Raw genomic sequence first — 52,972 nt, 5'->3', positions numbered from 1 at the left:
TCCGTCGGGGACGCGCAGGCTGTCCTCCGACAGCTCCGCGCCGAGGCGTCGCTGTACGAGACGCGACGCGGACGCCCCCTGTCGATGGACGCGCTGGCGCGGGTTACGGGCGACACGCTCCGCGGCCGCCCGGTTACACCGGTCCTCGGCGGTGTGGACGACGACGGCGCGCACGTCTACGACCTGGATGGCGGCGGTGGCGTGATGGAAGACGCGTACGCGTCGACCGGGAGCGGGATGCAACTCGCGTACGGCGTATTGGAACGGCAGTACGATCCGGACGCCTCGGTTTCGGAGGCAGTCGCGGTCGCCGCGAACGCCGTCGCCGCCGCCAGCGAGCGCGATACGGCCAGCGGCAACGGCGTCCTCGTCGCTCGCGTCACGGCCGACGGCGTCGCGACTGCGACCTACGACGACCCGGCGGAGGTGGCGTAGATGGACGGACACGAACAGACCGCGTACGACCGCGGCGTGACCGTGTTCTCGCCGGACGGCCGCCTCTACCAGGTCGAGTACGCCCGCGAGGCCGTCACCCGAGGTCAACCCGTCGTCGGCGTCACGCACGGCGACGGTGTCGTCCTCGCCGCGAACGGCACGCGTCGCTCGCCGCTACAGGAACCGGATAGCATCGAAAAACTGCACGCTGTCGACGACCACGTGGGAGTCGCGACTGCCGGTCACGTCGCGGACGCGCGTCGCCTCGTCGATCAGGCTCGCGTTACCGCCCAGCGCGAACGACTGAGATACGGCGAACCGATGGCCGTCGAAGCGCTCGCCAAATCGCTCGCGGACGCCGTCCAGGAGACGACCCAGACCGGCGGCGCGAGACCGTTCGGTGCGGCGCTTCTGGTCGCTGGCGTCGACGAGAACGGCCCGGCGTTGTACGAGGTCGACCCGTCCGGGACCCCGACAGCGTGGCGGGCCACAGCGGTCGGCGGCGACGGCACACTGATCGACCACCTCGAAACGGAGTACGCCGACGAACTCGACGAGAGCGCGGCTGTCGATACGGCGCTCGGGGCGATTCGAGAGAGTACGGAAGCGGATCTGTCGGCGGTCAACCTCGACATCGCGACGGTGACTGCGGACGGGTACGACGCCCTCAGCCGTGACGAACGACGCGACGCCGTCGGCAGCTAATCGGGCCGAGTCGGGAACTCATACTGTCGGCTGTAAGTACGTGAAGACTGCGAGGCAAGTATGGCCGTGTTACTTGCTTACACCCTGTTTGCTGTCGAACCACTGTTCGACGAATTACAGCCGACAGTATCAGGCCGACGCGCTCTCGCTCCCGCCGCTCGCCCCGTCGACGCTTTCGTCTCCCTCCGCCTCCGATTCCGTGACGGTCCGGCGGCGGTGTTCCACGACCGTTCCGTCGCGGGCGACGAACAGCGCGAGTTCCTCGTCCTCTAGCCTGGTAGTGACGCGGACACACCAGGGGTCCTCGGAGACAACGCGCTCGCGCCACTCGTCGCCGACGTTCCAGACCGGGCGGTCGCGCACGTCGTGGCCGTGTTCGTGGTAGAACGACACGACAGCAGGGTGGTCGAGCGTCGCGAGCGTGACCGGACAGCGCAGGCGCGCGCCGCAGGCCACGCACGAGAACGTCACCGTCGCCGGTCCGGGGTCGCCGGCGCGTTCGGCGTCCGCGTCGACGGCACCGCCGCACTCCGGGCAGACTCCCGTCGAGAACCCGGCGATCCGGTGGCGGTGGTGCGCGTCGAACGCCGCCGGGAGGTCCTCGTCGTCGTGGGTGTCGTGCCCGCTCGGCGGGAACGGGAGTTCCAGAACCGGGCCGTTACAGGCCTCGCAGGCGACAGTCGTCACGTTGTCCTCCACGCGGACGACCAGCGCCGCCTCGCCGCAGTGGGGACAGGCGTCGGAAAGCCCGACGGAGTCCCGACTCACACTCTCCGTGTACGTGCCCGCGGCGACGGTGCGGGCGATAGCGGTCCCCGCGTAGGTGAGTTCGTACTCGTCGCCGACGCTGCGGACGTACCGGTCGGTCAACTGCCGGAGGTGGTACGCGAACCCCGCGGACGTGTCTTCGTCGGTGGCCTCGTGCAGTTCAGAGAACGAGCGCCGCGCCGGCCGTCCGTCGTCTACGAGCGCGCGCAGGATGCGCAACCGCGTCTCGCTCCCGAGGACCTGAAAGGCGTCGCTGGGCGGGATGTCGTCGTCCGGGTCGCGGGGTCCGCTCATGTCTGTCTCTGATCGGCCACCGGTAATAAGCGCTGTCGTGGTCTCTGAACCGCGTTCGTTTCGCTCGGTTCCGTTCCAGTCTCCATGGCTGGCTTTTCCCTTCGACCGGCGTCCTCCACGTTCCGTAACTAATTCCGGTTACGAACTGCCCGTCCCCGACAGCGGATTTAAGAACGAGCGGTCACGATGTGGTGGTATGCTCGCGGACGAGTTCGGTCGGGAGGTGTCGGGTGTGCGGGTGTCGTTGACCGACCGGTGTAACTTCGACTGCGTCTACTGCCACAACGAGGGTCTGGGCGATACGCGCGGTCCGATGGATCCGCAAGACGACGAGATGACGGCCGACGAAGTCGTCCGCTTTCTGGAGGTCGCCGCCGAGTTCGACGTCGACTCAGTGAAGTTTACGGGCGGCGAACCGATGCTTCGCCAGGACCTCGAAGAGATCATCCGCCGGACCCCCGACGAGATGGAGGTGTCGATGACGACCAACGGCACCTTCCTCCCCGGCCGAGCGCCGGACCTCGTCGACGCCGGCCTCGAACGCGTCAACGTCTCGCAGGACGCGCTCGACCCCGACGACTTCGCCGAGGTGACCAAAAGCGGCGCGTACGAACAGGTACTTGAAGGCGTCGAGGCGGCCCTCGACGCCGGTCTCGACCCCGTCAAACTCAACATGGTAGTGTTCGAACACACCGCGGGCTACGTGCCCGAGATGGTCGACCACGTCGCCGAGAACGACGGTCTTCAGTTGCAGTTAATCGAGTACATGCCCGAACTCACCGGCCGCCCCGAGTGGAACATCGACATCGAACGCGTCCACGGCTGGCTAGAGGAACAGGCCGACGAGATCGAACGCCGCGAGATGCACGGCAGACGGCGTTACTGGATCGGTGGCGAAGACGGGTCGGACCCCGCCGACACGTCAGAAAACGGCGATCACGCGACCAGAGACGACCCCAACGCGGGACGCGGTATGGTCGAGATCGTCGACCCCGTCGAAAACGCTGACTTCTGCGCGAACTGTCATCGCGTGCGCGTCACGCACGAAGGATATCTCAAGGGGTGTCTCAACCGCAACGACGACCTGCGCTCGATGGGCGAGATGGAAAAACCCGAGATCCGCGAGACATTCCGGGAAACCGTCGACAACCGCGTGCCGTATTACGGCGAGTACATGATCAAAAACGACGACGGCGAGTGGGAGATCAACGAGGAGTACATTGGGGCCTGAGAGGGACTGTCGACATTCAGTAGCTTGCCGACGCGGGGACGGCGAACACCGGTACACAGTTCAAACGATCCCGTCGAAGGTCGCGTTTCGGGGTGCCGAACGAGCACACCCTGTCGCAACTGCGAGCGGAGCTACGCTTCCACACGAGAGACTGTCCGGGTCATTCGAGGGAGTAGCGAGCGTCTGACGGCTCGCTGGACCGTTCGCTGCGCGACCGGAACCGGTTTGTCGCACCGTCACGGTGCCCGATACTTTCGTGACGCTTAAGTACCCGAGAGGGAGTAGAATTGAACGCAATACGATGTAGGGGTATCGGGCCCCGAGTCCGAGAGGGCGGAGATAGAACAGCGAGTCGTGGTAGCCTAGCCTGGCCCAAGGCGCAGGGTTGCTAACTCTGTGGCGTCAAGCCTCCGGGGTTCAAATCCCCGCCACGACGTCGTACTGGAACCGGAACTTCCGGTTCGCGAGGGGTTTCAGCCCCGACGAAATCATCGAAGCGTTTTCGACGCTTCGACCCAGACAACAGATCAGCTATGAGTGCAGAAGAACCACAGGACGAACCCGAAGACGATGAGGATCTTCGCTACTTCGTCCGCATCGGGCAAACGGACCTCGATGGGACGAAGGCCGTAGAGCGATCACTCATCGAGATGAACGGCATCGGGCGACGAACAGCCCGCATCATCGCCGACGAGGCGAACGTAGACCGGAAGGCGACGTTCGGCCGACTCGAAGACGACGAGATCGAACGCGTGACCGACGAGGTCGAGAACTACGCGGACACGGTCCCGGAGTGGCTCACCAACCGCCGCAACGACTTCTTCAGCGGCGAGACCACACACGAGACCGGCAACGACCTCTCGATGACGCGACGGCAGGACATCAACCGCATGAAGATGATCAGTTCCTACCGTGGCGTCCGCCACAACCGCGGCCAGAAGGTCCGCGGCCAGCGCACGAAGTCCACCGGCCGTACCGAGGGGACTATCGGCGTCAACGTCGAGGAGATCCGCGAGGAAGCCGCGGAAGAGGCCGCCGGAGAGGAAGACGAGGACGAGGGGGGGCTCTAACCGATGCCGCTCGGAAGCAAAACGAAGGCTTACGAGACCCCGAACCACCCCTGGCAGGGCGAGCGGATCGCCGGCGAACACGACCTCGTCGGCCGCTACGGCCTGAAAAACAAGGAAGAACTCTGGCGCGCTCAGTCCGAACTGCGCTCGTACCGCCGCGAGGCGCGTGCGCTGCTCGGTCGCGCGCAGGGCGACGCCGAGGCCGCCGCAAAGCGCGGCGACGAGTTCCTCGCCCGCCTGAAGCGGATCGGCGTCCTCGACGAGGAGGACGGTCTCGACGACATCCTGTCGCTCGAGATCAACGACGTTCTCGAACGTCGCCTCCAGACGGTCGCCTACCGTAAGGGACTCGCGAACACGCCGGAGCAGGCCCGGCAGTTCATCGTTCACGGACACGTCGTGGTCGGCGAGAGCCGCGTCACGCGACCGTCGTACAAGGTCGACGTCGACGAAGCGGAGTACATCGACTTCGACGACACGAGCCCGCTCGCGGACGATCTCCACCCCGAACGCGCGGAGGAACAATAACATGAGCGAATCAGAAGACAGCAAGTGGGGCATCGCCCACGTGCACGCATCGTTCAACAACACGATCATCACCGTCACCGACCTCACCGGCGCCGAGACGATAGCCGATTCGTCCGGCGGCGCGGTCGTCAAGCAGAACCGCGACGAGGCGTCGCCGTATGCGGCCATGCAGATGGCCGAAACGGTCGCCGAGGACGTACTGGCGGCCGGCGTCGAGGGCGTCCACGTTCGCGTCCGCGGTCCCGGCGGCAACCTCCAGAAGAGTCCCGGCCCGGGCGCACAGGCGACTATCCGAGCCCTGGCCCGCGCCGGTCTGGAGATCGGTCGGATCGAAGACGTCACGCCGATCCCGCACGACGGGTCGCGCGCTCCCAAAGGGAAGGGCGGATTCTAACCCATGGCAGAAGAGTACGACGTTGAGTTCATCGAACGCGGGGACCGATCCGCCCGGTTCCTCGTCCGCGGCGTGACGCCGGCGTTCGCCAACGGCATCCGCCGGGCGATGATCGCCGACGTGCCCACGCTCTCCGTCGACAGCGTCCGCGTGATCGAGAACTCGTCGGTCATGTTCGACGAGCAGATCGCACACCGTCTCGGGATGGTGCCGTTGACCACTCCCGAAGGCGAGTTCGAGGAGGGTGACGTCGTCACTTTGAGTATCGACGTCAAGGGGCCGAGCACGGCGTACTCCGGCGACCTCGTCAGCGGTGACAGCGTCGTCGAACCGGCTGACGACAACATTCCGATCATCGACCTCAAGGACGACCAGCGTCTCGAACTGGAGGCCGAGGCCGTACTCGACAGTGGCAAGAGCCACGCCAAACATCAGGGCGGCGTCGCGGTCGGTTACCGCCACCTCCAGTACGTCGACGTGGTCGGCGACGCGGCCGAGTTCGAGGAGCAAGAGCCCAACATCCTGCGCGGCGTCATCGAGGAACGCGCCGCGGAGCACGCGGAGGGCAACGCCGTGAACGGCGACCTCGTCCCGACCGAGGAGTTCGACAACGACCTCACGAACCGGTACCCCGGCAAGGAGGTGGAGGTCAACGACGTGTCGAACGCGTTCGTGTTCGACGTCGAAACGGACGGGTCGCTCACGGTCGAGGAACTCGTGTCCCGCGCGGTCGGGTCGCTGGAAGACCGTGCGACGGAACTACGCGAAGCAGTCCAACTATAAGCACAGATGATCCTTCAAACCGGTTCCCTGACGGCCGCCCGCTCCGGCGGGAGCCGCGGGACCCGATACGAATCGGCAACCGAAACTGGTTTGAAGGGCACCGAACAAGGAACCAATGCCTACGAGGGCACGACGTGCAGGGATAGCCAAGTCAGGCCAACGGCGCAGCGTTCAGGGCGCTGTCTCGTAGGAGTCCGCAGGTTCAAATCCTGCTCCCTGCATCACTTCTTCAATGAGGATACGTTATGAGTAAGACAAATCCGAGGCTGAGCAGTCTTGTCGCCGAGCTGAAATCGGTGGCGCGGGATTCTGACGCCAACGTCTGGAAGGACGTGGCGGCCCGCCTCGAGAAACCACGCAGCACGCACGCCGAAGTCAACCTGGGCCGAATCGAACGGTACGCCCGGGAAGACGAGACGGTCATCGTGCCGGGCAAGGTTCTCGGGAGCGGTGCAATACAGAAGAACGTCACCGTCGCCGCCGTCGACTTCTCGTCGACGGCCGAAACGAAGATCGAGAAGGTCGGCGAGACGCTAGATCTGGCACAGGCAATCGAACAGAACCCCGAAGGTAGCAACGTGCGGGTGATCCGATGAGTATCGCAGAGTTCGAAGCGGACGTCGCCGTAGATGCGCGCGACTGCATCCTCGGCCGCGTCGCAAGTCGGGTGGCGGAGAAAGCACTGAACGGTGAGCGCGTGGCCGTGATCAACGCGGAGGACGCGGTCATCACTGGCGACGAGGACGACATCATGAGCAAGTACCGGAAGCGCCGGGAACTCGGCTCTGACAGCGGACCGTACTACCCGAAGCGGCCGGACGAGATCCTCAAGCGATCGATCCGCGGGATGCTCCCCTACAAGAAGAAACGCGGCCGCGAGGCGTTCGAGAACGTCCGCGTCTACGTGGGCAACCCCCACGACCGCGACGGGGAGATCCTCGACGGAACGTCGCTGGATCGCCTGTCGAACATCCGCTTCGTCCATCTGGGCGAGGTCAGCAACGAACTGGGTGCTAACGTCACATGGTAACCAACACGAGCGGCAAGAAAAAGACCGCCATCGCCCGCGCGACCGTTCGCGATGGCGACGGCAAGGTCCGCATCAACTCCCAGCCAGTCGAGCTGGTCGAACCGGAACTCGCGCGCCTGAAGATGCTGGAGCCGTTCCGCATCGCCGGTGAGGAGCGCGAGCAGGTGGACGTCGACATCAGCGTCGAGGGCGGCGGCATCAGCGGGCAGGCGGACGCGGTCCGAACCGCAATCGCCCGCGGCATCGTCCAGCACTTGGGCGACGCCGAACTCCGCGACTCGTTCATGGAGTTCGACCGTTCCCTGCTGGTCAACGACGTCCGGCAGTCCGAACCCAAGAAGTGGGGCGGCCCCGGGGCGCGGGCCCGCTACCAGAAGTCCTACCGCTAACCCATGATGGTACCTGTCCGGTGTTTCACGTGCGGCAACGTCGTGGGTGAACACTGGGAAGAGTTCAAGGCACGCGCACGAGAGGGAGACGAGGACCCCGAAGCGGTCCTCGACGACCTCGGCGTCGAGCGCCACTGCTGTCGGCGGATGATCGTGTCTCACAAGGACCTCGTCGACATCGTCTCCCCCTATCAGTAATGTCGCGATCAGAACGCTTCACCCGATACGAGAAAGCGCGGATCCTGGGCGCGAGAGCGCTGCAGGTGTCGTACGGCGCACCGGTGCTCATCGACACCGACCAGACCGAGCCGATCCTGATCGCCGCGGAGGAGTACGACGCAGGCGTGTTGCCGTTTACAGTCACGAGGGATTCGACGTGACGTTGATAACTACCGTGCGACTGCGTCGCGTGCTCGACTCCAGGGGGAACCCGACCGTCGAGGCGGACGTCCTCACCGAGAGCGGCGGCTTCGGCCGGGCGGCGGCCCCGAGCGGCGCGAGCACGGGCGAGTACGAGGCTATCGAGCTTCCCCCGAACGAGGCGATCGCGAAGGCCCGAGAACTCGCCGTGCCTCGTCTCGAAGGGCAGGTGTACGCGGGCAATCAGCGAGACGTGGACAACGCCTTGCGCGGCGCGGACGGCACCGACGACTTCTCGGAGATCGGTGCGAACAGCGCCGTCGCCATCAGCATGGCTGCGGCGAAAGCCGGTGCCGACGTGATCGGCGCGCCGACGTACCAGCATCTCGGCGGCACGTTCCGCGGAGAGAACTTCCCGACGCCGCTTGGCAACGTCATCGGCGGCGGCGAACACGCTGCGGACGCAACCCACATCCAGGAGTTCCTCGCCGCGCCGGTCGGCGCGCCGAGCGTCTCCGACGCCGTCTTCGCCAACGCTGCCGTCCACCAGGAGGTCGCCGACATCCTCGAAGAGCGCGGCGTCCCCTCGGGCAAAGGCGACGAGGGCGCGTGGGCGCCCTCTATCGACGACGCCGAGGCGTTCGACATCATGGCCGAGGCGGTCGACACCGTCAGCGGCGAGTTCGGCTTCGAGATCGGATTCGGCCTCGACGTGGCCGGTGCCGAACTGTACGACGCTGACGCCGGCGGCTACGTGTACGGCGACCGCGTCCGTGACACGGACGAACAGATCGACTACATCGCCGACCTCGTCTCGGAGTACGACCTCGTCTACGTAGAGGACCCGCTCGACGAGGACGATTACGAGGCGTTCGCCGACCTGACGGACCGGGTCGGCGACCGGACGCTCGTCTGCGGCGACGACCTGTTCGTCACGAACACGGACCGCCTGCAGACGGGCATCGATCAGGGCGCTGGCAACAGCATCCTGATCAAGCCCAACCAGATCGGCACGCTGACCGACGCCTTCGACGCCATCGAACTGGCCGGGGAACACGGCTACGACGCCGTTGTCTCCCACCGCAGTGGCGAGACGGAGGACGCGACCATCGCACACCTCGCCGTCGCGACCGACGCCCCGTTCATCAAGACGGGGACGGTCGGCGGCGAGCGAACCGCCAAACTCAACGAACTCATCCGCATCGCGGACGACGCACTATGACAGAGAACGACGCAGAACAGGAAGGGCTCGACGCGGCCGAAGAAGAGGTCGACCCCGAACCGGCAGAGGGTGCCGGTCCGGCGGCTCAGACCGAGGACGCGGAGCCCGCGGAGGAAGCGACCCCCGAGGACGCCGAAGCGGCGACCGAGGACGAACCACAGCTAGACGAGGACGTCATGTCCGACGAGGAGGCCGACCTCCTCATCCCCGTCGAGGACTACCTCGGCGCGGGGGTCCACATCGGGACCCAGCAGAAGACCAAGGACATGAGCCGGTACATCCACCGAGTCCGTACCGACGGTCTGTACGTGCTGGACGTCTCGAAGACGGACAGTCGGATCCGGACCGCCGCGAACTTCCTGGCGAACTACGACCCGGAGCAGATACTCATCACGTCGTCGCGCCAGTACGGTCGCTTCCCGGCCGAGAAGTTCGCCGACGCGGTGGGCGCTCGCGCCCGCACCGGTCGGTTCATCCCGGGCACACTGACCAACCCCAAGTACGAGGGGTACATCGAGCCGGACGTACTGGTCGTCACCGACCCCATCGGCGACGCCCAGGCCGTCAAGGAGGCTATCACGGTTGGCATCCCGGTCATCGCGATGTGTGACTCCAACAACGGCCTCGGCAACGTCGACCTCGCAGTCCCGACGAACAACAAGGGTCGAAAGGCGCTTTCGGTCGTCTACTGGCTCCTCGCCAACGAGACGCTGGACCGCCGCGGTGCCGAACCCGCCTACTCGCTCGACGACTTCGAGAGCGGGATTTAAACGTCGATTCGAACTGTTTTCGGTATCACGTCCGTTCGCAAGCGGCGGCGCTGTGACGGAGGCGGCCGGTAGCTCGTCTGACGGCGGCCTGTCAGCTACGTTTCGACGTTGTCGTCCTCCGGCGTGCGCGCCTGCCAGTGCAGAGCGCGGCCCGAGACGGCGGCTCCGGCGGCGAACGCGACCGCTGCGAGGTAGAGCGGTCCGAGATGGACCAGGTGGTCGTAGTCGAACGCCGCGCCGAAGTGGACGGGAATCGCCGTCACCAGTGCGACCGTCGCGGTCAGGACCGCAGTCGACCACGCCCATGGGTAGCCCCGCCGGACGCCGTACCACGCGAGGCTGACGACGGCGATACCGGTGGCGATCATGAAGCCGCTGAACGCGACGTGGAGGTGGTCGAGATAGTCGAACAGCGCCGGATCCGGCGCTGTCGATTCGGCGAGCGATTCCACACCGACCTCGTACCGGATGCCGAGAACGGTCCGGAGAAGCGAATATATCCCGTATCCGACGAACAGGGCCCCTCCGACAGTCATCAACTGCGCGCCGAGATGGCGTCCGGTGCTTGTGTCCGCGTCCATCGCTCGCTGTACGACGTCGAGACGGGTATAACGGTGGCCGAGGGGCACGCCCCCAGCTTCAAGCGGTTTCGGTCCCTAGCCTGGACGATGTCCGAAACACCCCCTGGACCGAGCGGGGAACCGTTGTTCGGCGACAGTCGAAGATACTCGCGGAACCCGTTCCGGTTCATCGAGTCGCTGGAGGAGGCTTACGGCGACGTATCGCGGTTCGATATGGGGCCGATGGACACGTACGTGCTCTGTTCGCCGACTGCCATCGAACGCGTGCTGGTCTCGGAAGCCGACCGGTTCCGCAAACCCGACTTCCAGGGAGACGCGCTGGGTGACCTGCTCGGAGACGGTCTGTTGCTTTCCGAGGGTGAGACGTGGGAACGTCAGCGCGACCTGGCTCAGCCGTCGTTCTCGATGGCTCGACTCGCCAGGATGGCAGACCGGATCACCGGCCACGCCGCGGACCGCGTGGGTTCCTGGACCGCCGGCGAGACGATAGATGTCGAAGACGCGATGACGCGCGTGACGCTGGACGTCATTCTCGACCTGATGATGGGCGTCGAGTTGCCCGACAGTCGCGTTCGGACGATACAGGAGCAACTTGAGCCGCTGGGTGCCCGATTCGAACCGGACCCGATCCGGTTCGCAGCGCCCGAGTGGGCACCGATGCCGGGCGACGCGGAGTTCGAGCGGGCCGTCTCCACGCTCGACGACGTGTTAGACGAGATCATCGCTGTACGAGAGGGAACGACGGGCGGCGAGGACGGCCCGTCGGACTTCCTCTCGGTTCTCATGCGCGCCCGAGACGAGGGCGCGCAGTCCCCTGACCAGTTGCGCGACGAGATGATGACGATGCTGCTTGCGGGCCACGACACGACGGCGCTGACGCTGACGTACACCTGGTTCCTGCTGTCGGAGCATCCCGAGGCGGAGCGTCGCGTCCACGAGGAAGTCGACGCCGTGGTTGGCGACGACCGGCCCGGGATGGAACACGTCCACGAGTTCGAGTACGTCGACTGGGTGATACAGGAAGCGATGCGGCTCTACCCGCCCGTGTACACTATCTTCCGCGAACCGACTGACGACGTGACGCTCGCGGGCTACGACGTCGACGCCGGAACGTCTCTGATGCTTCCGCAGTGGGGCGTGCACCGCTCGGAGCGATTCTGGGACGACCCCGAGACGTTCGACCCGGAACGCTGGCGGCCTGAGCGCGCGAATGAGCGTCCGCGGTTTGCGTACTTCCCGTTCGGCGGGGGACCGCGTCACTGCATCGGTAAGCACCTGGCGCTGCTGTAGGCGAAGCTGATAGTGGCGACCGTCGCCGGCGACTACCGTCTCGACTTCGTCGGAGAGACGCCGCTGGAACTGCTCCCGTCGCTGACGGTCCATCCGAAACAGACGATGACGATGCGCGTCGAGGAGCGGTCGTAACCGGAGTGAGAGCGATCGACGGTCCGAAAACTCCTAACCACCTCGGCGCGCAGGGGCCGGTATGGTCACGTCGAGCGCTCCCGGCAAGGTGTATCTGTTCGGGGAGCACGCGGTCGTCTACGGCGAACCGGCGGTCCCGTGCGCCATCGAGCGGCGCGCACGGGTCACCGTCGAGCAGCGGTCCGACAGCAAACTACGGGTCCACGCGGAAGACCTCTCGCTCGACGGGTTCACCGTCGAGTACAGCGGCGACGCCGACGGGCACCCGGACATCGACGTCTCGGAGTCACTGGTCGAGGCGGCGATGGGGTACGTCGACGCCGCCGTCGATCAGGCCCGCGACGCCGTCGCCGAACAGCGCGGTGAGGACGCGCCTGCGGTGGGATTCGACGTTTCGATAGCGAGCGACATACCGCTCGGGGCCGGACTGGGGTCGTCGGCCGCCGTGACGGTAGCGGGTATCGACGCCGCCACGCGTGAACTCGGCGTCGAACTGTCGTCCGAAACGATCGCCGACCGCGCGTTCCGCGCGGAGTACGACGTACAGAAGGGGCAGGCCTCCCGCGCGGACACGTTCTGCTCGGCGACGGGCGGTGCCGTCCGCGTCGAGGGCGACGACTGCCGCGGGATCGGCGCGCCGGATCTCCCGTTCGTCATCGGCTTCGACGGCGGCGCGGGCGACACCGGGAAACTCGTCGCGGGCGTCCGAGAACTCCGCGACGAGTACGGGTTCGCGGCGGATACGGTCGAGGCCATCGGCGACATCGTCCGGCGGGGCGAACAGGTACTCGCGGACGCCGCCGAGGACCCAGAGAGCGACCGGATCGACGAACTCGGCGACCTGATGGACTTCAACCACGGTCTGCTGGAGGCGCTCGGCGTCTCCTCGCGGTCACTGGATTCGATGGTGTGGGCGGCCCGCGACGCCGGCGCTCGCGGCGCGAAACTCACCGGCGCGGGCGGCGGCGGTTGCATCGTCGCGCTGGACGAGACGGACGAGACCGAAACCGCACTCGAGTTCACGCCCGGATGCGAGACGGCGTTCCGCGCGGAACTAGCAACGGACGGAGTCCGGGTGGAGTCGTCGTGACCACCATCGTCAAACTCGGTGGAAGCGTCATCACGGACAAAGAGCGCGACGAGACGCTTGACGGAGGGGCGCTCGACCGCGCGGCCGACCACATCGCCGACGCGTCGACCGACGACCTCGTCGTCGTTCACGGCGGCGGCAGCTTCGGCCACCCTCACGCCGACGAACACGGTGTTTCGACGACCGATGGAACGCAGGACGCGGACGGGGCGCTCGCCATCCACGGCGCGATGACGACGTTGAACCGGTTCGTCGTCGAGCGCCTGCGCGAACGGGACGTTCCCGCGCTCCCCGTTCACCCTCTTTCCGCCGCGGCCCGTGCTGACGCGGCGCGGCTATCGCTCCCGACCGACCAGGTCTCGACGATGCTCGGAGAGGGGTTCGTTCCGGTGCTTCACGGCGACGTGGTCGCCCACGAGGGGAAAGGCGTCACAGTGCTTTCCGGCGACGAGATAGTCACGCACGTCGGAAAAGCGATTGGCGCGGACCGCATCGGCGTCTGTTCGACGGTGCCGGGCGTTCTCGACGCCGACGGCGACGTGATCCCTCGTATTGACGCGTTCGGCGACGTGGCAGACGCTCTCGGGGGAAGTGACGCGACGGACGTCAGCGGCGGCATGGCGGGGAAAGTACGGGAGTTGCTTGCGCTGGACCGCCCGGCCTCGGTGTTCGACCTCGACGGCCTGGACGCGTTCCTCGCCGGCGAGCGGCCGGGGACGACGATCGAGTCGCGGTGAGATAGGGCCGAAAGATCCCCCGAGACCGACTCAGCGTTTGCGTTTCAGTACGTGTCCCACGTCTCCATGTCGTTTTCCTCGTAGAACGTTGTGCGAGCGCATATTGCTCTATCACGAATTCGAAACGACCGTATTCGGGAACGTCAGGTCGTACGATGGTGGAAACGTACATCCATCGCCTAACCCACGCAGTTTTTAAGAGCAGGGTGTGTAGGAACGAGTAACGGAAACCCGCGGGCAAGTGCACGACTGTACAGACCGTCGTGCATAGCGGGTGCGTGGCCGACGTGCTGTAAGACGCCGGGGTCGACGTATCCACACCCCGCGGGGGTTTCAGTGAGCGACATCGCCACCCACCGTGGCTTTCGATGCTCGGATCAAACAATGGAAATCGAAATTGCAACCATCGGCGGTTACGAAGAAGTCGGCCGGCAGATGACGGCCGTTCGCGCGGGTGACGACGTTGTCATCTTCGACATGGGTCTGAACCTCTCGCAGGTTCTCATCCACGACAACGTCGAGACCGAGAAGATGCACAGCCTCGACCTGATCGACATGGGCGCTATCCCCGACGACCGGGTGATGAGCGAACTCGAAGGCGACGTGAAAGCCATCGTGCCGACCCACGGTCACCTCGACCACATCGGTGCGATCAGCAAACTCGCCCACCGCTACAACGCGCCTATCGTCGCGACGCCCTTCACTATCGAACTGGTGAAACAGCAGATAGAGAGCGAGCAGAAGTTCGGCGTCGAGAACAACCTCGTGAAGATGGAAGCGGGCGAGACGATGTCTATCGGTGAGCGGAACGAACTCGAGTTCGTCAACGTCACTCACTCGATCATCGACGCGATCAACCCGGTTCTGCACACGCCCGAGGGCGCTATCGTGTACGGCCTCGACAAGCGGATGGACCACACGCCGGTCATCGGCGACCCCATCGACATGAAGCGGTTCCGAGAGATCGGCCGCGAGGGCGAGGGCGTCCTCTGTTACATCGAGGACTGTACCAACGCCAACAAGAAAGGCCGGACGCCGAGCGAATCCGTCGCGCGGCGTCACCTGAAGGACGCGCTGTACTCGATGGAGGACTACGACGGCGGTATCGTCGCGACGACGTTCTCCAGTCACATCGCGCGCGTCCGCAGTCTCGTCGAGTTCGCCAAGGACATCGGCCGTCAGCCGGTGCTTCTGGGCCGCTCGATGGAGAAGTACTCCGGTACGGCCGAGCGACTCGACTTCGTCGACTTCCCCGAGGACTTGGGGATGTTCGGCCACCGCAAGTCAGTCGACCGCACGTTCAAGCGGATCATGAAGGAGGGCAAGGAGGATTACCTCCCCGTCGTGACGGGACACCAGGGCGAACCCCGCGCGATGCTTACGCGTATGGGCCGCGGCGAGACGCCGTACGAACTGGAAGACGGCGACAAAGTCGTCTTCTCGGCACGGGTCATCCCGGAGCCGACGAACGAGGGCCAGCGCTACCAGTCCGAGCGTCTCCTTCGCATGCAGGGCGCGCGCATCTACGACGACATCCACGTCTCCGGCCACCTGAACCAGGAGGGCCACTACGAGATGCTGGACGCACTTCAGCCCCAGAACGTCATCCCGGCGCACCAGGACATGAGCGGCTACTCGTCGTACGTCAACCTCTGCGAGAGCGAGGGGTACAAGATGGGCCGCGACCTGCACGTCACTCGAAACGGCAATCTGATCCAACTGGTCGAATAAGTAATGACGAGTCCCGAGGCGCGCGAAGAGACGGTGCTGTCGGCGGTCGCCGAGCGGCGCGAAACGGTCAACGAAGCCATCTCGGAATCGCTGCCGATAGCGGAACCGGAACGTCTGTACGAAGCCTCTCGGTATCTCCTCGATGCCGGCGGGAAGCGCCTCCGGCCGACGGTCCTGCTCGCAGTCGCCGAGTCGCTTGCGGAGGAGGCACACCAGACCGCGGATTACCGGTCGTTCCCCGACCTCTCGGGCGAGGAGATAGACATCATGTCCGCCGCGGTCAGCGTGGAAGTGATCCAGTCGTTTACGCTGATCCACGACGACATCATGGACGACGACGACCTGCGCCGCGGCGTCCCCGCAGTTCACCGCGAGTACGACCTCGAAACGGCGATCCTCGCCGGCGACACGCTGTACTCGAAGGCGTTCGAGATCATGCTGGAGACCGGTGCGCCGGCGGAGCGGTCGGTGGAGGCGCTCGACGTGCTGGCGAACACCTGTACGCAGATCTGCGAAGGGCAGTCGCTGGACGTCGAGTTCGAGACTCGGACGGACGTGCTTCCGGAGGAGTATCTCCGGATGGTCGAACAGAAGACGGCCGTGCTGTACGCCGCAAGCGCCGCGCTTCCGGCGATCCTGCTGGGTGCCGACGAGGAAACCGTCGACGCCCTGTACGGCTACGGCTTAGACGTCGGCCGGGCGTTCCAGATCCAGGACGACGTTCTCGACCTGACGGTCCCGAGCGAACAGCTCGGCAAACAGCGCGGGAGCGACCTCGTCGAGAACAAGCAGACACTGATCACCCTGCACGCCCGCAAACAGGGCGTCGACGTCGACTCGTTGGTCGGGACCGACGATGTCGACGCCGTCACCGAAGCGGAGATCGACGAGGCCGTCGAGGCGCTCGAAGCGGCCGGTAGCATCGACTACGCCAAAGAGACGGCACAGGAACTCGTCGAGACGGGGAAGGATCGGTTGGAGGTCCTGCCCGAAAACGACGCCCGGCGGCTGCTGGAGCAGATAGCGGACTACCTCATCGAACGGGGACACTGATAGGGATCAGTGTCACTGTGTACCGATGGTCGCCGACCCCGCGTCGGCGACCTGCCGAACTGCATGACAACAGTCCCTGTGACCGGTCCCTTCTCTCCGAGTTCGCTCTTCGACAGCGGTCAGTCCGTCGACCCGTCGTTCGTCCAGTAGTCGACGGTGTCGTCGGTTTGGTAGTAGCCCTGGAGGCTCCGTTCGCCCCTGCCGCCGGGTGCCGCACCGACGAACACACCGATCTTCCCCGTGTCGGGATACACCGTCACGTCCGGTTCGTCCATCGTCGAGGGCATCAGATATCTGAGCGCTCCATCGGAATCGTTGACGACGCGGTGCGCGCCGCGCTCGTTCCCCGGGAGCGCCACGTAATCGCCCGGTGCCAGCGGCATCGACTCGCCGTCGAGTCTGAGCGTCCCGCGACCGTCGAGGACGAATATCGCCTCTTCGTTTCCGGTGTGATAGTGGTACGGCCAGGACCGTCGCCCGGCGGGTATCTCGTACAGGCTACAGCCGATCCGCTCGCCGCCTGCGGCGTCGCCCAGCTGTTTGCGCTTGAAGAACGTCTCGCCTTCCTCCAGAGTCGTCCACTCCATCTCGTCGGCGTTGACTCTGCCCATGCGCGGGCGACGGTCTCGGTGGACAAAAAACCGGCCACACAGGGCCGTTCGGCCGTCGCGGCGGATGCTGCGTCCATTGGTCAGTCAGTGGGCGACTCGTCCGAACGGGGGTCGTCCGACGACGACTCTTCCGGTTCGTCCGTCGACGCGCCGTCTACCGTTCCCGCCGCCGACTCGTCCGCGCCGGCGGTCGCTCTTTCCTCCGACTCCGGTGGGAGTACGTCGTCGTCAGCGTCGTCCGCGTGGCTTTCAGGCGGGTCGAGTTCCGCCGGGGGCGGAGCGGACGTCGTCGGCGTCAGCGGTTCGCCGCGGACGAGCTCTGGGAGGATGATGCGGACGAACTCGACAACCAGAACGATGATCAGCGGGCCGAGGAAGAGGCCGTACCATCCGAACAGGAGCGGCCCGAAGATGTAGGCGAAGAGGACCAGGCCGACGTGCAGGTCTCGACCGGAGATGTACGGCCGCAGGAGTACCTCGGGAACCGTGTCGACGAACAGGAACACGACGCCGGCAAAGAGCAGACCGAACCACAGCAACGACGGGTCGGTAACGGCGGCGACGACGATGAGATACAGCGCCGCGGGGACCCAGACGATCTTTATCCCGACGACGGGGACGAGGCTCCCGGCCCCGGTGAGCAGGCCCAGTAGCGTCGGTACGGGAACGCCGAGTTCCGGCGGAGCGAACAGGCTGAGTGCGTTGTACACGACGGTTCCGACGACTGCGTTTGCGGCGGCAAAGAGGATGTTTCCGAAGTAGATCGAGTCGAGGTTGCGATCGACGGCGGTGAGATACGCGGCGGTCGCAGACCCCTCTCCGGCAAACTCCGAGCGGAACCACCGGGAGAACCGGCGGTCGTCGCGCAGGAGGTAGAACCCGATGGCGAGGGCGACAAAGAGGTGCAGGAGGGCGTTGACGATGACGCCGAGGTAGGTCGTGACGGCGTTTACAGCATCGCGGATCCCCTCGGCTGACCCGAACTCCTGGAGGAGTTGTGGGTTTTCCGTTAGCAGGCTGAGCCCCTTCCGGGGGTCCTGTATCCACTCGATGTCCATGTACGGGTCGAGCGCGGCGGTGTACGCCGACGCGTTCGGTGCGACCGCGGCGAGTTCCTGTGCGCCGATGACGACGGTGTAGCCGAACAAGAGGAGGACGGGGGCGGATATCGTCAGCAGGGAGACGATGGCGGCGAGGCTCGGCGGGCTGATTCGGTCGCGCATCCGCCGGTGGATACGCCGTGTCGCGTAGTAGACGAACAGCCCGAGGACGAACGTTCCGATGTAGGTGTACACCACCGTCCCCAGGGCGGCGAACAGAACGGCGGCGACCGCCCACCACGCGATCCGGTTTCGGTCCAGACCGCTTCCCGTACTTGCCATTGCCGTATCTTGCCGGTCTGTCCACAAGAAAGCCGCGGGGAATGGCCCGAGAACGGGGGAAAACGGATCCGCGGGGATTTTGTCTCCGGCCCCGGTAGCCCGACGTAATGGATCAGGAACTCCGAGAGAGCATAGAGACGGCCGCCGAGAAACACGCGTTGCTCAACGCAGTGAAACACGAGAGCGACGCCGACGTCGGCGCGATCATGGGGCCGCTGATGGGCGAGAACCCGGAGTTCCGGGAGCACGGCGACGAGGTTCCCGGCGTCGCGGGCGGCGTCATCGCGGAGGTCAACAACCTCTCCCACGAGGAGCGAGTCGAACGCCTGGAGGAACTCGCGCCGGACGAACTGGAGGAGATCCTGGCTGAGGACGAGGGCGACGATCAGGCTCTACCGGACCTGCCGAACGTCGTGGAGCCAAGCTCCACGAGCGCTGACTCGCTGGCTCGTCAGGATGGCGACGAATACGACGAGATCCGGATGCGCGTCGCGCCGAACCCCAACGGCCCGTGGCACATCGGCCACGCGCGGATGCCCGCCGTCATCGGGACGTACAAGGAGATGTACGACGGCTGGTTCTGCGTCCGGTTCGACGACACCGACCCCGAGACGAAGCGGCCCGACCTCGACGCCTACGACCAGATCATCGAGGACATCGAGTATCTCGGCTTCGACCCGGACGCCGTCTACCGCGCCAGCGACCGGATGGAGACCTACTACGACCACGCCCGCGACCTGATCGAGAAAGGCGGCGCGTACACCTGTTCGTGCCCGCAGGGCGATTTCTCCGACATGAAAAACAGCGGCGAGGCGTGCCCCCACCGCGACAAGGACGCCGAGACGACGCTGTCGGAGTTCGAGGCGATGGTCGACGGCGAGTACGACAGCGGCGAGATGGTGCTGCGGGTCCGGACCGACATCGAGCACAAGAACCCGGCGCTCCGTGACTGGGTCGCGTTCCGCATGATCGACACGCCCCATCCGCGTGAGGAGGCGTCCGAGTACCGGTGCTGGCCGATGCTCGACTTCCAGAGCGGCGTCGACGACCACCTCCTCGACGTCACGCACATAATCAGGGGGATCGACCTGCAGGACTCCGCGAAGCGCCAGCGGTTCGTCTACGACTACTTCGGCTGGGAGTACCCCGAGGTGCTCCACTGGGGCCACGTGCAGATCGACGCCTTCGACGTGAAGATGTCCACCTCGACTATCAAACGGCTCATCGACGAGGGCGTACTCGACGGCTGGGACGACCCGCGAGCCCCCACCGTCGCGGCCTTCCGACGCCGCGGGATCCGCGGGGAGGCCATCACCGATGCGATGGTCGAACTCGGCACCTCTACGAGCGACGTCGACCTGGCGATGAGCGCGGTGTACTCGCACAACCGCGACCTGATCGACGACGATGCAAACCGCTACTTCTTCGTACGCGAATCCGGGGATAACGGCGACTTCGGAACGGTCGAACTTCCTCTTGCCGGCGACGCACCTGGCGAGGGGACGCCGCCGGTCCATCCCGAACACGAGGACCGCGGTCGGCGGTCGCTCCCCGTCGACGACGCCGTGGTGATCGAGTCGGCAGACCTGCCCGAAGCGGGGGAAAAACTCTGGCTCAAGGGGTACGGCCCCGTGGAGTACAACGGCAGCGAACTCCGCTACACGGACGACGACATCGAAGTTGTCCGAGAGGGCGAGGCCGACGTGGTTCACTGGGTGCCAGCCGGCGAGGAGACCGTCTCCGTGCGTCTCCGGACGCCGGAGGGCGACGTGACGGGCTACGCGGAACCGGCGTTCGCCGGCACTGACGCCGACGAGATGGTGCAGTTCGTGCGTGTCGGGTTCGCGCGGATCGACGGACACGGTGACGACGAGTCCGTGACCTACTTCGCCCACGAGTAGGCCGCTCGCGGGAGAAGGTCGTCGCCACGTGCCGGTCGACTGGCGGTCTCTCGCTCAGTCGCCCTCTCGCTCGAACGCGATCCCGGTCGCGAAACCGGTCCACGCAAGGCCGAATCCGAGCGCCGCGACGGGGAGGTTCGGCGTCGGTTCGACGCCGTTCAATAGCATTAACGCGCCGAACGTCGTCGCGCCAACGAACAGGCCGGACCACACGTTCCCGCTCGCACGCCACGTGTCCGGGTGGCGGAGTACGACGGCCGTCGCGACGGCATACGTGGGGGCGACGCCCACGAGGACGGGCGTCGACCGGTCATCCGGCGACGCGACGAGGTAGAGGCCGCCGGTCACCGCGGCGGCGACAACGAGCGCAAGAACGTACCGCGCTGAGCGTTCCATACGGGCCGCTCTACACCGGAACGAAATAACGTTTGTGTCCCCGTTCTCCTCCGGAAAACAACCATCAGACTTGTCGCGGAATCGACCGTCACCCCGCCGAAAGACCCTCAGATCACCACGACTAGGACAAACGAGAGAAGCATCGCGGTCGTAAGCACGACCTGCATGAACGTCGACCCGAGCATGCCGACGGTAGCGTACAGCGCCGCCTTCGCGCCCGCTGACCGGCTCTTACCGCGGTAGGCCTCGACGAGAAACACCGTCACCGCGACGCCGACGAGCGCGCCGAGCGGCCCGGTGAAAAAAAGCGTACCGACTCCGACGACGCTTGCGAGCGCCGTCGCCAGCCACGACGCGCCGCCTGCTTTCGCCGAGATCGTCCCGGCGAAGTAGTCGACGATCATAACCAGAAAGCCGATGAGCGTGAACGCCGCGAGCGCCAGGGTACCCGGATCACCGGTCGCCCACCAGTAGACGTACACGCCGGACAGCGAGAGGACGGCACCGGGAACCAACGGTACGACGCTCCCGACGACGCCCAGAACGAGCAACGCGACGGCAAGCACCGCGACGAGTTCGACCATACCGTCCGTTCGGCAGCGCGGGCCGAAAGCGCTTCGTTCCGGTCGTTCCTGCTCGCCGCCGACCGTCCCCTGACGGGTTCGTAGCAAATCTTTTCACGGTTATCCCTGTAGTGAAGGTGAGGGTAGTTATCAATGGCCATTGATTCCAACTTCGAGGAGAATCGCGACGTCGTCGACGAACACGAGGGTCACGACGTGTGGGGGCCGGTCGAGGAACCGGAGAAACTCGGCATTCACGGGACTCACGTCGCCGTGGACTTCGACATCTGTCTCGCGGACGGGGCGTGTCTGGAGGACTGTCCCGTGGACGTGTTCGAGTGGGTCGACACGCCGGACCACCCCGAAAGCGAGATCAAGGCCGATCCCGCAAACGAGGCCCAGTGCATCGACTGCATGCTTTGTGTTGACGTCTGCCCCGTCGACGCTATCGACGTCGACGCCGGGCGCGCAGGCCGCATCTGACGCCGCTACGTGTCCTTTCCCCGACGAATAATCACAAAAGACTATTACGGAGCCCCGGGTGAGATAGTCACACGAGGGGAACGATAGTCATGCACACAGTAGTACTGACGAAGGGAGTTCCGGATTTCCGCGAGGGGCAGGTGTCGTTCGACGAGGACGGCCACCTCGAACGCGGCAAGACGCCGACGGTGATGAACCCGAACGACAAACACGCCCTTCGCGCCGCGTTTCAGACGAAGGTTCGCAACGGCGGCCACGTCTCGCTGATGAGCATGGGGCCGCCGGGCTACAAGGAGGTCCTGCAGGAGGGAATGCGCGACGTCTACGCAGACGACCTCTATCTGCTCTCCGACCGCGAGATGGGCGCGGCGGACACGTGGGCAACGGCGATGACCGTCGCCACGGGCCTGCAGAAACTCGACGACCGACCGGACCTCGTGTTCGCGGGATTCAAGACCGCGGACGGGGAGACCGGCCACACCGGCCCCCAGACCTGCTGGTGTCTCGACTGGCCCGTCATCACGCACGTCATCTCGCTCGACGTGGACGAAGAGGAGAGAACCGTGCGAGCCAAACGCCTCGTCGAAGGCGACATCTCCGAAATAGAGACGGTCGAAGCGCCGATGCCGGCGTTTATCGTTGCGGACCCGGAGTACGAACCCAGTTATCGGAAGGCGAACCACCGACTGAAACACAAGGACCTGCGCGAGGAGACCAAAGAGCGCGCAGCGGAGTACGAGGACCACGTCACGGTGTGGGACCACGAGGACCTCAATCTCGACCCGGACTACATCGGACTCGACGGCTCACCGACTATCGTGTCGGGCGTCGACCCCATCCCCAAAGCGCCCTCCGAACGTGACGCGACGATGGTCGACGCCGACGACTCGGAGGGCATGGAACAGGTAGTCGACGAACTCGCGCCCTACGCCACAGGAGACTGACGATGGTTGAATTCGATCCTACCGAACACGAGATAGCCGAAATCGGACCGGAGATCAAAGACGTCGACGACCCGGACGAACTCCGGGAGATGCTCGAACTCGAAGCGGAGGGCGAGGACCGCGCGCCGGTCAAGACTCTCATCGAGGACCGCATCGAGAAGGTCGAAGACGACGAGGACGGGGAGATAGACCCCGAGACGGTCGACCTCTCCGAAATGACGGTCGCTGACATCGCCAACATGGTGCGGGACGTCGACGACGCCGACGTGTTACGCGATATCCTCGAACGCGAGACGGAGGGGAAAGAGCGCTCGTCGGCCATCTCGCAGATAGAAAACCGCATCGACTCCGTCGAAGGGAGCGAGGAAGAGGACGGCGAACCGGAGGTGTTCAAACCCCCGGAGGAGAAGTACCCGGAACTCGACCACCCGACGAACGACAAGCAGTGGGTCGAGGGAACGGTCGACGGCGACTACCGCGACATGTGGGTGTACTGCGAGACGCAGGCGGGCGAACTGATAGACGTCTCGAAGGAGATGCTGGGGAAGGCTCGCACCCTGATGGACGACTACAACGACGAGTACGGTGGCTCGGAAGACGGTACGTCTTCCGGCGAGGACGAGAAGGTGATCGCCGTCCTCGTCGGGGCCGACGCGAGCAAGCACGTCGAAGACGTTATCGCCTACGGCGCGGATATGGTCGTCTATCACGAGGACGACCGAGTCGAACGGTTCCGGCACAAACCCTACACGGAGATCATGTGCGACATGGCCCGCGCCGGCGGGCCGCTGGCCCCGGAGGGTCGCGAAGACGTCGACTGGAAGGAGTACCATGAACCCCGATACACGATTTTCCCGGCGACGAACAACGGTCGGGACCTGTCTGCACTGGTTCAGGGGGAACTCGACTCCGGCCTCGCGAGCGACTGCTCGGGACTGTACATCGAAAACGAGATGATCTCCAACCCGGCGAAAACCGGCGGGACCAGCGACAAGAAGGAGTTCGAACGGGTGTTACACATGAAGCGCCCGGACTTCTCCGGCTTCGAGTACTCGACTATCCTCTGTATCGACAAGCCGAACCGAGATTTCCACCCGCAGGGAGCGTCCGTGATCCCGGGAAGCTTCGACCTCCCGGAACCGGACCACGACCGCGAGGGGGAGATAGTCGAACACGAGATGGAACTGGACGACGAGTGGTTCCGCGTCGACGTAACAGAATACGACCAGTTGGACGAGGGCGTCGACCTGACCGGCCACGATGTCATCGTTGCGCTGGGTCGCGGTATCGGTGACGACCCCACGCGCGGCATGGAACTCGGTCTCGACCTCGTCGACGCGTTCGACGACGCTGACCTCGGCATCACGCGAGGGATCGTCACCTCGTCGTACGAGTTCGAGGGTCACGTCGAACAGTACAGCGCCGAGGAGCGCCAGATCGGCGAGACCGGACAGGTCGTCGAACCCGACGTGTACATCGCCGCCGGCATCTCCGGCGCGGTCCAGCACAAGGTCGGGATGGACGAGTCCGACACGATCGTTACGATAAACACGGACACCGACGCGGACATCCGCAACTTCTCGGACTACTTCATCGAGGGCGACCTGTTCGAGGTATTGCCCCGACTGACCGAGGCTGTCGAACGCGGCGAGTTCGCGAAGGCGGTTGCTGACGGTACTGGAGGTAAAAACGATGACTGATCACGAACATTACGAAGCGGTCGTTGTCGGTGCGGGGCCGGGCGGGGCCGCGGCGGCGGCGACGCTCGCGAAACACGATGTCGAGACGCTAGTGCTCGAACGCGGCGTCGACGCCGGGTCGAAAAACGTCAGCGGTGGCCTCATATACGCCGAGGAGTCCGCGCCGTACACAATAGACGACCTGTTCCCCGGGTTCCGAGAGCAGGCGGCCGAGCGCCCTGTCACAGACTACTACATCCACAACGTCGCGGGAGAGAAGGTGAAGACGTTCGACATCACCGACCTCCACGAGCACGACACCGAGTGGTCCGACGCCGTCCTCCGCCGGAAGATGGACTCGTGGCTCGCGGACCGCGTCCACGAGAAGACCCGCGAAACCGGCGGCGGTCTGTTGACGGAAGTCCACGTGAACGGCCTCCTCCGGGAGAATGGGGAGATAGTCGGCGTCACCTGCGACGAACTCGACCCGATCCGCGCGGACCTGATCGTCGCCGCGGACGGTGTCAACTCCGAACTCGCACGGGACGCCGGTCTGATGAGTTGGGAGGAACCGGACGAGTGGTTCCAGGGCGTCAAGGCCGTCGTCGACGTGCCGGACGTCGATGAGCGGTTCGACCTCGGCCCCGACGAGGGCGCAGCACACCTCTTCTCGGGGGACCTGTTCGAGGGCGTTCGCGGCGGCGGGTTCGTCTACACCAACGAGGACACGCTCTCCGTCGGAACGGTGTTCCACCTCGACAGTCTCGTCGCTGAGGAGGCCGAACCGCACGAACTGCTCGACAGCCTGCTCACGCACCCTCTGCTGGACGACTGGATCGGCGAGGACTACGAGGAACTGGAGTACTCGGCGAAACTGGTGCCGGACTCGAAGAAGGTCGCCCACGAGTCTCCCCACAAGGACCGCCTCGTTCTGGTCGGCGACGCGGGCGGCCAGATGCAGGCACAGGGACCGATCATCAAGGGGATGAACCACGCGGTGACTGCGGGTGCGCTCGCCGCCGAGGCGTACGTCGAAGCGCGCTCGCGTGGGGACACCGACCTGGCCGGGGAGCGCTACGCTACGAAACTCGACCGGGAGGGCGTGATGGACAAGCTACGCCCGACCCGGTACGAGTTGGCGAGCGCAGTCGGAGAGAACGATCTCGCCACGAGCATCGCCGACGGCGTGTTGCGCTCCGCGGTCGGTCGATTCGGCGTCCGAGTGCTGGGTGACCGCCTCGAAAACCTCTACTCGTCGCCGTTCCTCTCGATGCTGGCACCCGACACGCGGACGCCGTACGTGACCATGCCGACGGTCATCGCTGAGGAACTGGGCACCCGAGTCACCGCCGAGCGGACGATAGAGACGCCGGACCTGGCGGACCGCATCGGCGACCTGACGTACAATACGGACGTCGGAAACCCCCACATCGAACTACTCGATAACTCCGCGGAGGCGAGCGGCGCGGCGGTGTCGGCCTGTCCCGTGAGCGCGAAGGACTTCGGCGGCGGCTGTTACCGCGAGGAGACCGTCAAGACGAACGGGGACGAGAAGACGGCGGTGAGTCTCGACACTCAGCCGTGCGTGGAGTGTGGCACCTGCGCCATCGTCGCCGACACGGACTGGGAACATCCACAGGGCGGCAAAGGCGTCGAGTTCCGCGAGGGATGACCGAAAGCGTCGGCGACCGGATCCGCGACCTGTCCGACCGGGCCGACCGGGCCCGCGCGGCGTTCGACCCGCCGGCGAACCCGCCCGACGAGGAGCGAGCGCTGACCTACTTGCGGGAGGGGTTCGGGCCGACCGTTGCGCTGTATCTCGAATGCCGGACCGGCGGTCGGGCCGTCCGATTCGACAGCGACGAGTTCGCCCGCCTCCAGCGGACGATGAACGAGTGGCTCGAACTGTATGCCGCCTGCTACGGTGTCGAGATAGAGGCCGACGTTACCGTTCGGACGGCCGCCGAGGCGCTCATCGACACGCACAACGTGGTCGACGTGGCGCACGTCCTGACGGGCGTGCCGGACTGATACGGACTGTCGTAACTGTGTACCGGTACGCGCCTATTCGTTTCGTCGCTGTCCGGAGATAGACTTACGACAGTCCGTCAGAGGCCCGCCAGTCGGCGGCTGGCTGCCTGTTATCCGGCTGAGATATCGGTTCGTTCGTCGCTCGAACGCGTGCGACCGGTCGGAACTCCCCCTCGTGATAACAACTAAGGAATGGCGTATGCTATCGATAGTCATGGAGTTGACTGGCGAGTTCGAATTCGGCCACGAGGACCGGAGCAGGATCTACGACCACGTCGAGCGACACGGGTCTATCGACCCCAAGCGACTCCGCAAGGCGCTCGATATCGACCCGCGCGGGTTCGGCCACCACGTCGCCATCCTCAAACGCGACGGCGTCGTCGAGGAGGTCGACGGCGAACTTCGGATCGCGTTCGAGGACGCCGACGAGGAGGAGTTCCGGGCCGACGGCGTCGACTGCACCATCAGGCAGGCACGACAGGAGGACCTGACCGGCCTCGTCGGTGCAATCCGGGACGTCGCGGAGGAGGGCACATACATCGAGGCCGAAACCGTCGCCGACGTCATCGACCACGAGGAGGTGCTTCTGCGACACAACGAACTGGAGTCGCGTATCTTCTTCGTGGCTACCGTCAACGACGACGTCGTCGGCTGGGTCCATCTCGACGTGCCGGAAGTCGGGAAACTCGCCCACACCGCGGAGTTGACCGTCGGCGTTCTGGACGAGTACCGCGGCCGTGGCATCGGAAACCGCCTGCTGGACCGGGGCGTCGACTGGGCGGACGAAAACGGCTACGAGAAGATCTACAACAGCATCCCGGCGACGAACCAAACCGCGGTCGACTTCCTCGAATCGAACGAGTGGGAAACCGAGGCCGTCCGCGAAGACCACTACAAGGTCGACGGCCGGCACGTCGACGAAGTGATGCTGGCGCGTCGACTGTAGCTCCGCGCCACGGTTACAGTTCCGCGTCGTCCAGCGCCATCGCGACGACGCCGTCCCGCTGAACGAGTACCCGGGCGTGGGACGCACAGACGTTCCGGTCCTCGTCCCAGGGGACGTAGAGACGCACGGCGGCCTTGCGGTCGCAGTCCGATTCGGTGCACGTACCCATACTCGCTCGTTTGCGGCGGTCCGACTTCTGTCTGCCGGCGTCCCGGCCGTAGTCCGCGCCGGTTCAGCCCGCCGTCTCCTCTCTCCCGGTTCGTCCGCGTTCTCAGTGCCGCCCCCATTCCCGCCTCCGCGCCGTTTCGATCCTCCGTCCCGCCGGCATCCTCAGCGCTTTCAATCCTCCGTTCGGCCCTCGTCCCCCGCTCCGTCGCAGTCCTCCGCACTGTTGCCGTCTTCCGCACTGTCGCAGTCCTCCGATCCGCCGTCTCTCGCCCCAGCGAAGCGATCGCGTTCGGCGAGCGCCGCCTCGTCGCCGTAGGCCGCCACGAGCGGTTCGTAGGCGTCGCCGAGAGCGCGCATGCACTGGCGCTCGGACGGATAACCCAGCGAGTCCGCGACGGCCGACCCGTCGCGCGCCTGAAGCACGCGAGCGACGAGCAGGCGCTCCTCGCGGGCGGAGAGGTCGGCCGAGCGCTCCACGAGGTGTCGCACAGCGAGGCGACGAAACGGCGCGGGCGAGACGCTGAACAGGCCGGGACCGAAGGCTGCGCTGACGACGACCCGCCACTCGTACGGTGACAGGGAAAGCGGCGGCGTCACGTCGACAGTCCGCAGGACCGCCCGCACCACGTCGGGATCCGCGTCGGTAAGCGCGTCCGAGAGGACGCCGGCGATACGGCCGGCGAACCACTCCCCGTGTCGGTCATACAGCACCCGTCCGGCGGCGGAGCGGGGATCGAGCATCACCGCGGAGTACTCGCCGCTTTCGTCGTTTCGGGTCGTCGAGAGGTGGACTGCGCAGAACCCGTTCTCGCGCCAGAAGTCGACGAGTCCCGGGGTCGCGCCGTAGCCGACGCTCAGATAGTCGAGTCCGTCGAACTCTCCGCGGACCGCATCGAGCAGGTGCGACCCCAACTCTCGGGACCGAACGGCGTGGTGGGTCGCTATCCGCACTACCCGGAGACCGACGGAGTCCCCGGCTTCCTCGTCGCGGAGTTGGCTGGTGAGTATGTCCGGCACCATGTTCCCCTTGACGCGCGCGCCGTCGTACATCTCGCGTCGGAGTCCCGGTGGTAGGTCGCCCTCGCGGGCGAGCAGCGCGACGCTGACGACGTGGCCGTCGTGACGGAGCGCCCGCACTGAGAGGTTCGGGGCATCAAGCAACCGCGCGAGGTCGTTCGGTTCGGTCCGGTAGTGCGCCAGAACGAGCAGGCCGAACACCTCACGGAGCAGATGCTCGTCGGCCAGCAGTTCCTCGGTGTCGACCGCCCGGTACGTCACGGTGTCCGGCGTCGCGTCCGTGATCAGTTCGTCGACGGGAGGCCGGGCGTCGAGCATGAGCGCCCGAAACGCCCAGACCTCGACGGGGTCGCCGCCCGCGTACCGGATCGGGTCGTCGAGTCGCACGTCCGTTACCGCGTGGTCGCTTTCAGCGAGGCGGTCGCGAAAGCGGACCGAGAATCCCCGTCCGGCCCCCTCGTAGCCGTGAACCGTGGTCGTGAAGGCAACGCGGTCGGCGTCGAGGAAGGCTTCGAGGAGTCGGACCGGCAGCGCCGCCGCCTCGTCGACGAACACCACGTCCGGGTCCCCGGGAAGTTCGGCTGCGTCGACGGCCCGGGCGAAGCGGATGACGCCGCCGTCAGCGACGCGAAGCCGCTGGGGATTGTCCCCGCCTGCGGCCCCTCCGCCTTCGCCGTCGAGCAACGCGCCGTTAGCGTCGAGCAACTCCCGCGCCCGCAGGAACGCCTCGCGGGCGCTCCAGTACTGCCGGGCGGTTATCAGAACGTCGTCCCCTTCGAGCGCCAGCGCCCCGGCCGCCAGCCCCGCGGCGCTTGATTTCCCGCGGCCGCGGTCCGCCTCGGCGACGACCGCCTGATTCGAGCCCCGTAGTCGCTCGAAGTCGTGAACCGCTTCGGCCTGGTCCGCCGTCAGGCAGGCTTCGTACGCCGCCCGCGGAAACTGACGGTCGTCCGGCACGGCGACGGGGTCCGCAGGCAGCCGCGGCGCGGGACGGGTCAGACCGTCGCGTTCGACGCTCCCGGCGTCTGCGTCGTAGATAGCGATCCCGGGGTGTTCGCGCAGCGTTCGAACGAACCGCCGTCGGAAGTAGCCGGTCACGTCGTCTACGTCGAACGGCGGGACGGCGAGACTCTCGTCGAACCCGTCCCGGATCTCTGGCCACTCTGAGAGCGGCGGGGCGAGCAGGACGAACAGGCCGCCGCCGTCGACAGCGCCGACGACCCGACCCACGACGTTGGGGCGGAGCTCCTCGTGAACGTCGACGGCGACTGCCTCCCGGGTCTGTCCGAGCAGGTCCCCCGCACGGTTCGGCTGCAGGTGTTCACACTGCAACCGGTCGTCCGGCCCGACCAGTGTCGTCGCCGCTATCGGAATGTCCAGGTCGTCGAGCACACGTTCGATCGTGGCGTAGCAGGCGTCCCGCCCGCCGGTCACGACCAGTAGCCGCCGCTCGTCGGCGTGGCGAGCCTCCGAGCGGAGCGACCGGGAGAGCGAAACCGCGTTCATACTCGACCGTTCACATCCGGGCCTAAGGGGTTTTCCGCTTGCGGTCACAGTGCAACGATCAGGTTATTTGGCGTTCGTGTCGATAACTCACACGCCCCCGGTCGTTTGAAAGCGCTTTTATGGGGTGGTGCGCTATTCGCTTTTACAGCCTGCGCGGGGTTGATGATGCTCCTAGCCACATAGGATTCTCGCCGTCGGGTTCCGACGGCCGTCGGGAATCTCCCCAGCGGTTTCCGACATGCCGACGCGGGTCGGCGACGGCAGGGGAGCGCGAGCCCACGCGCAGGAGGTGACTAACAATGCCAGTATACGCAGATTTCGACGTCCCGGCTGACCTCCAGGACGACGCCATCGAGGCTCTAGAGGTCGCCCGAGACACAGGTTCGGTGAAGAAAGGAACGAACGAAACAACGAAGGCGGTCGAGCGAGGCAACGCCGAGCTCGTCTACGTCGCCGAAGACGTCCAGCCGGAGGAGATCGTCATGCACCTTCCGGAGCTCGCGGACGAGAAAGGCATCTCCTTCGTCCTGATCGACAATCAGGACGACGTCGGCCACGCCGCCGGCCTCGAAGTCGGCAGCGCCGCCGCCGCGATCGTCGACGCCGGCGAGGCGGACGACGACGTCGAGGACATCTCCGACAAAGTCGAGGACCTTCGCTGAGGCGATAACCAATGAGTGCTGAAGAGACAGAAGACGGATCCACGTCCACGCCCGCAGAGGTTATCGAGATCGTGGGCAAGACCGGAATGCACGGCGAGGCCATGCAGGTCAAATGCCGTATCCGGGAAGGCGAGAACCAGGGCCGAATCATCACCCGGAACTGCCTCGGCCCCGTCCGCGAGGGCGACGTTCTCCAGCTCCGCGAAACAGCCCGCGAGGCCGACTCGATCGGGGGGCAGTAACGATGCCGCAGACTAGAGAATGCGACTACTGCGGAGCGGACATCGAGCCCGGCACGGGAACGATGTTCGTCCAGACCGACGGTACGACCATCCACTACTGCTCCAGCAAGTGCGAGAAAAACGCCGACCTCGGCCGCGAACCGCGCGACACCGAGTGGACGGCTGAGGCTCGCAGCCAGGCCGCGCGACGCGCGTCCCAGGCCGAGCAGGCGCCCGCCGCTGACGAGAGCAGCGAGGACCAGGTCGTCGACGAGTCGGCTGACGAAACCGAGGCGGTCGACGAGACCGCCGGAGCTGAGGATTCCGAGGATTCCGATGAGGCCGAGGAAGCCGAAGAGGAGTCCGAAGGGACCGAAGAAGCCGAGGAAGCTGAATCCGAGGAGACCGAAGAATGAGCGAACGCGAGCGTACCTTCGTGATGGCCAAGCCCGACGCGGTCCAGCGCGGACTCGTGGGCGAAATCGTCTCCCGTCTGGAGGAGCGCGGCCTGAAGCTGGTCGGCGCGAAGTTCATCCAGATGAGCCAGGAGCAGGCCGAGGACCACTACGCGGAACACACCGACAAGCCCTTTTTCGACGACCTGACGGACTTCATCACGTCCGGCCCCGTCGTCCCCATGGTGTGGGAAGGGCAGGACGCGACCCGACAGGTCCGACAGATCATCGGTGACACCGACCCCGCCGAGGCCGCGCCCGGAACTATCCGCGGCGACTACGCCCTCGACCTGGGTCGCAACGTCGTCCACGCCGCGGACCACGAGGACCCCGGCGCGAACGAGCGCGAGATCGGCCTCTACTTCGACGACGAAGAACTGGTCGATTACGAGCGCATCGACGAAGGCTGGCTGTACGAGTAGCCACTCTCGTTACTCTCCGTTGTATTCGTCGCCCAGCGACGGCTTCGCGCGTCGAACGTCTTACGACGGCGCGCGGCGTCCCGTTTCGCGCGCTTTACTACGTTCGCGCACTTTCGACCAGTCGATGACAGTTCCGTTCGTTCCCCTCCACGCCGGCCACGGGGACCCAGTCCCGGGCACCCTGCTCGGCGTCACGTTCGGATCCGCCGTCGCCGTCGGTCTCCTCGCCGTCCTCGCCGACCGCGACGCGGCCGCGGACTACGTCCTCGGGGCCGTTCTCTCCTTTACGACGGCGTACGTCGTCGTCGAGGCGACGCCGGACACGCACGTACTCGCGGACGCCTCCGCCGTCGTGGCGGTCGCGCTGGGCGTGCCGGCCGTCCACCTCGCGGTCGCCGCGTGGCGTTCGAGCGCACGGCTCGCGTTTCTCGCGGTCCTTTACGTCGGTCCGGTCGCTCTCGTCGCGTACCTGCTCGCGCCGGCGTAACTCGGTTGACGCCGCGGATTTATGACTCCACACTCACATGTGAGTGTATGGACACCGACCGAACGCGGCGAGCGCTGCTCAGTGCGATACTCGGGGGCGGAGTGGCAGCCGGCTCGCTGTCGCCGGTCAGAGGATATCTCGAACGCTTCGCGCCGTTTTCGGGGGCGGCGTGGCGGCAGGCGACTGACGACCTGAACGGCACCGTCGAGAGCCCCCACGGTCCGGCGGAACTCCGTTACGACGACCGGGGCGTCCCACACGTCACCGCCGACGACGAGCGCGCGCTGTACTTCGCGGCGGGCTACGCCGCGGCGGCCGACCGGCTGTTCCAGATGGATCTCCAGCGCCGCGTCATGCGGGGAGAGGTGTCGGCCGTCGTCGGCGAGGCGGCGGTCGACTCCGACGAGTTCAACACGAAGATGGATTTCGCGGGGGCCGCGGAGGCGACGTGGGACCTCGTGCGCGACACCGACACCGGACCCGTCGTCGAGGCGTACGCCGACGGCGTGAACGCGTACGTCGAGAACGAACCGCTCCCGATGGAGTTCGGCCTGCTCAGCTACGAACCTGACGACTGGTCCCCGGCGGATTCGATGCTGATGGAGAAACAGATCTCGTGGACGTTGACGGGGAGCTTTCGCACGCTTCGGGTGGCGACCGCGGCGAGCGAACTCGGCGCGGAGGCGGCCGAGACGCTGTACCCGGCGCGCCTCGACCACGACGTACCGATCCTCCGGGACAGCGCCGAGCGCTTCGGAGGGCCACCCCCCGGCGGGTTCTACGACGGTCAGACGGACGACGCGGCGTCACCCCGTGGCGCGGTCGGTCCCGACCTCGTCGACTGGCTCGGGCAGTTCGAGTCGCCGCCGGGGATCGGATCGAACAGCTGGGTCGTCTCCAGCGAATACACCGAAAGCGGCGCGCCGATCGTCGCCAACGACCCCCACCTCTCGCTGATGGCACCGCCTGTGTGGCACGAGATGCACCTCCGCGGTGACGGCGTCGACGTCCGCGGCGTAACGTTCCCTGGCGTCCCGTTCGTCGTCATCGGCGAGAACGAGGCCGGCGCGTGGGGGTTCACGAACGTCGGCGCTGACGTGGTCGACTTCTACGAGTACGAGACGGACGGCGAGACGTATCGCTACCGCGGCGAGGAGCGCGAGTTCGAGACCGAACCGCGCGAGATCGAGGTCGCGGACGGCGAGAACCGCGAGGTGACGGTCAAAAAGAGCGTCCACGGTCCCGTCATTGAGCGCGAGGGCCACCGGGTCGGCGTCGCCTGGACCGGCCACACGGCCACGCGTACCACGCTCGCCATCCACGAGTACAGTCACAGCGAGGGTGTCGACGACGTGCGCGAGGCGACCCGCCAGTTCGACCTGCCGACACAGAACCTCGTGTACGCCGACCGCGACGGCCGGACGCTGTATCAGGTGACCGGGAAGCTCCCCATCCGGCGGACCGACGGCGAGGTCGTCCGCGGCGACCGGATATTCGACGGCTCCGCCGGCGAGGGCGAGTGGGCGGGGTTCGAACCGTTCGGCGAGTCGTCGTGGGACGGCTTCGTTCCGTTCGAGGAAAAGCCCGCGGCCGTCGACCCGGACTACGTCGCCACGGCGAACCAACGCGTCGTCGACGATCCCGAACACTACCTCGGGGTCGAGTACGCCAGCCCCTACCGGGGCCGGCGGATATACGACCGACTGGACCGGCGCGCGGCGTCCGACTCCCCCGTTACGACCGACTTCATGGCCGACCTCCAGAGAGACGCCCGCGACGGCCGCGCGGCGGACCTGTTGCCGGAACTGGCCCGGGCCGCTTCCGAGCGGGACGGCCTGTCGGACGCCGTCACAGCGCTTCTTTCCTGGGACTACCGGATGACTCCCGACTCGCGTGCCGCGTTGCTCTTCTCCCGGTGGTTCGACCGCTTCCGCGAGCGGGCAGTCGGCCCCGTCCTCGACGCCGCCGACCTGGGCGAGGAGTACTACCCGCGGGACTGGGTGGTCGCCTCGCTGCCCGACGAGAACCCCTGGTTCGGCGACGAGGGGCGGACGGCCGCGATGGCGGACGCACTCGCCGCCGTCGTCCGGAACACCGACTCAGACGCCACCTACGGCGACGTGAACCACACCGGCGCAGTCACCCACCCGTTCGACCGCGAGTTCCTGAATTACCCCGAGTACGCCACTGCCGGCTCCCGGCAGACGGTGAACAACTTCCGGGCCGAGTCGGCGGTCGGCAGTAGCTGGCGGATGATCTGTCCGATGGACGGCGACTCGCGCTGCATCCTGCCGGGCGGCAACTCTGGAGACCCCCTCTCGGACCACTACGACGACCAGTTACAGGCGTGGGCGAAAGGCGAGTACCGCCGAATGACGCTTTCCGTCGACGGCGACCTCGCCGTTACCTTCGAGGAGGGGGACGGATGAGCGCAGTCGCCGACCGGCTGACTGCGGTTCGAAGCAATCCGCGGAAGCGCGCGGCTGCGCTCGCGCTCGGCGTGGTTCTGGGGCTCGCCGTCGCACAGATCCACTGGGTCGGCTTCGTCGTTGGCGGGGCGTTAGTCGGCCTCGCGTCGCGGACCCTCCCCCGCGCGCTCGCCGCTGGCCTTGCCTTCGGCATCCTCGCGTGGCTGGCGTTCGTCGCCTTGCTGGCCTCCCACGGCACGCTGGGCGGCTACCTCGACACCGGCCAACTGCTGTACGTGAGCATCGCGATCCCGCTGGTCGGCGGTGTGCTCGGGTCGCTGGTTCGAGGGATCGTCTGAACGGGGGTCGTCGACGCTATCTGCAGAAAAGTGCGTGAAAAGCGGTCGGCGAGTCGACCGCCCAACTGCCTGCGACTGTCTGCTCAGTCGTCCGCGCTAACCGCGCCGCGACCGACATCGATCTCGCCCGCGTCGAGTTCGGCCTCGACCTCGCGGGCCGCCTCGACCATCTTCTCCATCTTCTCGTAGGCGACCTCTCGGGGGAGCAGTTTCAGGCCGCAGTCCGGGCTGACGACGAGCCGTTCCGGCGGGACGACCTCCAGTCCCTTCTTGATGTTTTCCTTGATCTCCTCGACGGACTCGACCTCGGCGACGTGAACGTCTGTGACGCCCAGCGCGAGGTCGGCCGTGAACTCGGGATCGGTGAACACGTCGAGTTGCTCGTAGTCGCCGTTCGCGAGTTCGAGGTCGAACTCGTCGACGGGGAACTCCAGGATCTCGGGGTAGATGCGGAAGTAGTCGCCGTAACAGACGTGCAGTCCGATGCGGACGTCCTCCGGAATGTCGTCGACGATGCGCTCCAGACAGTCGCCGACGATGGCGTGGTCGTCCGGCGTCGTCGCGAGCGCCGGCTCGTCTATCTGGATGTAGCGAGCGCCGGCGTCAACGAGTTTCTCTATCTCCTCGTTGACGAGGTCAGCCAGGTCGTTCGCCAGCGCGGCGTCGTCCTCGTAGGCCTCGTTGAAACACCACGATGCGAGCGTGTACGGACCGGTGATCGGCACCTTCACCGGCTTCTCCGCGACGTTTGCGGTGAACTCGTACTCGTCGACCAGCCACGACTCGTCGTACTCCACGTCGTCGACGACGCTCGGCTTATCGAACGTGTTGTGGCCCCACACCTTGACGGGGCCTTTGAACTCGTAGCCCTCGATGCGGTCGGCGAAGAACTCGACCATCTCGTTGCGGCGCATCTCGCCGTCGACGACGACATCGAGTCCGGCGCGCTCGTGTTCCTTCGTGATGAGCCGGGAGCCGTCGTCTTTCGCCTCCTCCCACGCGTCCTCGTCGAAGTCGGCGTCCTCGTCGTCGTACAGGTCGCGGGCGCGGTCGAGCCACTTGGGCTTGGGGTAGCTGCCGACGACGGTCGTCAGGATGAAGTTGTCGTTCGGGTGATCGTCGGGTCGGAACTGGTCTCTGTTCTCGTTCGTCATGCTTTCACCTCCTGGGCGGAAGCGGCTTCGGCGAGCGCTCGCAGTTTCTGCTCGAACTCGGAGTACGGTAGATAGAACAGCTCGGTGTTCGCCGTCAGGTACGCTTTCTCGAAATCCGCGGCAGGGGTCTGCTCTTGCACCCACTCGACGCGTTCGCGGACGGCGTCGGCGTCCTCCATCAGCGTGTTCTGGCCGTTGACGAGGCCGAGCGCCACGTCGTCGGTCGCGCCGTACTCGTTGATGTTGTAGAGGTTCTCGTCCTGGTTCGCCACGAAATCGAAGCCGACGGCGTCCACGTCGGCGTCGAGGAGGTGCGCGTACACCTTCTCGTCCAGCGCGCCCCAGTAGGGGTGTGCGACGACGTCCGCGTCGACGGCGTTGGCGACGGCATCGATGGCCTCGCTGGCGTGCTCGTCGACCCCGTCCTCGGGCGGGTTTTCGACGAGCGACGGCTCCAGCAGGAACAGCGTCTCGACGTCCGGAAACGCCTCGGCCTCACCCACGAGGAAGTCGGTGACTGCGTCGAGGAACTCCGCTTCATCGCCGTAGTGTTCGTCCGTCGCGAGGTCAGCCAGCGAGTACGGTCCCGGAAGCACGGCCTGCAGAGAGTCGGTCTCCTCGGCGGCCGCGTCGAGCTCCGCGGCGATGTCGCCGTCGAACGTCAGGTCGTCGGTGACGACCGGGTCGCGGTAGAAGTTGTTGTTGTCGTAGTAACGGACGATACCGCGGGTCTCCACGCTGTCGTGGACCGCGAGCGGGTGCGCGAGCATGTCGTCCCAGCGGAGTTGCCCCTCGCTCACGAGGTCGAGGCCGATCTCGTTCTGGAGGTCGACGACCTCCGTGCGTGCGCGTTCGTACGTCTCGGCGATCTCACCGCCCTCGTCGCCGCTGATGAGGTCGTGTTTCTGGTGGCCTTTCAGGTCGGAGAGCCTGTCTTTCGCCCAATCCGGGAGCGGGAACAGCCCCGGGGACGTGGCTACGAGTTCCGTCATTGGTACACGTGCATACGAAATGACGCTGTTTAATATTTCCCATTCAAGTAAATGCGTCCTAGTTATGGTGGCGGTTCACACGGTGACGGTCTCGCTTTCGCTCTCCCGCCGGAGCGCGAGGACCGACAGCGTCTCGAACGGGTACGACTCCTCGACGACGGTCTCGGCCGAGAACCCCTGCTCGTCGGCCCGCGCGATCACCTCGTCGAAGCCCGTGAGCGTGCTGACCAGTAGACAGACGACGCCGCCCGGCGCGAGGACGCGCCCGACGGCGTCGAGAAACGGGTCCACGACCGCGCGCCCGGATTCGCCACCCGACAGCGCCACCTCCATCCAGTCGTCCCGTTCCGCCTCCTCGGAGGCCGGCAGGTAGGGCGGATTGAACAGGATGGCGTCGAACGCGCCGTCGCGAAACGGCCCGACGAGATCGCCTCGCACGACCGAGATATCGACGCCGGCCGCCGCCGCTCGCTCTCGCGCCTGTTGACAGGCGTGGGGGTTCAGATCTGACGCGACAACCTCGGCTCCGGTCTCCTCGGCGACGCTGCCGGCGACGTAGCCCGATCCGGTTCCGACGTCCAGTACGCGGTCGCCGTCGCCGACGGTTTCGACCGCTGCCGTCGCGAGCAGGTGTGAATCCTCTGCGGGCTGGTACACCTCGGTCTCGATGCCGCGGCGGTCGGCGAGATCAGTCATTCGTCCCCACCGTCTGGGGTAGTCGGGGGTATCCCGCCAGTCTCGCTGGTTTCGGCGACTTCGCTGGCTTCCCCGAACTGAAAGCCTCCCGTCTCCTCTCGACCCATCAGTTCGCGCTGCGGGAACGGGATCTTGATCCCCTCCTCATCGAACGCCGACTTCACCTCCTGGATGACGGCCGTCGTGGCGCGCCACCTGCGGCGCGAACTCGGCTTGTCGATCCAGAACCGGAGGCCGAGAACCACTGCGGAATCGTCGAATCGCTTCGTGATGACCTGTGGTGTCGGGACGGTGAGAATGTCGTCCACGTTGCTCATCGACGCCTTCGCCACTTTCGCCGCTCGTTCGACGTCGGAACTGTAGTCCACACCGACTTCGACCTCGATCCGGAGCCGTCCCTTCCGCGTCCGATTGATTATCGTGTTACCGGAGACCACGTCGTTCGGGATCATCACGTACTCGCCGTCGAACGTCTGGATCCGAGTGTTTACGATCGTGATGTCGGTGACTATCCCCTCCTCCTCCCCTATCTCCACCCAGTCGCCGATCTCGAACGGCCGGGCGAACATGAGGACGAATCCGGCGAGCATCGCACCGAGCGTCTGGCGGGCCGCCATACCGACGATGATGCCGAGGAAGCCGGCCCCGACGAGCAGGCCGGAGAGGTCGAAGTCCCACACGCCGAGGGCGACGATGATCGCGAGCGACCAGAGGATGACCTGCGTCAGACGCAGGGTGACCTCGCGCTGATGTCCCGAGACGGCGTGACTGGAATCTTGCAGTTCCGACAGCATGCGCTTCGTGAACCGGATCAACACGTGCGTGCCGGCGAACACGACGAGCGTGAACGCGACGTTCGGGATCGCCTCGTTCCCGAGATTGAGCAGGTCGATCGCCTCGCTCGCCAACTGCGCCTGTTCCCAGACGCCGACGCTCACCATGGCGGCACCGACGAATCCGACGACAAACGCGACCGTCGTCAGTATGTCCGCGTATATCGGCTTGATGTACTGACTCAGTTTCGTCTGGGCGGACCGCATCAGGCGTGCGATGGTGAAAACGGCGACCAGACAGAGGACGGTGACCGTGATCCGCGCCTCGACGGATTCGAACACGGTCGCCAGTTCGTTGACCGACTCGGCGAGCGAACCCATCACTGTTACCTCCCGACGTCGTCAGCAAGCGTCGCCAGCGCCGCGAACTCAGCGGGCGTTACGTTGCCCGCGCGCATGCTCATCAGTTCCTCGTCCGCCGCGTCGACGACAGCGTCCGGGTCATCGAGTCCGGAGATGTGTGCCGTGTTCCTGACGGCGTTTCGCATCGTCTTGCGCCGCTGGGTGAACACCGCCTTCACGAAGCGGAGGAAAAAGTCCTCGTCGTCGACGTCGTACTCCGGGTCCCTCGGCCCGGTTCGCACGACCGCGCTCTCGACCGACGGCGGCGGCGAGAACGCTTCCTTCGGAACTGGTTCGACGACTTCCACGTCGGCGTAGTGCTGTGCGGTCACCGAGAGGCGACCGTAGTCGTCGCTGCCCGGTTCCGCGGCCATCCGTTCCGCGAATTCCTTCTGGAACATCAGTACCAGCGGTTTGCCCAGCGGTAGCAACCGGAACGCGATCTGACTGGACGCGCCGTAGGGGAGGTTCGAAACCGAGACGGTGAACTCGGGCAGCGAAACGTCGAGCGCGTCGCCCTCAACCACCGTCAGCCGACCGGCTTCGATCTCCTCGTCGAACTCATCGCGCAGGAACGCGACGAGTTCCGGGTCCCGCTCAACGGCAGTCACGCGGTCTCCGGTCGCCAGCAGACGGTCGGTCAATGCGCCTGTCCCCGCGCCGATCTCCAGAACGTGACCCGAATCCGTGTCCGCCTCGGGCACGTACGACGGGAGACGATTCAGCACGCGGTCGTCGATCAGGAAATGCTGGTCCCGATCGGGGTTTCCACGTACGTCGGCCCGAGCAAGAAGTCCGTCCGGATCTCTCATTCGATTACCCGGCGGTAGGCAACGGACGGTTTAAAACCCTCCGGCCTGTGCGGGCTGGCACGTCGCGTTCCTCGGCTACTCTGCACCCGTTTCTCGGCCGACGAACGCGCGGTATTTCAGGTCCTCGTCGCGGATCTCTTCGATAATTCGCTCGACGAGTACTCCTTTCGGGTCGTGAAGCCCGGCGATCCGGTCTTCCAGGTCGTCGAAGCTCTCGAACTTCCCCCGTTTTCGCTTGTCGAGGACGTTGTTCCGGAGTTTCTTCCCGATTCCGGGAAGCAGGTTTAGCTGGTGCAACCGAAGGGTGATCGGTTGCGCCTCGTTGTAGAAATCGACGAACCGCTGTTCGTTCTCCGTAACGATATCCTCGATCGCGTATTCGAGTTCGGACTGGGCCCCGCCCGAAAAGTCGTCGTAGTCGACGGTGCGGAGGCGTTTTATCGACCCGTTTTCGTCCTGTGGTTCCACTACGATCCGGTCGCCGATACCGGCATCCGCGTCCTCGTCGAACGCGATCTCGTACAGGAGAAAGTCCACCTCGCCGACGGCGTAGGCCACCGGTGACTTCTGGTACTGCGGACGATCGTCGTCGGCACGGCCGTGCGGCATGTAATCGAGCAATACCGCGTGGCGTAGCCCCGGCCCGTCGCTGTCGGAGTCGGTCATTCTGACGTGGTGATACGGCGACTGGCCACTTAAACAGTCGCCTGCCGAGAAAGTCCCGAGCCGAGTTAGACGTACTTCGCAACGACGTTGAGTATATCGTCGAGTTCGTCGCCGGAGAGCGAGTACCGCTGCTGGGCGAACACGGCGCGGAGTTCGTCGCGGTCTTGCGGTAAGAGGTCGGCTACCTTGTAGGCAGTCGCCTCGTCGACTTTCTCCAGTTCGAGCAGTTCCTCGACCAGTTCGCGCGATTCCTCCGGCGTGAGGAGAGCGAACCGGTTGACGTGCTCGATGGCTCGAGCGAGTTCGTACCGCATCTCGCGGTCCTCGTCGGCGGCGTGGTCCGCCTCAACCTCCGAGAGCAATTCTTTCGCCTCGGAGATAGTGAGGTGTTCTTCGTCTAACTTCTCTTTGAATATCGTCATCGTGTTACTGCTGGGCAGTCAGGTGCGGAGCGCCAACGATCAGCGTCTTCTCCTTGCCGCCGTCGTTTACTGCGACCTTGAAGCAGTCGCCCTGCTTGCCGGCGACTTCGCCGGTCAGCCCGTCGAACCGGGGATGGAAACGTCCGTCCGTCACGCTCGGGTCGATCTTCAGGTGGACCTTCTGGCCCGTTTCGAATTCCTGGATCGCGCGTTGCGGCGGAGACGTTCCGCGCTCGCGCGGACTGTTCGAGAGCTTCTTCCGTGTTTTCTTGCGAGGTCCGTCGGAGTTCGGCATAGTCGTGGACGTTGTTTGGCTGGTGACGGTTATAAAAGGTGCGTTCCCGTCCGACGACGGGGTTTCGGATAGTCTCACACGGTCCGCGCGAGAGGGTCGCCCGAGAGAGATAATACTATCCGCCGTCGCGGCGAGACACACCCTATGGCCGAGGACAACGACCACCGAATCGAGACGCGTTCGATCCACGCCGGACAGGAACCCGACGAAGAGACGGGCGCACTGATGACACCTATCCACGCTAACTCGACCTACGAGCAGGACGCTCCGGGCGACCACCGCGGGTACGAGTACTCGCGCACCGGCAATCCCACCAGGACTGACCTCGAAGCGAACCTCGCCAGCCTGGAAAACGGGGAGTACGGCCGGTGTTTCTCCTCCGGGATGGGCTCGATCAACACCGTTCTCAACCTACTCGAATCCGGCGATCACGTCGTTAGCGGCGAGGACATCTACGGCGGGACCAGGCGCATCTTCGACCAGGTGTACTCCCAGTACGATATCGAGTTCTCCTACGTGGACATGACTGACCTCGACGCCATCGAGGACGCCTTCCGCGAGGACACGGAACTGCTGTGGCTGGAAACGCCGACGAATCCGCTGATGTCCATCGTCGACATCGAGGGCGCAGCCGAGATAGCCCACGACCGCGACGCGCTCTGTGCTATCGACAACACGTTCGCCACGCCGTATCTCCAGCGGCCGCTCGACCTCGGCGCGGACATCGTCTCTCACTCGCTCACGAAGTATCTCGGCGGTCACTCCGACGTAGTCGGTGGCGCGCTGATAACCAACGACGAGGAACTCGACGAACGCTTCGGCTTCTACCAGAACAGCGTCGGGGCGACGCCCGGTCCGCAGGAGTGTTTCCTGGTTCTCCGCGGTACCAAGACGCTCCCCGTTCGGATGGACCGCCACTGTGAGAACGCACGAGAACTCGCGCAGTGGCTCGACGACCACCCCGATGTCGACACGGTGTACTACCCCGGCCTGGAATCCCATCCCGGACACGATATCGCCGCCGAACAGATGGACGACTTCGGTGGGATGCTCTCGTTCGAACTCCATGCCAGCCTCGACGAAGCCGCGGAGTTCGTCTCGAACACCGAGGTGTTCACCCTCGCTGAGAGTCTCGGCGGCGTCGAGAGCCTCATCGAACAGCCCGCAACGATGACCCATGCCTCTATCCCCCGTGAGGAACGCATCGCCGCGGGGCTCACCGACGGTCTCATCCGCGCCAGCGTCGGCATCGAACACGTCGACGACCTGAAGGCGGACCTGCAGCAGGCGATCGACGCCGCTCTAGAATAGCGAACAGACGGCCACCGATATCACGAGGGGTCCGCCGTACACCCGCCTCGTCCGCCCTCGCGCCGGTTCGTCAGATCACGGTGGGTCTGGCCCCGGTTTCGGTGATAAACCTTCGGCTAGTCGGTTGGCCGAACGAGCACGCGCTTGCAGGTTCGCGAGCGCGGGTGAGTCACGGGGACGGGTAGATACTCGGAGCGTGTCCTCACGAGCGGAGTGAGTGATGGCTCGGAGCGGCGAAGCCGCTCCGGTAGACAGTGAAGCGGGAAGTGAATAGTGGACGGCTTCGCCGTCCCTGACCGTTCGAGCGGGCTGTCGTCCCGCAGGAAGAGCCCGTAAGGCCCGAACGAGGGATTTTCCTTATATGCGACCGACGTTCTCGACGCCGACGCTCTCGACGTCGTCGACGTTGCTGAACGCCTCTTCGACGGCCTCGGTTCCGCCCGCATCGTCAGGGACGATGACGGTCGGGTACAGCGCTACCAGTCCGAACGCGACTTCGTCGCGTTCGACCCCGTTTATCTTGGCTCCCTCGGGAAGGGAGTTTTCCAGACGCTCCTGGAGCTCGTCCAGGTCGACGTCCGGGCTCTGCGGCATGACTTTGATCTTGGCGGCTACCTTACCCATACTTACGGACCCGTGAACCCACAGTCGGGGCACTCGTAAAGGTTGCTCTGCTTGCGACACTTGGAGCAGCGGTAAATCTGGTACCCGCAGTCGGGGCACTTGAACGCGGCTGCGGTCGTCCCGGAGATGTTGATCCCGCAGGAGACACACTTCTGCGCTCGTTTCTGATCCGATTCGCTCATACACCTCAGTACCGTCTGCCCACTTTTAACCGTTGTTTTTTCCTCGGCGGGGACAGCGGCGTTACGTGTCGCCCCGATCGAAGCCGATACTGCCGTCACCAGGGAACTCCTCCACGGAGACATCGAACGATACCGCCTTCTCGACGGTCTCTCCCGGCTGTATCCCCACGTCACTCTGGCGCTGATAGTTGTCGTTGCCCGCCTATACTCGGACGCTAATCGTATCTGATAGCTCGGTGTCGGACGTGTTCTCCGCGGTGTACGTGACGTTCATGGTTCCGTCGTCTTCCTCGTAATCGAACTCAGGGATCTCGATATCCGGGATGCGTTTGATCACCACGCCGCGACTAACCCTAACCGCTAGTCGGTGACAAGGTAGTCCGGTTACACGCCGAGCGCCAGCGGGCCGATGAGCACGCCCATCAGATGGACTCGGCGCGCACCGAGCCGAACTGGTACCAGACCGAGTGCCGCGCTGACGACGAAGACGGCGACGCCAGTGAAACCAGCGAACAGCCAAGAGAGGCCGACGAGCAGGGTCAGTATCCCCATAGAGAGGCGACGGTAATCGGTTCGCCCGACGACCCGGAGGTAGCGGTCCCCCACTGTGAGCACCAGACAGAATCCCGCGGCGCTCGCGAGTATCGCGGTGCCGACCAGTAGCGGGAGGTTTAGCGGGGCGGCGACCTCGTCGAACGCCACAAGAACGCCGGTTCGCGGCTGGCGGATCGCGACGAGTGCAAAGAGAGCAAACAGGGTGTTCGCCGTGTTCACCCCGCTCGTTGCCACGACGTACCCCCTGTCGCCGGCCGAACCGGGCGTCAGCGTCAGCACGGCCACTGCCGCGATTGCGCTGGAGATACCGGGAAGGTAGCCGACGACCGCCCCAGCGAGCGCTCCCGCAGCGGCCATGGCGAAGACGGCCCGTCGGGTCGATGTCACTGCTGCGTCTGCCTGTTCCGGCACCCCCGCACCGCCGAGCGCATCGATCAACACGGGCGCGCCGAAGAGGCCGGCGAACAGCGGGGTCAGCATGCCACCGGCCGCGAGCGGGGCCGCAGGAGAGAGGTCGAGTGTAGCCCAGCCGAGTGCCGCGGCCGCTGCGAACGATGTGAGTCCGACCGCGGCCCCGCGTGCTGTTCGTTCGGTGGCGACCAACAGGACGACGACAGCACCGAGTACGAGCGGCATGTGCGCACGAAGCGTCGGATAGACCGCCGTCATCGCCTCAGTCACGGGAATTGCCATCGGAAGCGCTACGGCGACGGCCAGACCGCTCCCAAGCGCCGAGAGCCTGACTGCTTCACGCCCCCGACCGGCGATGACCAGTCTATGACCGGGAAGCGCCGTCGCCGCCATCGCCGCGTCGGGGACGCCGAGTGCGAGCGCCGGAACCGCGTCGAGAAACGTGTGAACCACGCCAGCGGCGAGCATCGCCACGCCTAACAGGAGCGGCGGCCCCGGAATCTCGCTGGCGGCCGCTGCCAGCACGAGCGCGAAGTTGTTCGCGTGCAGCCCCGGCGTCAGTCCGCTTACGGTGCCGAGCGCGACGCCGCCGAGAACGAACGCGAGCACGGCCACAGTTCGCTCAGGCGCTGTGAATACCCTGATCCCGAACTCTTCCATCGCTACTGGCTGGCCGCGGCTTCACGTATGAACTCTCGGTTCACTGTGCTCTCGGCTCCGCGTATCGGGCATCGATCTCAACTGCGACACACAAAGTCGACGTGACGGTGACACCCGTCGCTATCGAAGTAGCGCCAATAAAAGTTCGAAGGCTGTGAATCCGGATTTAACCGAAGAGTTCGCCGAGACCCTCGCCGCTGGCCTCGTCGTCGCCGTCGCCTTCGTCCTCGTCGTCGTCCTGCGTATCCGGCAGTTCCTCGTCGGCTTCCTCGGTTTCCTCTGCTTCGTCGGCCTCCTCGGCACCGCCTTCGGCGGCAGCGCCACCGGCAGCGGCTCCGCCGGCGGGCACTGCAGCGGCCTCCGCGACGGCCTCGTCGATGTCGACGTCCTCCAGCGCGGCCACGAGAGCCTTGACGCGGGATTCCTGCACATCAGCGCCGGCGGCCTCGAGGACGCCGGTCAGGTTGTCTTCGTTGAGCTCTTCGCCAGTCTCGTTCAGGATGAGTGCTGCGTAAACGTATTCCATTGTTGTTATCCGAACATGTCGCCGAGTCCTTCCGCGGCGGAGTCTTCGTCGTCATCGTCGTCGTCATCGTCGTCGGCTTCTTCGGACTCCTCCGTGTCGGGTTCGGCCTCGTCTTGGTCGTCAGTCGATGCTTCCTCGGATTCCGCTTCAGCGCCCGCCGAGGGCGCTTCGACGCCTTGCAGATCCTCGGGGAGTGCCTCTTCGTCGTCGATCTGTGCCGCGAGCACGCGGACCTGCGCGTCCGCCTTGCTCACGAGATCGTCGGCGAGGTCGGGGCTCTCGATGGAGGCCTGCAGGCCGAGGCTCTTGGCCTCGCCCGTGGCCTTCGCGACGAGCGTCGGCGCGGTCTGTGCGGTCGGGAACTTGGAGTTGACAGCCAGGTTCCGTGCGCGGGCCGCCGCCGTCGAAACGTCGCTCCGATACTGCTCGACGTCGATGTCCAGGTCTTCTGGGTCGAACATGACGCCCTCGGAGACGACGGCGCGCAGGTCGAGACCCACTTCCTTCGGCTCGATGCCGAGTTCGTTCAGGACGTTCGACAGGTCGGCCGAGACTTCTTCGCCGGCTTCGAGGACGGTACTGTCCTCCGTAACCTGAATCGAACCTTCCTGAATCCGGGCCGAGGCGCCGACGTTCTGGAGTTCGCCGACGAACGGGCCCGGGTCGACGCCCGTGTCACCCTCGGGGATGACGATGTCGTTGGGCGCGACTTCGCCTGCACCGATTGGAGCCGGCGTCTTCGACGCTTCGAGCTCCTGGTACAGGCCGAACGGATTGTCGTTCGTTCCGATGAGACCGACCTGACCTTTGATCTGGTCGGTTAGGTCTTCGAGTCCGCCGCCGACTTCGTCCAGCGCACGCTGGAGAAGCGTGTTCCGGCTGACGCGAAGCTCCGCAGTACCGTGCAGGCCACGGCGCATGTCCTGAAGCTGTCGCGACGGAATGCCGGCGATGTTGACGACGCCGACGCTCTGGTAGCTCTCGATGAGCGAAACGAGGTCGTCGACCTCCTCTCGCTTCCACTCGGGCAAGTTCTCAGTCTTGCGCTCCGCCTGGGCGCTCATATCAGGCCACCTCCTCTGCCGGGCCCATGGTAGTTTTGACGTACACCGTGTCGATGTTGAGCGGGCCCTTCTCCAGGTCCGCGTGCAGACGGCGGAGGATAACGTCGATGTTGTCTGCTATCTCCTCCGCGGACATGTCCTCCGCACCGACGCGGGTGTGGAACGTCCGGCGGTCGCCGCTGCGTAGCTGAACGGTGTTTTTCATGCGGTTGACCGTCTCGACGACGTCGTCGTCGGGGGACAGCGGCGTCGGCATCTTCCCTCGCGGGCCGAGGATAGTACCGAGGTATCGACCGATGTCCTGCATCAGGCTCTCCTCGGCGATGAAGAAGTCGGTCTCTTCCGCCAGGTCCTTGGCCGCGTCGTCGTCGTCGCCAAGGTCGGCCAGTTCGTCGCCGTCGAGAACGTCGTCGGCGGCGTCCTCGGCGCGGAGGGCGGTTTCGCCCTCCGCGAACACGACGATCTTCGTTTCCTGGCCGGTTCCGGCCGGGAGAACGATACTTTCGTCTACACGGTTCGACGGTTCGTTAAGGTCTAAGTCGCGCAGGTTGATCGCGAGGTCCACCGTCTCACGGAAGTTCCGCTCGGGTGAGTCCTCGAGTGCGCTGGACACTGCTTGCTCTATATCCTGATCTGCCATCGTTCACCTCCGTAGTACGCGTAACGCTCCTACGGGTCAGTGAAACAGGCGATGCCTGTCTCACCCGAACAGTGGCCCATCTCGAACTTAAACCCGTCGAAGCGGCTGAAGGGTTCCAGCGCTACCGGCTTCCGAACGGTCGGTTGTCACCGTTTTCCGCCGACTCTGTACGAACCCACCTGACCCCGCAGCCCTTTTCGCTTGCGGACGTACGTCCGGCGTGTCGAGTCACTTCTTGCTGACGGCGGGGCTCGCACTGGCTCTGGCCGCCGTCCACGCCGGCGCGGGATATGTCCGGTTCTCAGCGGTTGTTCCGCGCGACGGTTGGCTCTCGTTCGGCGGCGGCGTTTCTGTCGCGTACGTGTTCGTTCACGTCCTTCCGGAACTCGGGGCGGGGCAGGTCATCATCGCGGAGGCCGAACACACGCTCGTCGACTACTTGGCCCATCACGCGTACCTCATGGCGCTAGTCGGGTTCACACTGTTTCACGGGCTCGAACGGTGGGCAGTGCGTGTACGGGGTTTCGACGGGGAAGTCGACGACGACGGTGAACCCGCTCCCGACGAATCGAGCGGGATTCGGGAAGGCGAGGTGAGCGAGTGGGGAACCCCCGTTTTCTGGGCACACATGCTCTCGTACGGCCTACTGAACGCTCTCGTCGGTTACTTGCTCGCTGGACGCGCGACGGGCGGCGACAACGCCGTCCTGTTCGCGGTGGCGATGGGATTTCACTTCGTCGTCAACGACGACAGTCTCCGCCGCCACCACAGCGACGCGTATGACCGACTGGGTCGGTGGATACTGGCCGCCGCTGTTGTCGGCGGGTGGATGCTGTCGATGGTCGTCCACGTTCATCACGCCGTAGTGATGGGGGCGTTCGCATTCGTCAGCGGGGGCGTGATTCTGAACGTGATCAAGGAGGAACTCCCGTCCGAGCGGGAGAGCCAGTTCGGTTACTTTCTGGTCGGGGCCACAGCGTACGCGGCGCTGCTGGTCTGGGGGTAACAGAAGAACCGAACCGCCTGTCGACCGCCGTTACGCTTCGGCGGCGTCCGCGAACTGGTCGTCGTACTCGCCGTCGGCGATCCGCTGTTTGAACTCGCGCGGATTCTCGCCTTCGATGGTGACGCCGAGCGAGGTACAGGTGCCGACGACCTCCTTCGCGGCGTTTTTCAGGTCGTACGAGAGCAGGTCGGGGTGTTTCTGTTCCGCGATCTGCTTGACCTGGTCGACCGAAAGGTCGGCGACGAAGTTCTCCTGCGGTTCGCCGCTACCCGTGTCGAACCCGGCCTCGTCCTTGATCAGTTCGGCCGTCGGCGGAACGCCGACTTCGATCTCGAAGGAGCCGTCGTCGTCATACTCGACGGTGACGGGGACTTCCGTCCCGTCGAACGCTTCGGTCTGATCGTTTATCTCGCCAACGACAGCCTGTACGTCGACAGGCGTCGGTCCGAGCTCGGGACCGAGCGGCGGGCCAGGATCGGCCTGGCCACCCGGAACGAGCACTTCGATGGTACCAGCCATACGGGAAAGAACCTCCGCGCGAGGTTTAAGGGTTGCTTTTCGCAGTGACCGGGGGCGGATCCGGTCGCTGGACCCGTCGCGGCGGATGGTTACTCGCTCACCGCGTCGTTTCGCCACTCGGCGAAGGTCGAAAGCACGTCTTCCTCGGAGAACCGTTCGATACAGGGAACGTCGTGAGGATGGATCGCCTCGACGCGGTCGACCAGGTCGTCGTACCGATCTGCGGAGGTCTTCGCCAGCAGGATAGCCTCCGCATCCTCGTGGGTCTCTCCCTCCCATCGGTACGTCGACGCGCAGTCGACCCGGTTGACGCAGGCCGCAAGTCGGTCCTCGACGAGCGTCGTTGCGATCTCTGCTGCGTCGTCCCGCGGCGCGGTGATGTAAACCGTCGGCATAGCGAGCGCTACGGTAGCCACGGACAAAGAAGCGATCACTGCGGTGCGTTTGGCAGGTCAAACCGCAGTCGGTTCTGTAGAGTATCTGCACTGTGTTGAATCTGTATCAGAAATACGCCGTGTTGAACTCGTCTCAGTCGTGTCGAACCCCTATCAGATTACTCTTCGCGCTTAGATGCATTCATCGTGTACGTACGCGCGTTCGTCATCAATAACTTATGTTCGTTCACACCGACGCTTTGCGGTCGTTTCCAACCGGAGCTTTACCGTCTCGCTGGCCGCCGTCCGGCTAATTCTTGAACGGACTGAACGATCCGGTGATGTTCCACTCGTGGATGCAGTGGGGATTTCCGACCTGGCGTTCGTCGTCTTCCTCGCGGATCCGCCAGGTTTCGTCGTCCTCGTCCCAGTGTTCGCTTCGACCGCACCGCTCGCACTCCCGAAACGACGGGGTCTGGAGTCCTGTACCCATACCCGTCCCAACGTTGTCGAGGTATATAACAGTGCCATCTGCGGGCGTCGAGTTCACCTTCCTCTCGGTTTTCGGACGTTCAAACACCGGGCTGGTCGACGGCCTTTCGTCTAACATTTCCGGTATGTGCGTCCGACCGTTGGCCCCGCCCGTACACTCCGGATACCCGGACGCGTGACCTGAACGCATTTGCCGGGTAGCGTCGTCCGACCCGCTCTCACTCCTCGGTCACGGCGTCGCCCTCGACGTTCGGCGCGCCCACGACGAACAGCGTACTCTCTGTCAGCGCTGTCAACTGCCGCCACGCGTCGGGGTCGACTACCACGAACTCGCCGGCACCGACCTCGAACGTTTCGTCTCCGACGTCCATCTCGAATCGCCCGTCGACGACGAAATACAGTTCTTCCTGAGCATCGTGCCTGTGGCGGTTGTTCGATTCTCCCTCGTCGAACGACCAGACGCTCGGCCGCATCTCCTCAGGCCGGAGTTCGTATCCGACTGCTTTCAGACCGGGTTCGATCCCCTCGATATCCCGTTCGTCGAGTTCATCGACTGTCGTTCGGGAGTACATGGCCGCTAGTTCGGTTCGCAGACGCAAAAACCGACACGCTCACTTACATCGGAGACACATCGTCCCGGAGAACACCGATCATTCCGCCGTGCCGTCAACGGCTAACACCGTCCGAGTGGTTTCGAGGGCAGTGATGGCCTGTTCCGCTAACATGCATCGCCGTACCGTCTCCGTCTCGCGGTCGTAAGTCAGCATTCCCATCTCCTCTAATTTCGGGAGGTCCGAGTGGACGAGTGAGATCCGTATCTCAGCGGGATCTGCCCCGGTTTCTGTTGCGAGATGTCCCGCAAGTCCGTCGAGCGACGCACTGTCGCTCCTCTCGGCGAGATAGGAGAGGATCCGCTGCCGGCGGCTATTTGACAGTGCCTCGAACACCGTTTGCACAGGGTCGGCGAGCGATTGCGATCGGTTGGTAGCCATCAGTATCACTCACGCGGCGGACCCGAAAGCATCGACGGGTTCGATATCGAACCGGTTTAAGTGTCGGTCGCCGTTCCCCTGACGCCTTCGAACGTTTCTTCGAGCACTGTCTCGTGCGCGCGCCGCAGGCGCTTCGAGATAGCGTTCGTAGAAATATCCAGTTCGTTCGCGAGTTCCTCCATCGACGTTTCACGGGGGACTGAGAAATACCCCTGATCGTAGGCGAGTTCGAGCACTTCGCGCTGTTCGTCCGTGAGATGTTGTACCGCTGGATCGCTCGTCGTATCCGCCTTGTACAGGCGAACCAGTTCGAACGAGAGGTCGTACGCTGCACACAGGTCGTGGAACTCGGCGAGCGATTCGTCGTCGGGAAACAGGATCCGGACGTGCCACTTCCCGTTGTCTCCCACTGCGTCCAGTATCGTCGCGCCTACGTCATCGAGGGCGTACACGAGCGGTTCCGCGTTCTCGTCCCACTCCGCGCGGTAGAACCGCCCTTCGGAACTGTCGTCGAGTCGGCGCACGTCCTTGACGCTCGGATCGGTTCGTAGCGCGTCGTGGAACTCGTCGATACCGTCGCCCCGTGCCCAGAAGAACGGGGTGACGCGGTTCGTGGTATCAGCGACAATACGTTCTACCTCGACGGTTACCTCCGGGTCCTCCTGCAGTGCCCGTCCGAGAACGAACTCCGTCGACGGGTGGCTGAACTCCGCGATAGTTGGCATTCGACCGGTTTATTGCCTCAAAGTACCTAACCTCTGCGGCCGCTCGGGGCGTCGTCGGGGACCGTCACAGCATGCTCTACCTCCCCCGCCCGCTCGTCTTTGGGGCGGCGGCTTATGCCGCTCGACGTAGAGAGATCCCGTATGGAGAAATGTCCTGTTTGCGGCGAGGAGATATACCAGGGCGAGGAGAACCAGATCGTAACGGAGTACCAGAGCGAACAGTTCCACTTCTGTTCCGAGGAGCACCGCGACGAGTTCGAAGAATCTCCCGGTGAGTACACCTGACAAGGGACTGTCGTCGAAGCCGGAAACGAACGCCGTTCGAAGTGGGACAACCAGTGGACCTCCGACCACTGTTACGACGAGTGGAAACGTCACGATGACGTGGGAGACCGCGAACGTCGAGAGCGCCGCTCCTAAGGTTTATACCGGATACCCGGCCCAACACCGGCGTGCGGTAACCATCGCGCGGTGTCGGTTCAGGCGGGAGTACGGCGCACTGCACCGCGCTCGCTTCGCGCCGTCTGTTCGTTCTCGCGGGCCCTCGGCGCGTACTGCGTTCCGTCACGGGCGGTAGTGACGGATCCCCTCTTCGAGACAGCGGAAAAATGACATGTATCCGATGTGTTACTGGCTCGTTCCGGTCTTCACCCGCTGGAGAGAGTACACGGTTTCCGGGTGCCGTTCGTCCCCGACCTGCGTCTCGTTCTCTTCCGATCGCTCGAAGCCGTGTTCTTCGTAGAACGCGTTCCCGAGTTCGTTCTCCGCGAGTACCATCGCTCGGATGCGTTCGACGCCCCTTCCGAACAGTTCGTCACGAACTGATGCGAGGAGATGCGTGCCGACTCCCTGCCGGCGGTAATCCGGCGCAACGTACAAACGGAGGATGTCCCCCTCGGATACGTCCCAGACAACATGGGCGAACCCGACGATAGCGCCGCCGTCGTCAGCGACGAATATTTCGGCGTCGTCAGCGTCGACCACGTCTCTCAGTTTCCCCTCGGCATACCAGTCTTCGACCGTGTCGTCGATAGTTTCCCGGCTGACGAACTCGGGGTAATCCTGCTCCCACGACCGTTCAGCGATCCCCTTGACGGTCGATACGTCCGATTCGGTGGCTGGGCGGATCTCCATGCGGGAGTTTCGTTGGAAAAACCGTTACGTTTTTCGCTGGCTGTCGGATCGCTGGTGAATCGGGTACGTTTGGACGGGTTTGTCACAAACCCCTTTTGTACCCCCAACTATGGTGTTATCGGGGCAACTTGGGGCGATACCGGGGCGTTCGATCACGCAGGGGACGTGGGGGACGGGGGTCACCCATCACGGACGACGGAGAAAACACCATGTCGAAACGACATCACTACGAGACACGACAGAACGGGACTCAGAGGCACCCCACTCACTCTCGTAGTGGGGTCGACGACGGCTCACTGCCGGAGGTT

General features: G+C 65.0%; 66 protein-coding genes, 2 tRNA genes and 1 pseudogene (2 of these 69 only partly in view). 39 read left to right on the top strand and 30 right to left on the bottom strand.

What is annotated here, in order from left to right; translation table 11 throughout:
* On the top strand, positions 1-435 hold the 3' portion of the coding sequence (locus tag EYW42_RS04965) for a proteasome subunit beta (RefSeq protein ID WP_135534159.1). Its footprint begins 204 nt before the window's first position; 435 of the gene's 639 nt are visible here — the last part of the coding sequence; its start codon lies beyond the left edge, outside the window; the stop codon is at positions 433-435.
* On the top strand, positions 436-1,140 hold the full coding sequence (locus EYW42_RS04960; protein ID WP_135534158.1) for an archaeal proteasome endopeptidase complex subunit alpha: 705 nt from the start codon (positions 436-438) through the stop codon (positions 1,138-1,140).
* A gap of 129 nt (positions 1,141-1,269) precedes the next feature.
* Here EYW42_RS04960 and EYW42_RS04955 read toward each other — a convergent pair whose 3' ends face one another.
* A complete protein-coding gene (locus EYW42_RS04955; protein WP_135534157.1) occupies positions 1,270-2,202 on the bottom strand; it encodes a DUF7351 domain-containing protein in 933 nt (310 codons plus the stop codon).
* 196 nt (positions 2,203-2,398) lie between these two features.
* On the opposite strand from EYW42_RS04955, the gene moaA reads away from it, so the two are divergent.
* The 14 genes from moaA (at position 2,399) to rpsB (ending at position 9,979) form a co-directional block, all read left to right on the top strand.
* Positions 2,399-3,433 (top strand): GTP 3',8-cyclase MoaA, encoded by a 1,035-nt coding sequence (moaA, locus tag EYW42_RS04950; RefSeq protein ID WP_135534156.1) that lies wholly within the window; start codon positions 2,399-2,401, stop codon positions 3,431-3,433.
* Positions 3,434-3,784: 351 nt separating this feature from the next.
* Positions 3,785-3,869, top strand: a tRNA-Ser gene (locus EYW42_RS04945).
* 97 nt (positions 3,870-3,966) lie between these two features.
* Positions 3,967-4,503, top strand: coding sequence for a 30S ribosomal protein S13 (locus EYW42_RS04940; protein ID WP_135534155.1), 537 nt, complete (start codon positions 3,967-3,969; stop codon positions 4,501-4,503).
* A 3-nt stretch (positions 4,504-4,506) separates the two neighbouring features.
* On the top strand, positions 4,507-5,031 hold the full coding sequence (locus tag EYW42_RS04935) for a 30S ribosomal protein S4 (RefSeq protein WP_135534154.1): 525 nt from the start codon (positions 4,507-4,509) through the stop codon (positions 5,029-5,031).
* A gap of 1 nt (position 5,032) precedes the next feature.
* On the top strand, positions 5,033-5,425 hold the full coding sequence (locus EYW42_RS04930; RefSeq protein ID WP_135534153.1) for a 30S ribosomal protein S11: 393 nt from the start codon (positions 5,033-5,035) through the stop codon (positions 5,423-5,425).
* A gap of 3 nt (positions 5,426-5,428) precedes the next feature.
* Positions 5,429-6,208 (top strand): DNA-directed RNA polymerase subunit D, encoded by a 780-nt coding sequence (locus EYW42_RS04925; RefSeq protein ID WP_135534152.1) that lies wholly within the window; start codon positions 5,429-5,431, stop codon positions 6,206-6,208.
* 136 nt (positions 6,209-6,344) lie between these two features.
* A tRNA-Leu gene (locus EYW42_RS04920) sits at positions 6,345-6,429 on the top strand.
* 24 nt (positions 6,430-6,453) lie between these two features.
* Positions 6,454-6,804 (top strand): 50S ribosomal protein L18e, encoded by a 351-nt coding sequence (locus EYW42_RS04915; protein WP_135534151.1) that lies wholly within the window; start codon positions 6,454-6,456, stop codon positions 6,802-6,804.
* A complete protein-coding gene (locus EYW42_RS04910) occupies positions 6,801-7,238 on the top strand; it encodes a 50S ribosomal protein L13 (protein WP_135534150.1) in 438 nt (145 codons plus the stop codon). The genes EYW42_RS04915 and EYW42_RS04910 overlap by 4 nt, the downstream gene beginning before the upstream one ends.
* The gene (locus EYW42_RS04905) at positions 7,232-7,627 is read left to right on the top strand and encodes a 30S ribosomal protein S9 (protein ID WP_135534149.1); all 396 of its coding nucleotides are present in this window, start codon (positions 7,232-7,234) and stop codon (positions 7,625-7,627) included. The genes EYW42_RS04910 and EYW42_RS04905 overlap by 7 nt, the downstream gene beginning before the upstream one ends.
* Before the next feature lie 3 nt (positions 7,628-7,630).
* Entirely contained in the window at positions 7,631-7,825 is a 195-nt protein-coding gene (locus EYW42_RS04900) for a DNA-directed RNA polymerase subunit N (RefSeq protein ID WP_135534148.1), read from the top strand.
* On the top strand, positions 7,825-8,007 hold the full coding sequence (locus tag EYW42_RS04895; protein ID WP_135534147.1) for a DNA-directed RNA polymerase subunit K: 183 nt from the start codon (positions 7,825-7,827) through the stop codon (positions 8,005-8,007). Before EYW42_RS04900 ends, EYW42_RS04895 begins: the two co-directional genes overlap by 1 nt.
* Positions 8,004-9,209 carry a phosphopyruvate hydratase gene (eno, locus tag EYW42_RS04890; protein ID WP_135534146.1) on the top strand — a complete coding sequence of 402 codons (1,206 nt, stop codon included), beginning with the start codon at positions 8,004-8,006 and terminating at the stop codon, positions 9,207-9,209. The genes EYW42_RS04895 and eno overlap by 4 nt, the downstream gene beginning before the upstream one ends.
* A complete protein-coding gene (gene rpsB / locus EYW42_RS04885; protein ID WP_135534145.1) occupies positions 9,206-9,979 on the top strand; it encodes a 30S ribosomal protein S2 in 774 nt (257 codons plus the stop codon). Before eno ends, rpsB begins: the two co-directional genes overlap by 4 nt.
* Positions 9,980-10,074: 95 nt before the next feature.
* Here the strand turns inward: rpsB and EYW42_RS04880 are convergent, their stop codons facing one another.
* Complete coding sequence (locus EYW42_RS04880) at positions 10,075-10,560, bottom strand: hypothetical protein (protein WP_135534144.1); 486 nt, start codon at positions 10,558-10,560, stop codon at positions 10,075-10,077.
* A gap of 87 nt (positions 10,561-10,647) precedes the next feature.
* Here EYW42_RS04880 and EYW42_RS04875 point away from each other — a divergent pair.
* From EYW42_RS04875 to idsA3, 5 genes and pseudogenes are all read left to right on the top strand, one after another.
* Positions 10,648-11,985 (top strand): annotated as a pseudogene (locus EYW42_RS04875) (cytochrome P450).
* Between the two features lie 61 nt (positions 11,986-12,046).
* A complete protein-coding gene (gene mvk, locus EYW42_RS04870; RefSeq protein ID WP_135534143.1) occupies positions 12,047-13,075 on the top strand; it encodes a mevalonate kinase in 1,029 nt (342 codons plus the stop codon).
* Positions 13,072-13,812, top strand: coding sequence for an isopentenyl phosphate kinase (locus EYW42_RS04865; RefSeq protein WP_202613814.1), 741 nt, complete (start codon positions 13,072-13,074; stop codon positions 13,810-13,812). Before mvk ends, EYW42_RS04865 begins: the two co-directional genes overlap by 4 nt.
* A 384-nt stretch (positions 13,813-14,196) precedes the next feature.
* Positions 14,197-15,543, top strand: a complete 1,347-nt coding sequence (locus EYW42_RS04860; RefSeq protein WP_135534141.1) for an RNase J family beta-CASP ribonuclease — start codon at positions 14,197-14,199, stop codon at positions 15,541-15,543.
* A 3-nt stretch (positions 15,544-15,546) separates the two neighbouring features.
* Positions 15,547-16,596 carry a geranylfarnesyl diphosphate synthase gene (gene idsA3 / locus EYW42_RS04855; RefSeq protein ID WP_135534140.1) on the top strand — a complete coding sequence of 350 codons (1,050 nt, stop codon included), beginning with the start codon at positions 15,547-15,549 and terminating at the stop codon, positions 16,594-16,596.
* 119 nt (positions 16,597-16,715) lie between these two features.
* Here idsA3 and EYW42_RS04850 read toward each other — a convergent pair whose 3' ends face one another.
* Positions 16,716-17,207, bottom strand: coding sequence for a cupin domain-containing protein (locus EYW42_RS04850; protein ID WP_135534139.1), 492 nt, complete (start codon positions 17,205-17,207; stop codon positions 16,716-16,718).
* Positions 17,208-17,287: 80 nt separating this feature from the next.
* A complete protein-coding gene (locus EYW42_RS04845; protein WP_135534138.1) occupies positions 17,288-18,589 on the bottom strand; it encodes an AI-2E family transporter in 1,302 nt (433 codons plus the stop codon).
* Positions 18,590-18,696: 107 nt separating this feature from the next.
* Here EYW42_RS04845 and EYW42_RS04840 point away from each other — a divergent pair, with 107 nt between their 5' ends.
* Complete coding sequence (locus EYW42_RS04840) at positions 18,697-20,490, top strand: glutamate--tRNA ligase (RefSeq protein ID WP_135534137.1); 1,794 nt, start codon at positions 18,697-18,699, stop codon at positions 20,488-20,490.
* 54 nt (positions 20,491-20,544) lie between these two features.
* Here the strand turns inward: EYW42_RS04840 and EYW42_RS04835 are convergent, their stop codons facing one another.
* Together EYW42_RS04835 and EYW42_RS04830 are read right to left on the bottom strand one after the other, a co-directional pair.
* Positions 20,545-20,886, bottom strand: coding sequence for a hypothetical protein (locus EYW42_RS04835; RefSeq protein WP_135534136.1), 342 nt, complete (start codon positions 20,884-20,886; stop codon positions 20,545-20,547).
* A 107-nt stretch (positions 20,887-20,993) separates the two neighbouring features.
* Complete coding sequence (locus tag EYW42_RS04830; protein WP_135534135.1) at positions 20,994-21,470, bottom strand: DUF456 domain-containing protein; 477 nt, start codon at positions 21,468-21,470, stop codon at positions 20,994-20,996.
* 132 nt (positions 21,471-21,602) lie between these two features.
* Between EYW42_RS04830 and EYW42_RS04825 the strand changes: the two genes are divergently transcribed.
* The 6 genes from EYW42_RS04825 to EYW42_RS04800 all read left to right on the top strand — a co-directional run bounded on the left by EYW42_RS04825 (position 21,603) and on the right by EYW42_RS04800 (position 27,532).
* Entirely contained in the window at positions 21,603-21,932 is a 330-nt protein-coding gene (locus tag EYW42_RS04825) for a 4Fe-4S dicluster domain-containing protein (RefSeq protein WP_135534134.1), read from the top strand.
* 89 nt (positions 21,933-22,021) lie between these two features.
* A complete protein-coding gene (locus EYW42_RS04820; protein ID WP_135534133.1) occupies positions 22,022-22,876 on the top strand; it encodes an electron transfer flavoprotein subunit beta/FixA family protein in 855 nt (284 codons plus the stop codon).
* A 2-nt stretch (positions 22,877-22,878) separates the two neighbouring features.
* The gene (locus EYW42_RS04815; protein WP_135534132.1) at positions 22,879-24,576 is read left to right on the top strand and encodes an electron transfer flavoprotein subunit alpha/FixB family protein; all 1,698 of its coding nucleotides are present in this window, start codon (positions 22,879-22,881) and stop codon (positions 24,574-24,576) included.
* On the top strand, positions 24,569-26,227 hold the full coding sequence (locus EYW42_RS04810; protein WP_135534131.1) for an FAD-dependent monooxygenase: 1,659 nt from the start codon (positions 24,569-24,571) through the stop codon (positions 26,225-26,227). Before EYW42_RS04815 ends, EYW42_RS04810 begins: the two co-directional genes overlap by 8 nt.
* Positions 26,224-26,586: a hypothetical protein gene (locus EYW42_RS04805; protein ID WP_135534130.1), complete on the top strand. Its 363-nt coding sequence runs from the start codon at positions 26,224-26,226 to the stop codon at positions 26,584-26,586. Before EYW42_RS04810 ends, EYW42_RS04805 begins: the two co-directional genes overlap by 4 nt.
* A 214-nt stretch (positions 26,587-26,800) precedes the next feature.
* Positions 26,801-27,532: a GNAT family N-acetyltransferase gene (locus EYW42_RS04800; protein WP_135534129.1), complete on the top strand. Its 732-nt coding sequence runs from the start codon at positions 26,801-26,803 to the stop codon at positions 27,530-27,532.
* Positions 27,533-27,545: 13 nt separating this feature from the next.
* On the opposite strand, the gene EYW42_RS19730 is transcribed toward EYW42_RS04800, so the two are convergent.
* Both EYW42_RS19730 and tmcA read right to left on the bottom strand, forming a co-directional pair.
* A complete protein-coding gene (locus EYW42_RS19730) occupies positions 27,546-27,701 on the bottom strand; it encodes a hypothetical protein (RefSeq protein WP_168192957.1) in 156 nt (51 codons plus the stop codon).
* A gap of 170 nt (positions 27,702-27,871) precedes the next feature.
* On the bottom strand, positions 27,872-30,223 hold the full coding sequence (tmcA, locus tag EYW42_RS04795; protein WP_135534128.1) for a tRNA(Met) cytidine acetyltransferase TmcA: 2,352 nt from the start codon (positions 30,221-30,223) through the stop codon (positions 27,872-27,874).
* Between the two features lie 299 nt (positions 30,224-30,522).
* Between tmcA and rpl7ae the strand changes: the two genes are divergently transcribed.
* From rpl7ae to EYW42_RS04760, 7 genes are all read left to right on the top strand, one after another.
* A complete protein-coding gene (gene rpl7ae / locus EYW42_RS04790; protein ID WP_135534127.1) occupies positions 30,523-30,885 on the top strand; it encodes a 50S ribosomal protein L7Ae in 363 nt (120 codons plus the stop codon).
* An 11-nt stretch (positions 30,886-30,896) separates the two neighbouring features.
* A complete protein-coding gene (locus EYW42_RS04785) occupies positions 30,897-31,127 on the top strand; it encodes a 30S ribosomal protein S28e (protein ID WP_121819202.1) in 231 nt (76 codons plus the stop codon).
* Positions 31,128-31,129: 2 nt separating this feature from the next.
* Positions 31,130-31,522, top strand: a complete 393-nt coding sequence (locus tag EYW42_RS04780; RefSeq protein ID WP_135534126.1) for a 50S ribosomal protein L24e — start codon at positions 31,130-31,132, stop codon at positions 31,520-31,522.
* Positions 31,519-31,983, top strand: coding sequence for a nucleoside-diphosphate kinase (gene ndk / locus EYW42_RS04775; protein WP_135534125.1), 465 nt, complete (start codon positions 31,519-31,521; stop codon positions 31,981-31,983). Before EYW42_RS04780 ends, ndk begins: the two co-directional genes overlap by 4 nt.
* A gap of 124 nt (positions 31,984-32,107) precedes the next feature.
* Complete coding sequence (locus EYW42_RS04770; RefSeq protein WP_135534124.1) at positions 32,108-32,470, top strand: hypothetical protein; 363 nt, start codon at positions 32,108-32,110, stop codon at positions 32,468-32,470.
* Between the two features lie 47 nt (positions 32,471-32,517).
* The gene (locus EYW42_RS04765) at positions 32,518-34,899 is read left to right on the top strand and encodes a penicillin acylase family protein (protein ID WP_135534123.1); all 2,382 of its coding nucleotides are present in this window, start codon (positions 32,518-32,520) and stop codon (positions 34,897-34,899) included.
* A complete protein-coding gene (locus EYW42_RS04760) occupies positions 34,896-35,237 on the top strand; it encodes a hypothetical protein (RefSeq protein WP_135534122.1) in 342 nt (113 codons plus the stop codon). Before EYW42_RS04765 ends, EYW42_RS04760 begins: the two co-directional genes overlap by 4 nt.
* Positions 35,238-35,320: 83 nt before the next feature.
* Here EYW42_RS04760 and EYW42_RS04755 read toward each other — a convergent pair whose 3' ends face one another.
* From EYW42_RS04755 to EYW42_RS04720, 8 genes are all read right to left on the bottom strand, one after another.
* Positions 35,321-36,391 carry a methionine synthase gene (locus tag EYW42_RS04755; protein ID WP_135534121.1) on the bottom strand — a complete coding sequence of 357 codons (1,071 nt, stop codon included), beginning with the start codon at positions 36,389-36,391 and terminating at the stop codon, positions 35,321-35,323.
* Positions 36,388-37,383: a 5-methyltetrahydropteroyltriglutamate--homocysteine methyltransferase gene (locus tag EYW42_RS04750; RefSeq protein ID WP_135534120.1), complete on the bottom strand. Its 996-nt coding sequence runs from the start codon at positions 37,381-37,383 to the stop codon at positions 36,388-36,390. Before EYW42_RS04750 ends, EYW42_RS04755 begins: the two co-directional genes overlap by 4 nt.
* Positions 37,384-37,458: 75 nt before the next feature.
* Positions 37,459-38,079 (bottom strand): HemK2/MTQ2 family protein methyltransferase, encoded by a 621-nt coding sequence (locus EYW42_RS04745; protein ID WP_135534119.1) that lies wholly within the window; start codon positions 38,077-38,079, stop codon positions 37,459-37,461.
* Positions 38,076-39,233 (bottom strand): mechanosensitive ion channel family protein, encoded by a 1,158-nt coding sequence (locus tag EYW42_RS04740; protein WP_135534118.1) that lies wholly within the window; start codon positions 39,231-39,233, stop codon positions 38,076-38,078. Before EYW42_RS04740 ends, EYW42_RS04745 begins: the two co-directional genes overlap by 4 nt.
* 5 nt (positions 39,234-39,238) lie before the next feature.
* Positions 39,239-40,066, bottom strand: a complete 828-nt coding sequence (locus tag EYW42_RS04735) for a 16S ribosomal RNA methyltransferase A (RefSeq protein ID WP_135534117.1) — start codon at positions 40,064-40,066, stop codon at positions 39,239-39,241.
* Positions 40,067-40,141: 75 nt separating this feature from the next.
* Entirely contained in the window at positions 40,142-40,732 is a 591-nt protein-coding gene (locus EYW42_RS04730; RefSeq protein WP_135534116.1) for a DUF655 domain-containing protein, read from the bottom strand.
* Positions 40,733-40,797: 65 nt separating this feature from the next.
* A complete protein-coding gene (locus EYW42_RS04725) occupies positions 40,798-41,154 on the bottom strand; it encodes an RNA polymerase Rpb4 family protein (protein WP_135534115.1) in 357 nt (118 codons plus the stop codon).
* 4 nt (positions 41,155-41,158) lie between these two features.
* Entirely contained in the window at positions 41,159-41,449 is a 291-nt protein-coding gene (locus EYW42_RS04720) for a 50S ribosomal protein L21e (RefSeq protein WP_135534114.1), read from the bottom strand.
* A gap of 144 nt (positions 41,450-41,593) precedes the next feature.
* On the opposite strand from EYW42_RS04720, the gene EYW42_RS04715 reads away from it, so the two are divergent.
* Positions 41,594-42,760 (top strand): cystathionine gamma-synthase, encoded by a 1,167-nt coding sequence (locus EYW42_RS04715; RefSeq protein WP_135534113.1) that lies wholly within the window; start codon positions 41,594-41,596, stop codon positions 42,758-42,760.
* Between the two features lie 357 nt (positions 42,761-43,117).
* Here the strand turns inward: EYW42_RS04715 and EYW42_RS04710 are convergent, their stop codons facing one another.
* From EYW42_RS04710 to EYW42_RS04685, 7 genes are all read right to left on the bottom strand, one after another.
* Positions 43,118-43,384, bottom strand: a complete 267-nt coding sequence (locus EYW42_RS04710; RefSeq protein WP_135534112.1) for an elongation factor 1-beta — start codon at positions 43,382-43,384, stop codon at positions 43,118-43,120.
* A gap of 2 nt (positions 43,385-43,386) precedes the next feature.
* Positions 43,387-43,566, bottom strand: coding sequence for an HVO_2753 family zinc finger protein (locus EYW42_RS04705; RefSeq protein ID WP_135534111.1), 180 nt, complete (start codon positions 43,564-43,566; stop codon positions 43,387-43,389).
* A 202-nt stretch (positions 43,567-43,768) separates the two neighbouring features.
* Positions 43,769-43,903 (bottom strand): hypothetical protein, encoded by a 135-nt coding sequence (locus tag EYW42_RS20305; RefSeq protein WP_259371277.1) that lies wholly within the window; start codon positions 43,901-43,903, stop codon positions 43,769-43,771.
* A gap of 47 nt (positions 43,904-43,950) precedes the next feature.
* On the bottom strand, positions 43,951-45,192 hold the full coding sequence (locus EYW42_RS04700) for a tripartite tricarboxylate transporter permease (RefSeq protein ID WP_135534110.1): 1,242 nt from the start codon (positions 45,190-45,192) through the stop codon (positions 43,951-43,953).
* Positions 45,193-45,358: 166 nt separating this feature from the next.
* On the bottom strand, positions 45,359-45,718 hold the full coding sequence (gene rpl12p / locus EYW42_RS04695) for a 50S ribosomal protein P1 (RefSeq protein WP_135534109.1): 360 nt from the start codon (positions 45,716-45,718) through the stop codon (positions 45,359-45,361).
* A 5-nt stretch (positions 45,719-45,723) separates the two neighbouring features.
* Positions 45,724-46,782, bottom strand: a complete 1,059-nt coding sequence (locus EYW42_RS04690; RefSeq protein WP_135534108.1) for a 50S ribosomal protein L10 — start codon at positions 46,780-46,782, stop codon at positions 45,724-45,726.
* Between the two features lies 1 nt (position 46,783).
* Complete coding sequence (locus tag EYW42_RS04685; protein ID WP_135534107.1) at positions 46,784-47,422, bottom strand: 50S ribosomal protein L1; 639 nt, start codon at positions 47,420-47,422, stop codon at positions 46,784-46,786.
* 220 nt (positions 47,423-47,642) lie between these two features.
* Here EYW42_RS04685 and EYW42_RS04680 point away from each other — a divergent pair, with 220 nt between their 5' ends.
* A complete protein-coding gene (locus EYW42_RS04680) occupies positions 47,643-48,428 on the top strand; it encodes a hypothetical protein (protein ID WP_135534106.1) in 786 nt (261 codons plus the stop codon).
* 30 nt (positions 48,429-48,458) lie between these two features.
* Here the strand turns inward: EYW42_RS04680 and EYW42_RS04675 are convergent, their stop codons facing one another.
* From EYW42_RS04675 to EYW42_RS04650, 6 genes are all read right to left on the bottom strand, one after another.
* On the bottom strand, positions 48,459-48,947 hold the full coding sequence (locus tag EYW42_RS04675; protein WP_135534105.1) for a 50S ribosomal protein L11: 489 nt from the start codon (positions 48,945-48,947) through the stop codon (positions 48,459-48,461).
* Positions 48,948-49,036: 89 nt separating this feature from the next.
* Positions 49,037-49,342 (bottom strand): divalent-cation tolerance protein CutA, encoded by a 306-nt coding sequence (cutA, locus tag EYW42_RS04670; protein ID WP_135534104.1) that lies wholly within the window; start codon positions 49,340-49,342, stop codon positions 49,037-49,039.
* Positions 49,343-49,631: 289 nt separating this feature from the next.
* Positions 49,632-49,814 carry an HEWD family protein gene (locus tag EYW42_RS04665; protein WP_135534103.1) on the bottom strand — a complete coding sequence of 61 codons (183 nt, stop codon included), beginning with the start codon at positions 49,812-49,814 and terminating at the stop codon, positions 49,632-49,634.
* 217 nt (positions 49,815-50,031) lie between these two features.
* The gene (locus EYW42_RS04660; protein WP_135534102.1) at positions 50,032-50,385 is read right to left on the bottom strand and encodes a cupin domain-containing protein; all 354 of its coding nucleotides are present in this window, start codon (positions 50,383-50,385) and stop codon (positions 50,032-50,034) included.
* A 78-nt stretch (positions 50,386-50,463) separates the two neighbouring features.
* The gene (locus tag EYW42_RS04655; RefSeq protein WP_135534101.1) at positions 50,464-50,805 is read right to left on the bottom strand and encodes a DUF7344 domain-containing protein; all 342 of its coding nucleotides are present in this window, start codon (positions 50,803-50,805) and stop codon (positions 50,464-50,466) included.
* Between the two features lie 56 nt (positions 50,806-50,861).
* Positions 50,862-51,530: a helix-turn-helix domain-containing protein gene (locus EYW42_RS04650; protein ID WP_135534100.1), complete on the bottom strand. Its 669-nt coding sequence runs from the start codon at positions 51,528-51,530 to the stop codon at positions 50,862-50,864.
* Positions 51,531-51,644: 114 nt separating this feature from the next.
* Here EYW42_RS04650 and EYW42_RS04645 point away from each other — a divergent pair, with 114 nt between their 5' ends.
* Complete coding sequence (locus EYW42_RS04645) at positions 51,645-51,815, top strand: DUF7576 family protein (protein WP_449271865.1); 171 nt, start codon at positions 51,645-51,647, stop codon at positions 51,813-51,815.
* Between the two features lie 342 nt (positions 51,816-52,157).
* Here the strand turns inward: EYW42_RS04645 and EYW42_RS04640 are convergent, their stop codons facing one another.
* Positions 52,158-52,664, bottom strand: coding sequence for a GNAT family N-acetyltransferase (locus EYW42_RS04640; protein ID WP_135534098.1), 507 nt, complete (start codon positions 52,662-52,664; stop codon positions 52,158-52,160).
* Between the two features lie 209 nt (positions 52,665-52,873).
* On the opposite strand from EYW42_RS04640, the gene EYW42_RS04635 reads away from it, so the two are divergent.
* A protein-coding gene (locus EYW42_RS04635) for a hypothetical protein (RefSeq protein WP_135534097.1) crosses the window boundary here: on the top strand, positions 52,874-52,972 show its 5' portion. 489 nt of this gene lie beyond the right edge of the window; 99 of the gene's 588 nt are visible here — the first part of the coding sequence; its start codon is at positions 52,874-52,876; its stop codon lies off the right edge, out of view.

Origin of the sequence: Halostella pelagica, assembly GCF_004762015.1 — an archaeon.
GTDB lineage: Archaea > Halobacteriota > Halobacteria > Halobacteriales > Natronoarchaeaceae > Halostella > Halostella pelagica.
This window is presented reverse-complemented; position numbering and strand designations above follow the sequence as displayed.

What these genes read in the sequence shown, in the direction of transcription:
- EYW42_RS04960 (WP_135534158.1), top strand. Translation starts at nt 436, where the DNA reads ATGGACGGACACGAACAGACCGCGTACGACCGCGGCGTGACCGTGTTC.
- EYW42_RS04955 (WP_135534157.1), bottom strand. Translation starts at nt 2,202, where the DNA reads ATGAGCGGACCCCGCGACCCGGACGACGACATCCCGCCCAGCGACGCC.
- moaA (WP_135534156.1), top strand. Translation starts at nt 2,399, where the DNA reads ATGCTCGCGGACGAGTTCGGTCGGGAGGTGTCGGGTGTGCGGGTGTCG.
- EYW42_RS04940 (WP_135534155.1), top strand. Translation starts at nt 3,967, where the DNA reads ATGAGTGCAGAAGAACCACAGGACGAACCCGAAGACGATGAGGATCTT.
- EYW42_RS04935 (WP_135534154.1), top strand. Translation starts at nt 4,507, where the DNA reads ATGCCGCTCGGAAGCAAAACGAAGGCTTACGAGACCCCGAACCACCCC.
- EYW42_RS04930 (WP_135534153.1), top strand. Translation starts at nt 5,033, where the DNA reads ATGAGCGAATCAGAAGACAGCAAGTGGGGCATCGCCCACGTGCACGCA.
- EYW42_RS04925 (WP_135534152.1), top strand. Translation starts at nt 5,429, where the DNA reads ATGGCAGAAGAGTACGACGTTGAGTTCATCGAACGCGGGGACCGATCC.
- EYW42_RS04915 (WP_135534151.1), top strand. Translation starts at nt 6,454, where the DNA reads ATGAGTAAGACAAATCCGAGGCTGAGCAGTCTTGTCGCCGAGCTGAAA.
- EYW42_RS04910 (WP_135534150.1), top strand. Translation starts at nt 6,801, where the DNA reads ATGAGTATCGCAGAGTTCGAAGCGGACGTCGCCGTAGATGCGCGCGAC.
- EYW42_RS04905 (WP_135534149.1), top strand. Translation starts at nt 7,232, where the DNA reads ATGGTAACCAACACGAGCGGCAAGAAAAAGACCGCCATCGCCCGCGCG.
- EYW42_RS04900 (WP_135534148.1), top strand. Translation starts at nt 7,631, where the DNA reads ATGATGGTACCTGTCCGGTGTTTCACGTGCGGCAACGTCGTGGGTGAA.
- EYW42_RS04895 (WP_135534147.1), top strand. Translation starts at nt 7,825, where the DNA reads ATGTCGCGATCAGAACGCTTCACCCGATACGAGAAAGCGCGGATCCTG.
- rpsB (WP_135534145.1), top strand. Translation starts at nt 9,206, where the DNA reads ATGACAGAGAACGACGCAGAACAGGAAGGGCTCGACGCGGCCGAAGAA.
- EYW42_RS04880 (WP_135534144.1), bottom strand. Translation starts at nt 10,560, where the DNA reads ATGGACGCGGACACAAGCACCGGACGCCATCTCGGCGCGCAGTTGATG.
- mvk (WP_135534143.1), top strand. Translation starts at nt 12,047, where the DNA reads ATGGTCACGTCGAGCGCTCCCGGCAAGGTGTATCTGTTCGGGGAGCAC.
- EYW42_RS04860 (WP_135534141.1), top strand. Translation starts at nt 14,197, where the DNA reads ATGGAAATCGAAATTGCAACCATCGGCGGTTACGAAGAAGTCGGCCGG.
- idsA3 (WP_135534140.1), top strand. Translation starts at nt 15,547, where the DNA reads ATGACGAGTCCCGAGGCGCGCGAAGAGACGGTGCTGTCGGCGGTCGCC.
- EYW42_RS04850 (WP_135534139.1), bottom strand. Translation starts at nt 17,207, where the DNA reads ATGGGCAGAGTCAACGCCGACGAGATGGAGTGGACGACTCTGGAGGAA.
- EYW42_RS04845 (WP_135534138.1), bottom strand. Translation starts at nt 18,589, where the DNA reads ATGGCAAGTACGGGAAGCGGTCTGGACCGAAACCGGATCGCGTGGTGG.
- EYW42_RS04840 (WP_135534137.1), top strand. Translation starts at nt 18,697, where the DNA reads ATGGATCAGGAACTCCGAGAGAGCATAGAGACGGCCGCCGAGAAACAC.
- EYW42_RS04835 (WP_135534136.1), bottom strand. Translation starts at nt 20,886, where the DNA reads ATGGAACGCTCAGCGCGGTACGTTCTTGCGCTCGTTGTCGCCGCCGCG.
- EYW42_RS04830 (WP_135534135.1), bottom strand. Translation starts at nt 21,470, where the DNA reads ATGGTCGAACTCGTCGCGGTGCTTGCCGTCGCGTTGCTCGTTCTGGGC.
- EYW42_RS04825 (WP_135534134.1), top strand. Translation starts at nt 21,603, where the DNA reads ATGGCCATTGATTCCAACTTCGAGGAGAATCGCGACGTCGTCGACGAA.
- EYW42_RS04820 (WP_135534133.1), top strand. Translation starts at nt 22,022, where the DNA reads ATGCACACAGTAGTACTGACGAAGGGAGTTCCGGATTTCCGCGAGGGG.
- EYW42_RS04815 (WP_135534132.1), top strand. Translation starts at nt 22,879, where the DNA reads ATGGTTGAATTCGATCCTACCGAACACGAGATAGCCGAAATCGGACCG.
- EYW42_RS04810 (WP_135534131.1), top strand. Translation starts at nt 24,569, where the DNA reads ATGACTGATCACGAACATTACGAAGCGGTCGTTGTCGGTGCGGGGCCG.
- EYW42_RS04805 (WP_135534130.1), top strand. Translation starts at nt 26,224, where the DNA reads ATGACCGAAAGCGTCGGCGACCGGATCCGCGACCTGTCCGACCGGGCC.
- EYW42_RS04800 (WP_135534129.1), top strand. Translation starts at nt 26,801, where the DNA reads ATGGAGTTGACTGGCGAGTTCGAATTCGGCCACGAGGACCGGAGCAGG.
- EYW42_RS19730 (WP_168192957.1), bottom strand. Translation starts at nt 27,701, where the DNA reads ATGGGTACGTGCACCGAATCGGACTGCGACCGCAAGGCCGCCGTGCGT.
- tmcA (WP_135534128.1), bottom strand. Translation starts at nt 30,223, where the DNA reads ATGAACGCGGTTTCGCTCTCCCGGTCGCTCCGCTCGGAGGCTCGCCAC.
- rpl7ae (WP_135534127.1), top strand. Translation starts at nt 30,523, where the DNA reads ATGCCAGTATACGCAGATTTCGACGTCCCGGCTGACCTCCAGGACGAC.
- EYW42_RS04785 (WP_121819202.1), top strand. Translation starts at nt 30,897, where the DNA reads ATGAGTGCTGAAGAGACAGAAGACGGATCCACGTCCACGCCCGCAGAG.
- EYW42_RS04780 (WP_135534126.1), top strand. Translation starts at nt 31,130, where the DNA reads ATGCCGCAGACTAGAGAATGCGACTACTGCGGAGCGGACATCGAGCCC.
- ndk (WP_135534125.1), top strand. Translation starts at nt 31,519, where the DNA reads ATGAGCGAACGCGAGCGTACCTTCGTGATGGCCAAGCCCGACGCGGTC.
- EYW42_RS04770 (WP_135534124.1), top strand. Translation starts at nt 32,108, where the DNA reads ATGACAGTTCCGTTCGTTCCCCTCCACGCCGGCCACGGGGACCCAGTC.
- EYW42_RS04765 (WP_135534123.1), top strand. Translation starts at nt 32,518, where the DNA reads ATGGACACCGACCGAACGCGGCGAGCGCTGCTCAGTGCGATACTCGGG.
- EYW42_RS04760 (WP_135534122.1), top strand. Translation starts at nt 34,896, where the DNA reads ATGAGCGCAGTCGCCGACCGGCTGACTGCGGTTCGAAGCAATCCGCGG.
- EYW42_RS04755 (WP_135534121.1), bottom strand. Translation starts at nt 36,391, where the DNA reads ATGACGAACGAGAACAGAGACCAGTTCCGACCCGACGATCACCCGAAC.
- EYW42_RS04750 (WP_135534120.1), bottom strand. Translation starts at nt 37,383, where the DNA reads ATGACGGAACTCGTAGCCACGTCCCCGGGGCTGTTCCCGCTCCCGGAT.
- EYW42_RS04745 (WP_135534119.1), bottom strand. Translation starts at nt 38,079, where the DNA reads ATGACTGATCTCGCCGACCGCCGCGGCATCGAGACCGAGGTGTACCAG.
- EYW42_RS04740 (WP_135534118.1), bottom strand. Translation starts at nt 39,233, where the DNA reads ATGGGTTCGCTCGCCGAGTCGGTCAACGAACTGGCGACCGTGTTCGAA.
- EYW42_RS04735 (WP_135534117.1), bottom strand. Translation starts at nt 40,066, where the DNA reads ATGAGAGATCCGGACGGACTTCTTGCTCGGGCCGACGTACGTGGAAAC.
- EYW42_RS04730 (WP_135534116.1), bottom strand. Translation starts at nt 40,732, where the DNA reads ATGACCGACTCCGACAGCGACGGGCCGGGGCTACGCCACGCGGTATTG.
- EYW42_RS04725 (WP_135534115.1), bottom strand. Translation starts at nt 41,154, where the DNA reads ATGACGATATTCAAAGAGAAGTTAGACGAAGAACACCTCACTATCTCC.
- EYW42_RS04720 (WP_135534114.1), bottom strand. Translation starts at nt 41,449, where the DNA reads ATGCCGAACTCCGACGGACCTCGCAAGAAAACACGGAAGAAGCTCTCG.
- EYW42_RS04715 (WP_135534113.1), top strand. Translation starts at nt 41,594, where the DNA reads ATGGCCGAGGACAACGACCACCGAATCGAGACGCGTTCGATCCACGCC.
- EYW42_RS04710 (WP_135534112.1), bottom strand. Translation starts at nt 43,384, where the DNA reads ATGGGTAAGGTAGCCGCCAAGATCAAAGTCATGCCGCAGAGCCCGGAC.
- EYW42_RS04705 (WP_135534111.1), bottom strand. Translation starts at nt 43,566, where the DNA reads ATGAGCGAATCGGATCAGAAACGAGCGCAGAAGTGTGTCTCCTGCGGG.
- EYW42_RS04700 (WP_135534110.1), bottom strand. Translation starts at nt 45,192, where the DNA reads ATGGAAGAGTTCGGGATCAGGGTATTCACAGCGCCTGAGCGAACTGTG.
- rpl12p (WP_135534109.1), bottom strand. Translation starts at nt 45,718, where the DNA reads ATGGAATACGTTTACGCAGCACTCATCCTGAACGAGACTGGCGAAGAG.
- EYW42_RS04690 (WP_135534108.1), bottom strand. Translation starts at nt 46,782, where the DNA reads ATGAGCGCCCAGGCGGAGCGCAAGACTGAGAACTTGCCCGAGTGGAAG.
- EYW42_RS04685 (WP_135534107.1), bottom strand. Translation starts at nt 47,422, where the DNA reads ATGGCAGATCAGGATATAGAGCAAGCAGTGTCCAGCGCACTCGAGGAC.
- EYW42_RS04675 (WP_135534105.1), bottom strand. Translation starts at nt 48,947, where the DNA reads ATGGCTGGTACCATCGAAGTGCTCGTTCCGGGTGGCCAGGCCGATCCT.
- cutA (WP_135534104.1), bottom strand. Translation starts at nt 49,342, where the DNA reads ATGCCGACGGTTTACATCACCGCGCCGCGGGACGACGCAGCAGAGATC.
- EYW42_RS04665 (WP_135534103.1), bottom strand. Translation starts at nt 49,814, where the DNA reads ATGGGTACAGGACTCCAGACCCCGTCGTTTCGGGAGTGCGAGCGGTGC.
- EYW42_RS04660 (WP_135534102.1), bottom strand. Translation starts at nt 50,385, where the DNA reads ATGTACTCCCGAACGACAGTCGATGAACTCGACGAACGGGATATCGAG.
- EYW42_RS04655 (WP_135534101.1), bottom strand. Translation starts at nt 50,805, where the DNA reads ATGGCTACCAACCGATCGCAATCGCTCGCCGACCCTGTGCAAACGGTG.
- EYW42_RS04650 (WP_135534100.1), bottom strand. Translation starts at nt 51,530, where the DNA reads ATGCCAACTATCGCGGAGTTCAGCCACCCGTCGACGGAGTTCGTTCTC.
- EYW42_RS04645 (WP_449271865.1), top strand. Translation starts at nt 51,645, where the DNA reads ATGCCGCTCGACGTAGAGAGATCCCGTATGGAGAAATGTCCTGTTTGC.
- EYW42_RS04640 (WP_135534098.1), bottom strand. Translation starts at nt 52,664, where the DNA reads ATGGAGATCCGCCCAGCCACCGAATCGGACGTATCGACCGTCAAGGGG.